This window comes from Rhizobium sp. CF142 (assembly GCF_000281145.1).
GTDB lineage: Bacteria > Pseudomonadota > Alphaproteobacteria > Rhizobiales > Rhizobiaceae > Rhizobium.
The window spans coordinates 55,858-96,950 of sequence record NZ_AJWE01000088.1; the positions used below are offsets into that span (position 1 = coordinate 55,858).

Genomic DNA, 41,093 nt, shown 5'->3' on the forward strand with positions numbered 1-41,093 from the left:
CGATCTTTCGCTGGAGACGCCGAAGGCGATCTGGACGACGGGACTTGCCGATGTGACCGGCAAGCTCAGATTCTGGACGGCTGCGGGCTCCATTCCCGGTGTCGATGTCTATGCACTTCGCACGCAGGCAGCGCAGAAGCCGTTCTTCGCGCTGAGCTCCACTGGAAACGGATCCTTCGCCTTCAGCAAGCTCGATCTTCAGGCCGACTTTGCCAATGGTACCGCGGAAATCCACGATGCGCGATTTGCCGGCTCCGATCAGATGCTGACACTATCGGGCGTCATTACTTATGAGTCGAACGGGCTTGCGCTCTCCGGCGCGCTGGAAGCGATCGATCCGGCAAAAGCGGTCGATCTGCCGCGCCTGCCCTTCTTCATCGGCGGCTCGTGGCCGAACCCGGTCATTTCGCCGGTGCCGCTGTTCAACGCACCGACGAAAACCCAGCCTTAGCGCCTTTCCTGGTCAGTTTCAGAGCATTTCCGGACGCAAAACCGCTACAGGCTTTCGCTGGAATTGCTCTTAAGCTGTCGCCGCCGCGGCCCTCTCATCGCGCTCGCGTTGCACTTCGCGGCGCTTGGTGACGACAGATGCGCAGATGACGCCTATCGCTACGATGGCGATCAGAATGGTGCAGACCGCATTGATTTCCGGCGTCACGCCGAGACGCACCTGGCTGTAGATCTTCATCGGCAGCGTGGTTGCGCCCGGTCCTGACGTGAAGCTCGCAATCACGAGGTCGTCGAGCGACAGGGTGAAGGCCAGAACCCAGCCGGAAAAGACGGCTGGCGAGATGATCGGCAGCGTCACCTCGAAGAAGGTCCTGACCGGCGGAGCGCCGAGATCCTGGGCGGCCTCCTCGATCGACTGGTCGAAGCTCAGAAGCCGTGACTGCACGACGACGGCGACGAAGCACATGGTCAGCGTCGTGTGTGCCAGCGTGATCGTCCAGAAGCCGCGGTCAAGGCCGATTGCCACGAAGAGGAGCAGCAGCGACAGGCCGGTGATGACTTCGGGCATGACAAGCGGCGCATAGACCAGTCCTGAAAAGAGGATACGGCCACGGAAGCGCGTGAAGCGAACGAGAGTGATGGCCGCCATGGTGCCGAGGATCGTGGCGAATGTCGCCGACAGCAGGCCGACGCGGACCGTCACCCAGGCCGCGTCGAGCAGAGCCTGATTGGAGAGCAGCGAGACATACCATTTGGTCGAAAAACCGCCCCAGACGGTGACGAGCTTCGATTCGTTGAAGGAGAAGATCACCAGAAGCACGATCGGCAGATAGAGAAAGGCGAAGCCGAGGACGACGGAGGTGATGTTAAAGCGGGTCCATCTGAACATGGCTTATTTCCCTGCCTCGTCGGCTTTCGCCTGAACATTCTGGAAGAAGACGATCGGGATCACGAGGATGAGAAGCAGGATCGTCGCCACCGCCGAAGAAACGGGCCAGTCGCGATTGGAATTGAATTCGTTCCAGATCGTCTTGCCGATCATCAGCGTCTGCGAACCGCCAAGGAGGTCGGGGATAACGAATTCGCCGACGGCCGGGATGAAAACCAGCATGCAGCCGGCGATGACACCCGGGATCGACAGCGGGAAGGTGACGCGCCAGAAAGCCTGGATCGGCGTGCAGCCGAGATCCTGTGCCGCCTCGATCAGCGTGCCGTCCATCTTTTCCAGCGCCGAGTAGAGCGGCAGCACCATGAAGGGCAGATAGGAATAGACGATGCCGATATAGACGGCTGTATTGGTATTGAGGATGATCAGCGGATTGTCGATGAGGTGCAGCGACGTCAGGAACTGGTTCAGCAGCCCTTCCGGCTTCAGGATGGCAATCCAAGCATAGACACGGATCAGGAAGCTTGTCCAGAAGGGCAGGATCACCAGCATCAGGAGCGTCGGGCGAATGCTGCGCGGCGCCTGCGCCATGCCATAGGCAACCGGATAGGCGATCAAAAGCGTCAGGAAAGTGGAGATTCCGGCGATCACCACACTCGATATATAGGCATTGAAATAGAGCGGATCGTCGGTCAGGTAGCCGTAGTTGTCGAGGGAGAAGCTCGAGACCTTGTCCCAGAAACCGCCCCAGCCATCAGCGAGAGCGAAGACCGGCTCATAAGGCGGCATGGCGATCGCCGTTGCCGACAGCGAGATGCGGAAGACGATGAAGAACGGCGCCAGGAAGAAAAGCAGCAGCCAAGCATAGGGAATGATGATGACAAGGCGGTTGTAGAAGCGTGAAGTGAAGGTCCCCATGGTCTCAATCCTTCAGCAGCACGCCGCTGTCCTCATCGAAGGAGATCCAGACTTCCTGATCGTAGGTGAAGGGGTCATCGACGGCGCGCTGTGCGTTGAGGGAAGAAGCCTTGACGACATTGCCGTTCGGCAGTCTGACGTGGAAGACCGTCATGTCGCCGAGATAGCCGATGTCCCAGAGCTCGCCCTTGGCGGCATTGGTTGAGGCATTCCCGGGTGCCGCGCGGGTGACGCGGAGCTTTTCCGGGCGGATGGCGAAACCGAGCGTGCTACCAACGGTCGGGGCGTCGGTCGAGGCCGTGCGGACCGTGAGGCCGCTGTCGACGGCGATTTCGACCGCGCCATTTGAGGCCGTTGTCACCTTGCCGTCGAAAATGTTCACGTCGCCGATGAAATCAGCAACGAAGCGGCAATTCGGTGCTTCGTAGATTTCGGCCGGTGTGGCGACCTGCACCACCTTGCCGTGGCTCATGACTGCAATGCGGTCAGCCATTGTCATGGCTTCTTCCTGATCGTGCGTGACGACGACGAAGGTGAGGCCGAGGCTCTGCTGCAGGTCCATCAATTCGAACTGGGTTTCCTCGCGCAGCTTCTTGTCGAGCGCGCCGAGTGGCTCGTCGAGCAGCAACACCTTGGGCCGCTTGGCGAGAGAACGGGCAAGCGCCACGCGCTGGCGCTGCCCACCGGAAAGCTGGTTGGGCTTGCGGGAAGCGAACTGCTCGAGCTTCACGAGCTTCAGCATCTGCGAGACACGCTCGACCATCTCGTCCTTCGGCATGCCATCCTGCTTGAGGCCGAAGGCAATGTTCTTCTCGACCGTCATGTGCGGGAAAAGAGCGTAGGATTGGAACATCATGTTGACCGGCCGCTTGTAGGGCGGCGTGCCTGCAAGATCGGTGCCATCGAGAATGATCTCGCCCGATGTCGGCTGTTCGAAACCGGCCAGCATGCGCAGCAGCGTGGACTTGCCGCAGCCGGATGCGCCGAGCAGCGCGAAGAACTCGCGGTGATAGATATTCAGCGACAGATCGTTGACGGCGGTAAAATCGCCGAAGCGCTTGGTGACATTCTTGAAGGCAATGAACGGTTTTGCGGATGGATCGGTCCAAGGTGCGAATGCGCGGCGGATATTGCCAAGAGATTTCATATTATTCCCCGAAAATACAAGGTTTCAGCCGGCCTCCACCCGGGCCGGGAATGGAAAGGCCCGGACGTTTCCGTCCGGGCCGAAATCTCGGTTATTGGCCGGTGACGACCTTGGTCCAGATTCGTGTCACCAGACGCTGCGTCTTCGGATCGAGCGGCGGCACCGTGAAGAGCTTGGCCATGATCTCCGGCGTCGGATAGATCGCCGTGTCGTCGATCACGTCCTTGTCGAGAAACTGCTGCGAGGCCTTGTTGCCGTTTGCGTAGAAGACGAAGTTCGATGCTTTGGCGACGACTTCAGGCTTCATCATGTAGTTGATGAATTCATGCGCCTCTTCGACATGCGGCGCATCCTTCGGAATGCCGAAGACATCGAAGAAGATCTGCGCACCCTGGCTCGGAACCGAATAGTCGACATTTACGCCGGCCTTTGCCTCGGCTGCGCGATCCCGCGCCTGGAAGACGTCGCCCGAAAAGCCGAGCGCGATGCAAATATCGCCGTTGGCGAGCGCGCTGATATATTCAGAGGAGTGGAACTTGCGAACGAAGGGACGAACGGCAAGCAGGACCTCCTGCGCCTTGTTCAGGTCTTCCGGCTTCTTGCTGTTCGGATCGAGGCCGAGATAGGCAAGAACGGACGGAATGACGTCTGTCGGCGAATCCAGCATATAGATGCCGCAATCCTTGAGCTTTGCAGCCTTGGCCGGATCGAAAAGCGCATCCCAGTTCGGCTTTTCATCCGTGCCGAGTGCAGCCTTCACCTTGTCGACGTTATAGCCGATGCCGGTCGTGCCCCACATGTAGTCGACGGAGTATTCGTTGCCCGGATCGAAGGTGGCGACGCCCTTCATCACGATGTCCCACATGTTCGACAGGTTCGGCAGCTTGGACTTGTCGAGCTTCTGATAGACGCCGGCCGCGATCTGGCGCTGCATGAAGGACACGGTCGGAACGACGACGTCATAACCGGTGCCGCCGGCAAGCAGCTTGGTTTCCAAAGTCTCGTTGGAGTCGAAGGTGTCGTAGACGACCTTGATACCGGTTTCCTTGGTGAAGTCCTCAAGGATCGAGCTGTCGATATAATCGGACCAGTTGTAGACGTTGACCACACGCTCCTGGGCGAAGGCCGGCGCGGCGGCAAGGAGAGCGACAACGGCAACTGCCGTCAGGTTAGCTATTCTTGACCTCATAATATCTCCTGTTTTTTTAAAGGTATCGCACCCCCGGACACCTCTTCTTCCCTCTGGTTTGACTGCAGACTAGAAAGGAATTTCTAAGCCTACAAGCGCAAAATCCTGCAGCGTCAATGATTTCACAATCACTGAAAATCGAAGCTTCCGAGGCCAGCGGAGGTCTCGTCCAGAGCGAGTGGACGTGTCAGCGGCGGCTCGGCCCGGGAAAGGCATCCGCGCCTCTCACAAAGACGGCAGGCGGGACCGACCGCAACCGGTAGAGCATCACTTCGGCCGTAGACCAGGCTGTCGCGCAAGGCGGCATCACAGCCGATCAACACAGCCGTGCGCCGCGCCCGTTCGCCGAACTCGACAACCGGCCCTTCGAGCGTGCGCGCAATCGTCAGGAAAGCCGAACCATCAGGCATGACGACCGTCTCGGCCAATACCCTGCCCGGCTCGAGAAAGGCAGCGTGGATATTGAGCTTCGGACAGTTGCCGCCAAAGCGCGCCTGCGGAAAGCCCTGGGCGCCTGTCCTGCGAATGACATGGCCCGCAGCATCACTCTCCATCAGGAAGAAGGGAATGCCTGCGGCGCCTGGACGCTGCAGCATGACGAGGCGCGACGCGGCCTGGCCGAAGGAGACGGCGAAACGGGCACGGATGAGATCGATGTCGTATCGGCTATTCTGTGCGGCAAGAAGAAAGGCCCCGTAAGGCATCAGCAAGGCGAGCGCCGCACTGCGCGTCAACTCGAAGCGGGCGATGCGCCGCGCCTCGTCGGATGACAGCGGCAGTTCTTCAAGTGCGGCATCGATCTCGGACCGCAGGGCGAGCCTTGCCACTTCGATGGCTATTTCCTGCGCTTGATCGGCCCCCGAAAGGCGCTCGGACAGGAAAAGGCGCATCGAGTGACGGTCGAAGCGGCGACGCAGATCCGGCATGACGTGAACGGGCAGGATGCGGGTGGCGATGCCGCGCTCGTTCTTCAGCCAGTCCTTCAGGTTGCCGCCGGCAGCAAGTCCGTTGGCGAAACTTTCCGCCGCCGCCTCGATCTCAGCGAAATAGGCGGGGCGGCGTTCGAGCACTTCCCTCGCCTCGTCCAGAGGCAAGCGGCCGGAAGCGACCGGCGCACGGCCTTCGCCCGCCATCAAGGCCGTCAGGTCGGAAAGCCGGGCGGCCTGCTCGCGATAGGCGCGGTAGAGCTTGATCATACCGCCAGCCGCATTGGGCGCGGCATCAGCCACTTCTACAAGCTCCTGATCGCCTGGCAGTTCACCCGACAGCAACGGATCGGCGAACACCTCCTTCAACTGGCCAAGGCCGCCGGCGGTTTCGCCCTGCAGTTCCTCAAGATCGATGCGGTAGACGGAAGAGAGCTTGAGCAGCAGTTGCACCGTCAACGGGCGCTGGTTGCGTTCGATCAGATTCAGGTAGGAGGGGGAGATTTCCAGCGCCTCGGCCATGGCGGTCTGCGTCAATGCCAGCGCATTGCGGATGCGCCTGACTTTCGGCCCCGCAAATATCTTCCGTTCCGCCATGTCACATCCTTTACACTCTAGGGTTTACAAATTTTTACAAAATTACAAAATTGCCCTGTAAATCCTCCTCATCCTAACCTCTTTCTTCGCCTGAAATCAAAGGTTTTTCTGGATAATCTCCTCGTTTTTGTAAATTCTGTCATCAGCGCTCAGGCGTTGGAAGTCAAAGAGGAGATTGGCATGACAGATTTTTACAAACTCATTCGCAACGCGCCTGATCGCCGTTTCGACGGTATCGAGCGGCCCTATTCCGTCGCCGATGTCGAGCGTCTGCGTGGTTCCGTCGCGCTCCGCTACACGCTGGCCGAAATGGGGGCTCAGCGCCTCTGGCAGCTTCTGCATGAGGAGAACTTCGTCAATGCGCTCGGTGCGCTCTCCGGCAACCAGGCCATGCAGATGGTACGCGCCGGGCTGAAGGCGATCTATCTTTCGGGCTGGCAGGTCGCCGCCGACGCCAACACGGCATCATCAATGTATCCGGATCAATCGCTCTATCCCGCCAATGCCGGACCGGAGCTTGCCAAACGCATCAACCGCACGCTCCAGCGCGCCGACCAGATCGAGACGGCAGAAGGTGGAGAACTTTCAGTCGAGACCTGGTTTGCGCCGATCGTCGCCGACGCCGAGGCCGGTTTCGGCGGGCCGCTCAATGCGTTCGAGATCATGAAAGCCTATATCGAGGCGGGAGCAGCCGGCGTTCATTTCGAGGATCAGCTGGCCTCGGAGAAGAAATGCGGCCATCTCGGCGGCAAGGTGCTGATCCCCACCGCCGCTCATATCCGCAATCTCGACGCGGCGCGGCTTGCCGCCGATGTCATGGGCGTGCCGACGCTCGTCATCGCACGCACCGATGCTGAAGCGGCCAAGCTTCTGACCTCTGACATAGACGAGCGCGACCAGCCTTTCGTCGATTATGATGCCGGACGCACGGTCGAGGGCTTCTATCAGGTACGCAACGGGCTGGAACCCTGCATTGCGCGCGCCGTCGCCTATGCATCGCATTGCGACCTCATCTGGTGCGAAACGTCGAAGCCGGACCTGGAGCAGGCGCGCCGCTTTGCCGAAGGCGTCCACAAGGTGCATCCCGGCAAGCTGCTTGCCTATAATTGCTCGCCGTCCTTCAACTGGAAGAAAAACCTCGACGATGCGACGATCGCCAGGTTCCAGCGCGAACTCGGCGCCATGGGCTACAAGTTCCAGTTCATCACACTCGCCGGGTTCCACCAGCTGAACTACGGCATGTATGAGCTCGCCAGCGGCTATCGCGAACGGCAGATGGAGGCCTATTGCGAGCTTCAGCAGGCGGAATTCGCTGCCGAGGCACGCGGCTATACCGCCACCAAACATCAGCGTGAAGTCGGCACCGGCTATTTCGACGCCGTGTCGCTGGCGATATCAGGCGGCCGCGCCTCGACGACGGCCATGGGGGAATCAACCGAACACGCCCAGTTCAAACCGGCTGCCGAGTAGAGGAGGAAACGACATGGCATCCATTGCGCGCGTCCGCGAACGGACGGAAGAGCAGGCAAGCAGCATGACTGATGATCAGCAGACGGTGATCCGCATGCTCGCCAATGATCTGCACAGGCTGAATCTATCAGTGATGAAAGCGGTCGAGGCCGGTGTTTCGGTGGAGCTGGTACGCTCCGCCCGGCATCATGGCGGCGACGGCAACTGGGGAGATCTGCTGATCCCCGTCATCGTCGCAAACAGAAATTGAGCGTAGGTCCGGTGGCAAAGACCACCGGACCTACGCTATTTGACGCAATTGTCAGCACAGCGGAGTCGCGGCATAATTGAGCATATCTTCGAACGGAACTGCATATGCCCGGTTCGCCGCACGCAAAACTCGAAGTTCTGACCGATCTGATCTATGGCGCGCTCTTCGGCGAGACGTCGTGGCAAGCCTTTCTCGATGCTCTGGCAGCGACGATGCCCGATGCCAAGTCGACGCTGTTTTTCCACGATGCCGTCGCGCGCACCGGCGGTCTCTCCCTCTCCTCCGGTCTCGCGGAAAAGGAAACCGAGGCCTATAACCGCTACTATGCGGCCATCAATCCATGGATGCCGCGCGCCGCCACCCGGCCGATCGGCCTTGGCGTGATCGCCGATCAGATGCTGCCGCGCGATCAGCTTCTGAAGACGGAATTCTACAGCGACTACCTTCGCTGGATCGGCTGCGAAAGCAGCGTCGGCGTGACGATCATGCGGGAACGCGGACGCTCCTTCAATCTTTCGACGCTGACCTCGTCTTCCGATCCGGATTTCAATCGCAGGAATGCCGAACTGCTCAGCGACCTGGCACCGCATCTGCGCCGCGCCTTCGATTTCATTCGCCGCGAGCACAGCGATCCCCACAATAATGAAAACGGATTGGCGCTCTTCGACGCGATCGGCGTCGGTATCGTCTATATCGGCGAGGATCAGAATATCCGCTCGATCAACAGCGCGGCGGAGCGGATGATTGCCGAGGGCGAAGCGATCGGCGTGACCTCGACCGGGCGGATCATGATCAATGACAGCGAGCTTGCCTCCCGCCTGTCGACTCTGCTGCGCCACCGCTTGCAGGCATTTTCGCCGGCAAGCACGCTCATCAGGATGAAGAACACTGGTTTCAAATGTACGTTGGTGAAGATGCAGTCGGATTTCATCACCGAATTTCTCGAGGGACCGACGGTCGCGATGATCATCGAGCGGGCGAGCCTGCCGTTGCGCCCCGATCTCAATGACGCCCTGCTCCGTATCGACCAACTGACGGCGGCAGAAATGCGGATTGCCGCCGGCATCACCGCGGGCCTGTCGCTGCGCGAGGTCGCACGGACGAACGATGTCAGCTACGAGACCGCGCGCTCGCATCTGAAGAACATCTATTCGAAGCTCGGGGTGAACAGCCAGGTGGGGCTCGTGCGCAGGCTGATGCCGTAGAGCCAGATTATCCGCGACTGGCGCGCTTGCCGGCGAAGAGGTCGGTATAGCTTTTCAAAAGCTTCGTCATCCGGTCGGCAACCGTGCGAATTTCCGGGCGGTGGCGATCCTCGGCATTCATGACGATCCACTGGCGGTGACGCAGCTCCGGCAGCTCGCCGCCGCTCCGTTCCAGTTCGGGATCGAGATCGCCGACGAAACAGGGCAGCACCGTCTTTCCCGCGCCCGCACGCACCAGATCCGGCAAGGAGCGCGGGCGGTTGACAGTCGCGACGATGGCGGATGTCGCATTCTGATAGGGCCAGCGCAGATAGGCGGAGATCGCATCCTCTGCGCCGACGGCGATCCATCTGGTGTCGTCCTGGCTGGCATTGCGTCTGATGTAGACGGCATAGGCGACTTCGCCGAGCAGGCGGGCGGCGAGATTGCTTTCCTCCGGCTCGAAGGCGCGGATGCCGATATCGCTTTCCCGGTAATTCAGGTTCGCGCGGGCCTCGCCGATAACAAGGGAAATGCCGAACGTGTCCCCGGGCATGCGGATCGCCGAGAAATTCTCCGTCAGCAGCCAGGAGATCCATGTGCCGGCAGCGATCCTGACGGTGGCCCCACCCTCGGACGATTGCCGCCATGCTTCGACCTTGCGGGCGGCCGCCTCCATCTCCTGCAGATGATCGACGAGGGTCTGCCCATCAGCGGTCAAGCGGTAGCCTGTCTGGCTGCGGTGAAAGAGTGTGCGGCCGAGTTCCTGCTCCAGCTCGAGCATACGCCGACCGATCGTTGCCGGGCTCAGAGCAGTGGCAGCGCTTGCGCCCGTCAGGCCGCCGGTGCGGGCGACCTGCAGGAAAAGCTGATAGGAGTCCCAATTGCTATTTTTCATGAGTGAAAAACATAATGGGATTTTTCTCGTTCAAAAAGCGAATTTTGATGTGTAGATCAATTGATGTCCATAAACGAGAGGACATCACGATGATCGATAATCTCATAGTCGCAGACATTGCCGGCCGAATGCAGCGAGCAAGCTTGCTGCAGCGGACAAGACGCGATCGGATAAAGGAAGAGGATGCCTTTTACGACAACGCCGGAAGCAGCTTCCTGGTGCGATTTGCAGCCTGGCTGACGCTGCCGGCAGACGAGGCCGCCGGTCGCACGAAGGTGCGGCCCGGCGAAGACGAATGCGGATGTCAGGCCGCCTGCCTGACGCGCCCGTGAGCGGCAGCACCTTCGGCAAGCCGGAACTGTTCGATCAGCGCCATCAGCATGTCGGCCTCTTCCGCCAGCTGCCGGCTTGCCTGCGTGGTTTCGGCAACCATGGAGGCATTCTTCTGCGTCATCTGGTCCATGGCATTGACGGAACTGTTGACGTCCTGAAGGGCGGCCGACTGGTCGCGGCTTGCTGTGGCGATGGTCTCGACGTGGCCGCTGATTGCGATGATCTCTTGGCTGATCGAGGCGAGCACGCTGCCGGTCTTCTGCACAAGTTCGGAACCGGCATTCACCTCGCGGGTCGACTGGTCGATGAGCGCCTTGATTTCCTTGGCGGCATTGGCCGAGCGCTGGGCAAGCTCGCGCACTTCCTGCGCCACCACGGCAAAGCCCTTGCCGGCTTCACCGGCGCGCGCCGCCTCGACGCCGGCATTCAGCGCCAGCAGGTTGGTCTGGAAGGCGATGTCGTCGATGACGACGATGATCTGTTCGATGCGCTGCGAGGCGTCTTCGATGCGGCCCATGGCGGCGACGGCATCACCGACGACGGTGCCGGAACTGTCGGCCGTCCGTTTGGTCGCGGCGACGACATTGTTTGCCTCATGGGCGCGTTCGGCCGACGAGCGGACCGTAACGGTGATCTCTTCGACGGCAGCGGCCGTTTCCTCGAGGCTTGCAGCCTGGGATTCCGTGCGCCTGGAGAGTTCGTCAGCCGAGGCGGAAACCGAACCGCTGTTGCGCTGGATGGAAGCGGCACTCGCCCGAATGCGCGTCAACGTATCCTGAAGGCGCTCGAGCGAAGTGTTAAAATCCATGCGGAGCTGTTCGAGCCGGCCGACGAAGGGGGTTTCGATGGTCTGCGAGACATCGCCCTGTGACAGGCGTCCGAGACCTGCGGCAAGCTGGTTGACGGCAAAATCGATCTGGCCATCGAGTGTGCGCTTCTCCGCATCGTTGCGGCTGCGCTCGGCATCGTTCAGGGCGCGCTGTTCGGCCGCCTGCGTTTCCAGTTCCTGGCGGGCTACCGCGCTATCGCGGAAGAGAGCGAGCGCACGGCCGATGTCACCGAATTCGTTCTTCTTTTCGACGCAGGGGATGGCGCTGACGAGGTCGCCCGACGAAATGGCGCGCACGCTCGACGTCAGGGCCTGCATCGGCCTGACGGAACGGCGGATCGCATAGAAAGCGAGCACGCCGACGAGCAGCATCACCACGGCGCCGACGCTAAGAACCAGCGTCTGCAGTTCGTTCATACGCTGGTAATAGACTTCCATGGGTATGCCGATGAAGAGGATGCCGATCGTGGCACCCGAGGGATTCTTGACCGGGAAATAACCCGTCATGAATTTGCGACTGAAGAGGTCTGCCGGACCGTAATAGGCGTTGCCCTGCGCCAGTACCGGCTGGGCGGGATGATCCGCGGCAAGCTTGGTGCCGACGGCACGGTCGCCATTTTCTTTCTTCACATTGGTGGAGACGCGGACGTAATCGCCTCCCTGCTTTTCGAAGATGGTGGCAACGCCGGCGATCGACTGGGCCGTGCGGTCGACCAGCGAATAATCTGCAAAGGCAGGGATCTTGTCTTCGGTGACGCCCGACAGCACGTTGTCCTTCACATCGATGCGGACATCAGCATCGCTGGCGCCGTAGAGAACCGCCATCGAGCGACTTGCGTCCTTCGCATCGGATACCGCACTATCCATGACATAGCTGCCGAGATTGTAATAGGTCACGCCGACAATCGCTGCGGTGCTGACCGCAAGCAGAAGCAGCGTGATCGCAACGATCTGGCGCACGATGGATGTCGAAAAGAAACGCAGCATCTGGAACCTCTGGCGAACACAACCTTTATGATTTTCATAAGAATGCGTTAGGGAAAATTTTCTCTTAACGCGGGGTTCGCGCTGAGCCTTTTACTTGTCTTTTTTCAAATCTAGTATGATTTCATGAATGCATCATCTGCAAGAAGGGCAGGAATTTTTCAATCCATCCGTCTCTTCACAACCTTGGCGTGACTTATTTACACATAAAAATGGCCCCGGAGACGGGGCCATTTGCGTTGCGGATGGGAAGGCTGAAATCAGGCGGCGCGGTACATGTGCATGTCGCTGTCGCCGCCGATCTTGAACTGCTGCACGAGATGCAGCAGTGCATCCGCCTCATTTGCGAGTTCGCGGCTCGCGGCAGTGGTCTCTTCTACCATTGCCGCGTTCTGCTGGGTCATCTGATCCATCTGGTTGACCGTGGAGTTGACCTCCTGCAGCGCGCTCGACTGGTCGTGGCTTGCGCGGGCGATCATTTCGACATGCTGGCTGATCGTGACGATCTGAGCGCTGATCTTGGCGAGAACCGTGCCGGTCTCCTGGACGAACTGCGAACCGGAATTGACCTCGTTCGTCGACTTGTTGATGAGACCCTTGATCTCCTGTGCGGCAGCGGCAGAGCGCTGGGCAAGCTCACGGACTTCCATGGCGACGACCGCAAAGCCCTTGCCGGCTTCACCGGCGCGGGCGGCTTCGATACCGGCATTCAGAGCGAGCAGGTTGGTCTGGAAGGCGATTTCGTCGATGACGCCGATGATCTGCTCGATCTGGCGCGACGCATCCTCGATGCGGCCCATGGCGTCGATCGCGTTGTTGACGACGACGGCGGAGTCGTCGGCGCTGCGCTTGGCCTGGCGGACGATCTGATCGGCATCCTTGGCGCGCTCGGCGGAGGAGCGGACAGTGACGGTGATCTGGTCGACGGCGGCAGCCGTTTCTTCCAGCGATGCAGCCTGCTGCTCGGTACGCTTGGCGAGATCCTCGGAGGACTGGGCCATCTGGTTGCCGTTGCCCTGGATCATCTGAACGTTGTCGCGGATCTGGCTCATCGTGGCCTGCAGGCGCATCATCGAACCGTTGAAGTCCTGACGGAGCTGTTCGAGACGGCCGATGAAGGGTGTATCGATCGTCGTCGAGATATCGCCCTGCGACATGCGCTCGAGACCGGCGGCGAGCTCATTGACGGCATACTCAATCTGGCGGTCCATCTCGCGTTTTTCGGCATCGTTGCGCTGGCGCTCATGCTCGGCGGCCTGACGCTCTTCGTCGCTCTGTTCCTCGATACGGATCTTGGAGAGGGCATTTTCCTTGAAGATGCCAAGCGCCCGGGCAATGTCGCCGATTTCGTCGGAACGCTTCTCGCCAGAGATGTTGGTGTCGAGCGCACCTTCGGCGATGCGGCGCATGGCGGCAGTGATCTGGGCGATCGGCCGCTGCAGCGTCAGCACCAGCGCGATGCCGCCGACGATGGAGACCAGGATGCCGAGCGCGGTCGTGCCGACGGAGATACTGTTGGCCTGGTCGCGCTCGGTGCCGGCAGTCTGCTTCTGCTCTTCCGCGAAGCTGGTCAGCTGGCCCCAGACGCCGTCGAGCTGCTGTCGCGCTGCGGCATAATCGGTCGTACGCTGATTGATCACATCGACGAGGCTCTGCGCACCCTTATCCATCGAAGCGAGAGCTGGCGTAATCGCGTCGACAATGTCGCCGGCGAAATTCATGCCTTTGGCGCTTGCCTGAAGGGTGTTCAGCATGGTGTTGAGCGTGGCGATTTCCTGGTTCAGGCGAACGCGATTTTCCTTGCTCGGCTTGGCGTTGAAATCGGCGAGCACAAGCTGCAGCGAATAGATGGAGCTTTCAAGGCGCCGTGTATCCTCCAACACGGAGTTGGTCTGGGCGATGCGGCTGTCGAGCTCCACGAAAGTCGTTGTTGCCTCGCGCATCATCTGCGTGGCGGTGAGCTGCGTATAAGTCGACATCTGGCGGAAGCGGGAAACGAGACGACCAAGGTTGGCAACGCCCTCATCCGTGCCGGCCTCCGGCGCCGTCGCCTGAGCCTTCAGGTCGCTGACGGTCTGCGCCATCGACTGCGTCATGCTCTTCTGGTTCTGCGGCACGGAGATCTCGATCATGCGCTGCGCCTTGACGATCGCAGGCAGCGCATCGGTCACGACCTTCAGCTTGTCAGCTGAAGTCTGCGCCTTGCTGAAATCGTTCATGGCGGTTGCCAGCGTATCGCCGCCCTTCAGCAGACGGTCGGCTGCGCGCAACGTCGCCGTTGCATTGCCTTCATCGGTGCGGATGTTTTCTTCCAGCTGCTTGGCGTCGTAGCTGACATTGAAGCGGTTGGTAATCATCACCTTCTGGGCATCGTCGATCTGCTTGCGAAGGGCAACTTCCTGCTCGTGCAGGGTCCAGAGCTTGCCGACAGTATCCGAAATGTCGTTCGTGCCCTCGATCGCAGCCTGCAGGTTTTCATGACCGGCATTGTCACCGATCTGTGCCATGGTGGCGTCAAGGGTCTGTCCCTGGGTTTTGATGTCGGCATGGAGTTTGTCGCGCGCCTGCTCGTTGGTCGTCTGCAGGAAGTCGTCCATCGAGGCGTAGAGATCCTTGAACCCGCTCAGCGACTGGAGAACGCTGTTGGAAATCTCCATCCGGCCCTGCAGCAGACCGGAGGCATAAAGACCGGTCAGACCCACGGCGGAAATGGTGATGACGAATGGCAGAACAAAAATCAGAACCTTCGTCTGAATCTTGAAACGAGAAAGAATCTTGTCAATGAACATGGCGCGTCGTGCCTTTCATACACCACTCCTCCCGCCGGCAGCCTTCTGGCGCCAGCCGGGTGCATATCGAGCTGATCTACTAACAGTTGGGAAAACCCTGGAACGGGCGGCAATCATTGCCAGTTCATTTCCGGCGAGGCCGGAAACACCCAAATATTCGTCTACAATGTGTCAGATTAGATATTAATTTTCGGATAAGCGGTGAAAGCGCGTTAGCCGTGATCGCACAATAGTTGCAAATTGCACGCTGCGGAATCGCGATATATCAGTCGCGAGACCGAAAATTTCCATTTCAAGCTGCGGAAAGATCAGATGAAGTGGGAAAGAAGAACTGCAATGCTGGCGGCGGTTGCGCCAGCTGCGAGCATCAGATAGCGCAGAGTTACGAGCTTCGTATCAGGCTTTGCCTGGGCAATTGCGATGGCGCGGGCGCGTCGAGTGTTTCTGTTCATTGCGAAACCTCACTTCTATCTAAGCATAACAATCCAACAAAACGGCTTGCCGGTAAAGCTTAATTTAGGAACGGCTTTGCCAACCTGCCATTGAGACAGGATGGCGCAGCCAATGTTAAGAAGTCTTGAATCGGCTAAAAGGTTTCACGTCTATAAGTATTAGCGTTTACAATGCCTCACCGGCGGCAAAACCGGAGGCCCAGGCCCATTGGAAATTATAGCCGCCGAGCCAGCCGGTCACGTCAACACATTCACCGATGAAATAGAGACCGGGAACGGCCTTGGCCTGCAGGCTGCGGGAATCGAGCGCCGTCGTATCAATGCCGCCGAGCGTTACTTCCGCCGTACGATAACCTTCGGAGCCGGAAGGCCTGACAGACCAGTTCTGCACTGCCTCGGCAAGCCGGGTCAGCAGCTTGTCGGAGAGGTCGGCCATGTTGCCGCTGATGGCTTCGCGTTCGACGATATGTTGGGCCAAGCGCTTTGGCAGGATTTCACCAAGCGCGGTCTGTGCGGATTGGCGCCCGTTTACCTGCTTCGCCTTCTTCAGATGCGCGGCAATATCGACATCCGGTTCGATATCGATGGTGATGGCATCACCTTCCCGCCAGTAGGAGGAAATCTGCAGGACGGTGGGGCCGCTGAGGCCCCGGTGGGTGAAGAGCAACGCTTCGCGAAAGGCCGTCTTGCCGTGACGGATCTCTGCGGGCGCAGAGATGCCTGACAGAGGCGCGATGCTTTCGAGCAAAATCGGATCGAGCGTCAGAGGCACAAGGGCGGCGCGCGTTTCGGTAACGGCCAAGCCGAACTGCTCGGCAATGCGATAGGCAAAGCCGGTTGCTCCCATCTTCGGAATGGATTTTCCGCCCGTTGCGATGACCAGCGAGGCGGCGTCGAAGACCCCCTCGGAGGTCGAGACACGGAAGCCGCTTTCGGTCTTTTCAACTCCTGTCATTTCGAGACCGAGATGCCAGACAGCACCTGCCGCACGCATCTCGTCGAGCAGCATGAAGATGATGTCCTTGGCGCTGTTGTCGCAGAAAAGCTGGCCGAGCGTCTTTTCGTGCCAGGCGATGCCATGCCGGTCTACCATGGCGATGAAATCGGCCGGAGTAAAACGGGCAAGCGCCGACTTGCAGAAATGTGGATTGGCGGAGAGGAAGTTCTTCGGGCCGGCATTGATATTGGTGAAGTTGCAGCGGCCGCCGCCGGAGATGCGGATCTTCTCGCCCGGTGCCCGGGCGTGATCCAGCACGGTGACGGAATGACCACGCTGTCCGGCGCGGATGGCGCACATCATTCCCGCGGCACCCGCCCCGATGACGATCACATCGCTCTTGCGCTGCAAAATCCGTTTTCCCTGCTGAAATCGCGTCTTCTTTTTCCATCAGAGGGTGAAAGTCAACGCCTTCCACCCCCTCGCCAATTGCCAAACTCCGGTTATGATGGCGTTACGATCAACGCAAACCGGTGTGTCATGTCCCCAAAAAAGACGACGCTGAAGCCTGCCAGAAACGTACCCACCTCGAAGAAATCCCCTCCCGATCCCGGATCTCTGCGCGGTGTTGCGAACTGGAAGGAAGCGGCGCAGTGGCTAAGGGCACGCGGTATCGAAGACATCGAATGCATCACGCCGGACCTTGCCGGCGTGCCGCGCGGCAAGATGATGCCGTCCTCCAAATTCACCTCCAACACATCGCTTGCACTGCCTTCGGCGATCTACCGCCACACGATATCAGGCGAATATCCCGAGGAGACCGAAAGCTTCCGCTACGAGCCGCGCGACAGCGACCTGAAGCTCGTGCCCGACCTTTCCACCCTGTCCGTGGTGCCTTGGGAAACCGACCCGACCGCGCAGGTCATCTGCGACATCGTCAATTCCGACGGACAGGAAGTTCCCTACACGCCGCGCAACGTATTGAAGCGCATTCTCAGCCTCTATGCCGAGCGCGGCTGGAAGCCGATCGTGGCGCCGGAAATCGAATTCTACCTGGTCGCCACGAATGACGACCCGGACTATCCGCTGCACCCGCCCAAGGGGCGTTCGGGTCGTTCGATTCTCGGCGGCCAGGGCTATTCGATCGCCGGCATCAACGAGTTCGACGAGTTGATCGACGACATCTACCACTTCTCGGAAAAGCAGGGCCTCGAGATCGATACGCTGATCCACGAGGAAGGACCGGCGCAGCTTGAAATCAACCTCCGTCACGGCAATCCGATCGAACTTGCCGACCAGGTGTTTCTCTTCAAGCGCACGATCCGCGAGGCGGCGCTGAAGCACGACATCTACGCCACCTTCATGGCCAAACCGATGCAGGGCCAGCCGGGTTCGGCAATGCATATCCACCAGTCCGTGGTGGACATCAACACCGGCAAGAACGTCTTCTCGAACAATGATGGTTCGGCCTCGAAGGAATTCTTCCACTTCATCGGCGGCATGCAGAAATACGTGCCGAGCGCACTTGCCATGCTGGCGCCCTATGTGAATTCCTACCGCCGCCTGCAGCCGGACATGTCCTGCCCGGTCAACAATGCCTGGGGTTACGACAACCGCACGACGGCCTTCCGCGTGCCGGTCTCCGATCCGCAGGCCCGGCGCGTGGAAAACCGCCTGCCGAGCTCGGATGCCAATCCCTATCTGGCGCTCGCCGCCTCGCTGGCATCCGGCCTGCTCGGCATCCAGAAAGAGATCGAGCCGACTGCGCCGACCGAGGATTCGGCCAATGAGGGCTCGATCGACCTGCCGCGCGGCCTTCTGGAAGCCGTGGCGCTGCTTGAAGACGAGCCGGCCTTCGAGGAAGTCTTCGGCAAGGAGTTCATCGGGCTTTATGCCGGCGTGAAGCGGGGCGAGTTCGAAACCTTCATGCAGGTGATCAGCCCCTGGGAGCGGGAATTCCTCCTTTTGAACGTGTGAGGGTTCGCCATGACGAAAGAGACATGGCAGAGTCCCATCGCGCCTGGCCTATCCTGGTATCAGGCAACAGTCGGCGAGCGGCCGGATTATCCGGCGCTCGACGGCTCGAGGCAGTGTGACGTCGCCATTATCGGCGGCGGCTATACGGGCCTTCAGGCCGCCTATAATCTCGCCAGGGCCGGCGTCTCGGTGACGCTCATCGAGGGCAGCAGGCTCGGCGACGGCGCCTCCGGGCGCAATGGCGGCCAGCTCGGCACGGGCCAGCGCTGGTGGCCGGAAGAGATGGAGGAGAAGATCGGCTATGAGCGCTCCAAGGCGCTCTTCGACCTTGCCGAAGATGCCAAGCGGCACCTCATGGATTTTGCGACCGAGCACCAGATCGATATGGACTACGTGTCCGGTCAGCTCAGCGTCGCCCACAAGGAAAGCTACAAGCGGTACTATTACGAGAATGCCGAGATCGCGGCCTTCCGCTACGACTATCCGCATCTGCGTTTCATGGACCGCGAGGAGACGCAGGAGCGGCTTGGCTCCAAACGCTTCTATTGCGGGGTACGCGACGTCGGCACTGGCCATATCCATCCGCTGAAGCTGCTGATCGGCCTTGGCAGGGTGGCAGCCAATGCCGGGGCCGATATTTTCGAAATGACCAGGGCAAAGTCGATCGAAGAGCGCAGCGGCAAGGTCGTTATCGAAACCGAACGCGGCACGATCACTGCCAACAGGGCGCTGATTGCCTGTAACGGCCATATCGGCAATCTGGAGCCGATCACGGCAAGCCATGTGATGCCGATCCGTTCCTTCATCGGTGCCACGGTGCCTCTCGACCAGTTTCCCAATGTCATCCCCGGCGGCGAAGCGGTGGCGGATTCGCGTTTCGTCGTGCGCTATTTCCGCAAAATGAAGGACGGACGGCTGCTCTTCGGCGGACGCGAGGCCTATACGGCGGACAATCCGCGTGACATCTCGCAGCATATCCGTCGGCAGATTGCCGAAATCTATCCCGCATTGAAAGATATCGAGATCACTCATGCCTGGGGCGGCTCGGTCGGCATCACCATGCCCCGCCAGCCGTTTGTGCGCGAGGTCATGCCCGGCGTGACCTCGATCGGCGGTTATTCCGGCCACGGCGTCATGCTGTCAAATTACTGTGGCAAGCTTTACGCAGAAATGGCGCTAGGAAAATCGGCCGATCTCGATCTCTTCAAGGCGCTCGATATTCCTGCCTTTCCGGGCGGCGCGCGCATGCGGGCGCCGCTGCTTTTCCTTGCCTTGTCGTGGTTCGCCCTCCGCGACAAGTTTTAGTTCGATTGCGGATTTCCTCTGCGGGTAATTCGCTTTAAAACCGATGACCGAGAGATTCATTGCACCGCACACTGGCTTTTTTAAATCGATTAGATTAAAACGGCCACCAACCAAGCCTGATTGAGAGACAAGCTCATGAGCAGCCAGATCATTCCCGTTGAGCCTTTTGATTACGTCGTCTTTGGCGGCAGCGGCGACCTTGCCGAACGCAAGCTTCTGCCCGCGCTGTATCATCGCCAGATCGAGGGCCAGTTCTCCGAGCCGACCCGTGTCATCGGCGCTTCGCGCAGCCCGCTTTCGCATGAGGAATACCGCAAGTTCGCCAAGGACGCGCTCAAGGAACACCTGAAGAAGGGCGAATATGACGAGGCGGAAGTCGAAAAGTTCTGCTCCCGTCTCTTCTATGTTTCCGTCGATGCCCGCACGGATAGCGGCTGGGATCAGCTGAAGAAGCTGCTCGACGAGGGCAAGGACCGGGTTCGCGCCTTTTACCTCGCCGTCGCTCCAGGCATCTTCGGCGACATCTCGCAGAAGATCCACGACCACAAGCTGATCACCAAATCGACCCGCATCGTCGTCGAAAAGCCGATCGGCCGTGACCTCGCCTCAGCCTTGCAGCTCAACGACAGTATCGGCCGCGCCTTCAAGGAAGAGCAGATCTTCCGCATCGACCACTATCTCGGCAAGGAGACGGTGCAAAACCTGATGGCGCTGCGCTTTGCCAACGCGCTCTATGAGCCGCTGTGGAACGCCAACTATATCGACCACATCCAGATCACCGTTGCCGAAGCCGTCGGCCTCGAAGGCCGCGCCGGTTATTACGATACGGCCGGTGCGCTGCGCGACATGGTGCAGAACCACATCCTGCAGCTTCTCTGCCTGACCGCGATGGAAGTTCCTTCCTCGATGGATTCGGAAGCCGTTCGCGACGAAAAGCTTAAAGTTCTGCGCGCGCTGAAGCCAATCAACGCCTCCAACGTCGAGCAGGCCACGGTTCGCGGCCAGTACCGCGCCGGCGCTTCCGGCAGCGGCCCGGTCAAGGGCTATCTCGAAGAGCTGGAAGGCGGCGTTTCCAACACGGAAACCTTCGTCGCTATCAAGGCCGAAATTAACAATTGGCGCTGGGCAGGCGTTCCCTTCTACATCCGTACCGGCAAGCGTCTTGCCGGGCGCATGTCGGAAATCGTCATCACCTTCAAGCCGATCCCGCATGCGATCTTCGATCAGGCCGCCGGCCGCATCAGCCAGAACCAGCTCATCATCCGCCTGCAGCCGGATGAAGGCGTCAAGCAGTCGCTGATGATCAAGGATCCGGGTCCGGGCGGCATGCGCCTGCGCAATGTCTCGCTCGACATGAGCTTCGCCCAGGCCTTCAACGTCCGCAATCCTGACGCCTACGAGCGCCTGCTGATGGACGTCATCCGCTCCAACCAGACGCTGTTCATGCGCCGCGACGAAGTCGAAGCGGCATGGCAGTGGGTCGATCCGATCCTGAAGGGTTGGGAATCGACCGGCCAGCAGGTGCAGGGCTACACGGCCGGCACCTGGGGTCCGAGCCAGGCCATCGCGCTCATCGAACGCGACGGCCGCACCTGGCACGACGACATCTAGTCTGAGGTCTGAAGATATGGCATCGACACTGCATTCCTTCGCAAACGCCGCCGAACTCGCCGCCAACCTTGCAGACAGGGTTTCCAGAGCGCTGACGGCAGCCATCGCAGCCCGCGGAGAAGCGAGCATCGCCGTTTCCGGCGGTTCCACGCCGAAAGCTTTCTTCCAGGCGCTTTCGGCGCGCGATATCGACTGGGCCAAGGTGACGATCACACTCGTCGACGAACGCTTCGTGCCCGCCGACAACCCGCGCTCGAACCATCTGCTGGTCGATGCCAATCTTCTCCAGAACAAGGCTAAAGCGGCGCGTTTCGTGCCGCTTTATCAGCCGGCCGCCTCCGTCGAGGAGGCCGCAAGGCTTGCAACGGCAAAGAGCGCCGAGATCGGCATCCCCTTCGATGTCGTCATTCTCGGCATGGGCGGCGACGGCCATACGGCCTCGTTCTTCCCGGGCGGCAACAATCTGAGCGTTGCGCTCGACGCAAAGACGCCGCGCGGTATCATCACCATGGACGCGGAAGGGGCAGGCGAGCCACGCCTGACCTTCACCTTCTCCGCGCTGCAAGATGCCAAACTGCTCATTCTCCACATTGAGGGCGAAGGCAAAAAAGACGTTCTCGCCAAGGCGGAAGGTAACGGCGAAGAGGCAGAAATGCCGATCCGTGCCATTCTGCGCCGGGCCACTTCCCCGGTCGAGATCTACTGGGCTCCCTGATACGGCCTGAAGGGCCGCCGGAGCCGGCGAGCAGATAGAAACGAACCAGAACAAGGCAGGGATTTTCCATGTCCGCTCACGCACGCATTGTTGCGATCACGAATCGCATTGTCGAACGCTCGAAGCCGACCCGCGAGCGCTATTTGGAGCGCCTGCGCGCTGCCGCCTCAAAGGGCGTCAACCGTTCCGTTCTCGGCTGCGCCAACCTCGCCCACGGCTTCGCCGTCTGTTCCCCCGCCGAGAAGGATGCACTTGCGGGCGACCGCGTGCCCAATCTCGGCATCATCACCGCCTACAATGATATGCTCTCGGCCCACCAGCCGTTCGAGACCTATCCGGCGATCATCCGCGAGGCGGCAGCGCAGGCCGGCGGTATCGCACAGGTCGCAGGCGGTGTACCGGCCATGTGCGACGGCGTCACCCAGGGCCAGCCGGGCATGGAGCTTTCGCTCTTTTCGCGCGATCTGATCGCCATGGCGGCCGGTGTCGGCCTGTCGCATAACATGTTCGATGCTGCGCTCTTCCTTGGCGTCTGCGACAAGATCGTGCCCGGTCTCATGATCGCTGCCCTCTCCTTCGGCCACCTGCCGTCGATCTTCATTCCAGCCGGACCGATGACGACAGGCTTGGCGAACGACGAGAAGTCGCGCGTGCGCCAGCTCTTCGCCGAAGGCAAGGTCGGCCGCGCGGAACTCTTGGAAGCCGAATCCAAGTCCTATCACGGCCCAGGCACCTGCACCTTCTACGGTACGGCCAATTCCAACCAGATGCTGATGGAGATCATGGGCTTCCATATGCCCGGCTCCTCCTTCATCAACCCTGGCACTCCATTGCGCGAAGCGCTGACCCGCGAGGCCGCCAAGCGGGCGCTCGCCATTACCGCTCTCGGCAACGAGTTCACGCCAGCTGGCGAGATGATCGACGAACGCTCGATCGTCAACGGCGTCGTCGGCCTGCATGCGACGGGCGGCTCGACGAACCACACCATGCATCTGGTCGCCATGGCGCGCGCCGGCGGCATCGTGCTCACCTGGCAGGATATTGCCGAGCTTTCGGAACTGGTGCCACTGCTTGCCCGCGTCTATCCAAACGGGCTTGCCGACGTGAACCACTTCCAGGCAGCCGGCGGCATGGGCTTCCTCATCAAGGAACTCTTGAAGCAGGGCCTGGTGCATGACGACGTGCGCACCGTCTTCGGTCACGGGCTGCAGGCCTATACGGTCGACGCGCAGCTTGGTGACAATGGCGCTGTCGTGCGCCAGCCCTCGCCGGAAAAGAGCCATGATCCGAAGGTGCTTGCCAGCATCGAGACGCCCTTCCAGGCGAATGGCGGCTTGAAAATGCTGCGCGGCAATCTCGGCAAGGCGGTCATCAAGATTTCCGCCGTCAAGCCCGAGCGCCACATCATCGAAGCACCGGCGGTCATCTTCCACAGCCAGCAGGAGCTGCAGGACGCTTTCAAGGAAGGCAAGCTCAACCGCGACTTCATCGCCGTCGTGCGCTTCCAGGGCCCGAAGGCCAATGGTATGCCGGAACTGCACAAGCTGACGCCACCACTCGGCGTGCTGCAGGATCGCGGCTTCCGCGTGGCGCTCTTGACCGATGGGCGCATGTCCGGCGCATCCGGCAAGGTGCCGGCGGCAATCCACGTCACACCGGAAGCGGTCGACGGCGGCCCGATCGCCCGCATCAAGGACGGCGATATCATCCGCCTCGACGCGATCAAGGGTACGCTCGAAGTTCTCGTCGATGCCGCCGACATGGCCGAGCGCGAACCTGTAACCATCGATCTTTCGGACAACGAATTCGGCATGGGCCGCGAGCTTTTCGCGCCGTTCCGCCACGCGGTCGGCCCCTCCGACCAGGGTGCCAGCGTGCTTTTCCACGCCCACTGACATCGTCATCGATATAAAAGAAAAACCCGCGGCCGGAACCGCGGGTTTTTCATATCCAGCGAGACGCGAGACTGTTACGCGCGGATATCGAGGACGTAATCCTTGTGAGCCGGGTGCGTGCTGTAGACGAAGATCTTGTTCAATTCCTTCTGCGTCAGCAGGCGCAGGAAGCGAACTTCGATCGTGTTGTTCGGGAAGGTCTTCATCAGCAGGCAACCCACCTTGGTGATGCGGGCGTCCGGAATATCGAGATAGAATTGCTTCGGCAGGGTATACTGCGTGAGGATCGCGAGGATCGCGCTGCTCATGGATATACGGACAATATCGCAGCGGCGCGAGGCGGCATGCATGACGCCCTTTTCCGTATATTCGATGCGCGCGGCGTTCATCGTGTCTTCCATCTTGAACCGCGATTCGCGGTCGTACATGAAAGATTCTTCCTTCGCCAGGAAGTGCGATTTCGGAGGTGTTGGATTCGATGCGGCCATAGCCCTGGTTCCCTCAGTCGTAATGGGAAAAAGGCTAGCACCGCATATTTAACAGAAAGTAAGAATCCCTCCCCTGCACAGCCTCAAGAGGAAGGATTCCACCAAAAATGGATGGTCATTTCCTATAGGTGTGACCCGACGCATCGAAGAGGTGCAGCTTCTGCCGATCGGCGACAAAATGCATCTTCTGGCCGCGCTTCACATCATAGATGCCGGGCAGCTTGACGATGATCGGCTCACCCTGAACCAGGCCTTCGATATAGAGCAACGTCACTTCACCGAGCTGCTCGACGATCGAAACTTCGCCCTCGAAGAGATAGTCCTCATCAGGGCTTGCAATGCGCAGATCTTCGGGGCGAACGCCGAAGCTAGCCTGCTTGCCCTTCTCGGATGCGGCCGTTGCGATATTGAGTGTCACAGATTTGCCGCCCGTCAGCGTCACCGTCGTGTTGTCGCCGGCGCCGGTGATCGTTGCGGGAATGATGTTCATGGCCGGAGAGCCGATGAACTTGGCGACGAAAAGGTTTGCCGGGCGCTCGTAAAGATCCAGCGGCGCACCGACCTGCTCGATATTGCCGGCGGAGAGGACGACGATGCGGTCTGCCAGCGTCATCGCCTCGACCTGGTCGTGCGTGACATAGATCATTGTCGTATCGGCCATCTGCTCGTTCAGGCGGGCGATCTCGATACGGGTTGCGACGCGCAGTGCCGCATCGAGGTTCGACAGCGGCTCGTCGAAGAGGAAGACCTTCGGATTGCGGCAGATGGCGCGGCCGATCGCCACGCGCTGGCGCTGGCCGCCCGAGAGCGCCTTCGGCAGGCGGTCGAGATATTTGGTCAGCTGCAGGCTTTCGGCGGCTTCCCGCACGCGGCGGTCGATCTCCTGCTTGCTCTCGCCGGCGATCTTCATGCCGAAGGCCATGTTGTCGAAAACAGTCATGTGCGGATAGAGCGCGTAGGACTGGAACACCATGGCGATGCCGCGCTTGGAGGGCGGCACGTCATTGACGAGCATGCCGTCGATGTACATCTCCCCGCCAGTGATGTTCTCCAGGCCGGCGATCATGCGCAGAAGCGTGGACTTGCCGCAGCCGGAGGGGCCGACGAAAACGATGAATTCGCCCTGGTTGATCTCCAGGTCGATGCCGTGGAGCACGTCCACGGAGCCATAGGATTTGCGGATATCCTTAAGCGTCAGTCCAGTCATTTTCCTCTCCCCTCCTGATCCTTAAGCGAGGCGGGCGAAATACGCCCCCCAGGCCGGAATATCGATCTTGTCGCCGTAATTGTTGCTGGTAAAGCCGTGGCCCGCCAGAGCCTGCCATTCGCCCGCCGGCAGGGTCACATTGGTTTCCGCCGCTCCCATATTGAAGATGCAGAGCAGCGTCTCGTTGCCGAATTCGCGGGTGAAGATCAGTGCGTCATCCTGCGGATCCTCGAACTCGATCTCGCCCTTGGCGAAAGCCGGGTACTGCTTGCGGAAGGCGATGAAGCGGCGGTAGTGCTCCAGCACGGAATTCTCGTCGCCCTGCTGCACACTGACGGCGCGCAGGATGTGCTCGACCGGCACCGGCAACCAGGGCTTGACCGTCGAGAAACCACCCTGGGCAACCTGGCTGTCCCAGACCATCGGCGTACGGCAACCATCACGGCCCTTGAATTCGGGCCAGAACTGGATGCCGTAGGGATCCTGCAGGTCCTGATAGGCGAGATCGGCTTCGGTGAGGGCAAGCTCCTCACCCTGATAGATGCAGACAGAACCGCGCAGCGTCATCAGCAACGAGGCATAGAGCTTGGCAAAGGCATCGTGATCGGCAACCAACGCACCCCAGCGGCTGACATGGCGCATCACGTCATGGTTTGAGAAGGCCCAGCAGGCCCAGCCATCGGGAGCGGCCGCACCGAAATCCTTCATGACTTCCTCGACACGCTCAGGCGTAAGCGGATCGGGCGCCAGGAATTCAAAGGCGTAGCACATGTGCATCTTGTCATTGCCGGACGTATATTCGCCGACGATTTCGAGACCGCGCTGGCTGTCGCCCACTTCGCCGACGGCGGCGATTGCCGGGAACTCTTCCAGCACCGCACGGAAGCGCTTCAGAAATTCGAGGTTTTCCGGGCGGTTCTTGTCGTAGAGATGCTCCTGGAAATTATAGGGGTTCACCGCAGGTGCGGTGGAGGCGTTGCGGCGTTCGGGAGCAAGTGCTGGATTGTCGCGCAACAGCTTGTCGTGGAAGTAGAAGTTGATCGTATCGAGGCGGAAGCCGTCGACGCCGCGCTTCAGCCAGAAGCGGACGACATCGAGCAGCCGGTCCTGAACCTCGGGATTATGCAGGTTCATGTCCGGCTGCGAGGTCAGGAAGTTGTGCATGTAATATTGCATGCGCGTCGGATCCCACGCCCATGCTGAGCCACCGAAGATCGACAGCCAGTTGTTCGGCGGGGTGCCATCCGGCTTGGCATCGGCCCAGACATACCAGTCGGCCTTGGCATTGGTCTTGCTCGAGCGGCTTTCGACGAACCAGGGATGCTGGTCGGACGAGTGCGATATGACGAGATCAATCATCACCTTGATGCCGAGACGGTGGGCCTCGGCAATCAGCGTGTCGAAATCGATGAGCGTGCCGAAGATCGCATCGACGTTTTCGTAGTCCGAAACGTCGTAGCCGAAATCGCGCATCGGCGAGGTGAAGAAGGGCGAAATCCAGATCGCGTCGGCACCGAGGCTTGCAATATGCGGCAGGCGGGCGGTGATGCCCTTCAGGTCGCCGATGCCGTCGCCGTTCGAATCCTGGTAGGAGCGCGGATAGATCTGATAGATCACCGCGCCGCGCCACCAGTCCTTGTCGGCGGTCAGAAGGGATTGGGAAGCCACACTCATGGAATATCCTGTTTGAGATTACGTCTTGGGATGGATCAGCCTCCCTTGACCGACCCCGCCAGCAGGCCGCGCACCAGATAACGCTGCAGCGAGAAGAAGACGAGCAGCGGGATGATGATGGTGACGAAGGCGGACGCCGTCAGGATTTCCCAGTTGCCGCCGCGCGAGCCAAGCAGCGCATTCAGCGCTCCTGTCAGCACGAGGTGGTCCTTGTCAGTGCCGAGGAAGACCATAGCCACAAGCAGGTCGTTCCACACCCACAGGAACTGGAAGATCGCGAAGGATGCGAGCGCGGGGAAGGACAGAGGCAAAACAATGCGGGTGAAGATCTCGAAGTCGCTGGCGCCATCGACGCGGGCGGATTCGATGATCTCCTTGGGCAGGCCGGAAATATAGGCCCGCAAGAGATAGATGGCGAGCGGCATGCCGAAGGCGGTATGGGCAAGCCAGATGCCGGGATAGGTCTTCGACGGCTGGTTGATCAGGGAGCCGATCTCATTGTAGAGACGCAAGAGCGGGATGAGCGACATCTGCAACGGCACGACGATGAGGCCGACGACAAGTGCAATCAACAGCGCGCGGCCGGGGAATTCCATCCAGCTTAGCGCATAGGCGGCGAAGGCGGCGATCAGGATCGGGATGATGGTCGCCGGAATGGTCACGGTCAGGGAGTTGATGAAGGACTGGCCGATGCCTTCGCTCGTCAGAACGGTCTTATAGTTCGCCAGCGTGAATTCCGGCGGAGCCGATGCCGCAAGATAGATGCGGCGCGGGCGTTCATCGGGCGCGAATGCGGCATTCTTCATGTAGCGGTAGCTGCCATCGCTATTGATGAGCAGGCTTTCGCCTTCGCCGAGATCGGCGGTCTGACCGGCTTCGAAGGCCGAGGGCTGCTGCACGCGTACGCCGAAGGCCTTGACCGAACGGCCGGGCTGATCGGCCAGCACATTGCCCGTGATGACGTAGATATCGCCTTCCTGCTTTGCCTGATCTGGCGTGCCAAGGCGTGCGGCCACAGTCTGCGTTGAACCGGCAAAGGCGGTCCACCAGCCGGAAACGGTGATCTGGTCCTTGTCGCGGAGCGCACTGACGAAGATGCCGAGTGTGGGCACCAGCCAGATGATGACGATGACGAGAACGCAGAAGTGGACGAAGAGACGGGCGGGGCCGATCTTGAAATAGCTTGCAGCTGTCGTCATCTCAGCGTCCCTTCAGTTCGGCGTTGGCGCGGCGCACGTTCCACACCATGATCGGCGTGACGGCGAGCATGATGATGATGGCGATGACGGCACTTCGGCCGGAATCGCCGCCGCCGCGGAACAGCCAGTTGAACATCAGGTTCGCCAGCACCATGGTCTGCCACTGGCCGTTGGTCATGGTGAGCACGATATCGAAGACCTTGAGGACAAGGATGGTGATCGTCGTCCAGACGACGGCGATCGTGCCCCAGATCTGCGGCACCATGATGCGCCAGAAGATCTGCCAGCCATTGGCGCCGTCGATAACAGCAGCCTCAATCGTCTCTTCCGGGATACCGCGAAGGGCGGCCGAGAGGATGACCATGGCAAAGCCGGTCTGGATCCAGACCAGGATCACCATCAGGAAGAAATTGTTCCAGAAGGGAACGGAAATCCAGACCTCAGGCGTGCCACCGAATGTCTGCACGATGGCGTTCAGGAGGCCAATCTGCACATCGTTGCCGCCGCGGTATTCATAGATGAACTTCCAGATGACGGAAGCGCCGACGAAGGAGATCGCCATCGGCATGAAGACGATACTCTTGGCGATATTGCCCCACCAGATGCGGTCGGTCATGACGGCGATAACAAGGCCGAAGAAGGTGCAGCAGGCGGGCACGACGGCGAGCCAGAGAATGTTGTTGAAGATCGACTGGCGGAATTCGCGGTCGTTCAAAGCCCAGAGGTAGTTCTGCGCGCCGACGAACTCGTTGCCCGACCGGTCGTAGAAAGACAGGATGAAGGTCGCGACAACAGGATAGACGAGGTAGACGATCAGCAGGAAGAGCGCCGGGAAGAGAAACAGCCAGGGCCGGATCATCGCGCGCCGGTTCAGATTGCGCGAAGCCTGACGGATATCACCGTCCTTCACCGGCAAAGCGAGATCGAGGATCTTGTTCGAGAAAAAGAAATAGGCCGAGCATGCGAAAACGGCGACGACCACGACGCCCAAAGCGGACACTATCTGCAACAGCATTTCGTCCCTCCCCTGCTTCCCTGTCTTATTCTGAAGGGTTAATGCCGGATAGCGTCAATATTGCTTGTGCGTTTGACCACAGAAGCCGGCACAACCGGGCTCCCCCTCTGGAACCCGGCCATTCATTCCGGTGATGCCGCCGGTTGCCCGGCGGCACGAAATGGCAGGAAATTACTTGATGCCGTCCCAGGCGCTCTGGATTTCGGCTGCAGCGTCCTGAGCGGACTTGCCGCCGACGAAATCGACCATGCCGGTCCAGAAGGCGCCGGCGCCGATCTTACCGGGCATCAGGTCCGAACCGTCGAAGCGGAAGGTGGTGGCCGAGGTCAGGATCTCGCCTTCCTTCTTCATCTGCGGGTTGGCGTAAGCATCGACGTTGACGCCCTTGTACGGGGTCAGGAAGCTCGACTGCGCCATCCAGAGCTCATGAGCGACCGGCGTCTTCAGGAAGTCGACGAAGGCGCGGGCCGTCGGAGAATCCTTGGCGATGGTGACGAGCGTGCCTGCACCCAGAACCGGCTTGCCGAGATCGGCATGTGCGGCATAGGTCGGCATGTAGAAGAAGTCTGCATCGGTCCCGAGCTTCGTTCCCTCAGGGAAGAAGGACGGGATGAACGAAGCCTGGTGGTGCAGGTAGCACTTCGGCGGAACGGCGAAGAGGCCCTTCGGGCTATCGCGGAAGTCGGTCGAAGCAACGGCTGCAACGCCGCCGTCGACATACTTTTCGTTCTTGGCGAACTTACCGAATTCATCGATTGCGGCCACAACGGCCGGATCGGTGAACTTCACTTCATTGGTGGTCCACTTGTCGTAGACGTCAGGCTTCTGCGTGCGCAGCATGATGTCTTCGACCCAGTCGGTCGCCGGCCAGCCGGTCGCACCGCCGGAACCCAGACCGATGCACCAGGGAACGCCGCCGTCCTTGACGATCTGGTCGGTCAGAGCGTGCAACTCTTCCATGGTCGTCGGAACCTTGTAGCCCGCTTCCTGGAAGTTTTCCGGCACATACCAGACGAGCGACTTCACGTCGGCCTTATAAGGGAAAGCATAGAAGGCTTCCTTGCCGTCCTTGCCCTTGTAGGTACCGTAGCCGACCCAGCTGTCGCCGGCGCCGTAATTATCCTTGACCCACTTGGACGTATCGTCGCCGAGCGGCGTCAGATAACCTTTGCCGGCGAGATCGGCCAGGAGACCGGGCTGCGGCAGGATGGCGATATTCGGCGGGGAGCCTGCCTGCGTATCGATGACGATCTGCTGCTCGTAGTTTTCAGAGGAGGAATATTTGGCGTCGATGCCGGTCGCCTCGACGAAGTAGGCGAGAATGCTCTGGAAGAAGGCTTCGTCTTCGCCGCGCCAGGGGCCAAAGATCGTCAGCTGCTGACCCTTCAGGTCGGCATGGACAGACTTGAAGTCATCATAGCTCTTCCAGTTGAACTTGGAATCCTGGCCCGGCGGGAATTTCAGATCCGCGGCCGATGCAGCGCCGGCAAAAAGCGCCGCAAGTGCAACGCCCATCAAGAATGACTTTTTCATGTGATCAACCTCCCATCACAATCCGATAGCGCAGAATTTCATTCAAAGGAAATCTCAAAGCGCTTTGACAACGCAACTCATTCACTTTCAGCAGAATGAAGTCAAGCCATTTTGCGAAAACAGCAGGAATACGGCCGCTATATCGCGTTGCAGCAAGGCTTAATGGGGAATATGGAGCGATTTTTCTTGAGTCAAGCGCAGCAGATGCTACATATTTGAAAGCGCTTTGGAAGCCATTGGGAGGCGGCGGCCACTATTTGACGGCCACAGGGCAGGCCGGGAGGAAGCATAGCAGGTGAATCTCAAACAGCTATCGGAATTGCTGGGGCTTTCGCAGACAACTGTGAGCCGCGCGCTTAACGGCTATCCCGAGGTCAACGAGGATACCCGGGAACGCGTGCTCCGGGCAGTCAAGGAAACCGGATACCGGCCGAACAAGGCGGCCCAGCGGCTTGCGACCGGCAAGGCCGGTTCGATTGGCCTCGTCATGCCGACGGCACCCGGCCATCAGTCGGATGTGCATTTCGGCGAGTTCCTGACCGGCCTCGGCGAGGAAGCGGTGCGCCACGACTTTCACTTCGTCATCATGCCGGCGGACCCGGATGATGAGGTCGCAGCACTGCGGCGCCTCGCGATCAGCGGCAATGTGGATGCGCTCTTCGTGGCCTATATGCGCGGCCATGACCCGCGGCTCGCCATGCTGAAATCGCTCTCCATGCCCTTTGTCGTGCATGGCCGTTCCTTCGGTACGGAGCCCGACTATCCCTATCTCGACATCGACAATGAAGCGGCTTTCAACGATGCGACGCGGCTGTTGCTGCAGCTTGGCCATACGCGCTTTGCGCTGATGAACGGGCCGGCGTATCTCGACTTCGCCATCCGCCGCAGGAACGGCGTCGTCGCAGCCCTTGCCGAACGCGGGCTGGAGCTTGCCGAGGATTGTACGAGCCATAGCGTCATGTCGGACGAGGAAGGGCTGATCGCCATGGAGCGCTTCCTGCAGCTTCCCGAGCGGCCGACCGCCATCCTGTGTTCCAGTACGGTTCTGGCGCTCGGCGCGATCCGGGCCGTCAATCAAGCCGGGCTGAAGCTTGGCGATGATATCTCGCTCATCGCCCATGATGACGTGCTGCCGCTCTTGAAGCCGGAAAATTTCTCCGTACCGCTGACGACGACCCGCTCGTCGCTCCGGGCCGCCGGCGTGCGCATCGCCCAGCGGCTGATCGGCACGGTCAAGCAGGCCGGCCCCTTTCCCGAACAGGAACTCTGGAAAACCGAGCTGATTGTCAGGGCCTCGACAGGCCCTGCCCCGCAGGATTGATCAGAATATCGGCGGCGTCAGCCCTGCCGAACGATGGGCGGCAATCACGGTGTTGGCCATCAGCATGGCGATCGTCATCGGGCCGACGCCACCGGGAACCGGGGTGATGACGGCAGCAACCGGAGAAACCTCGGCAAAGGCGACGTCGCCGACGAGGCGGGTCTTGCCCTCGCCGCGCTCGGGTGCCGCGATGCGGTTGATGCCAACATCGATGACGGTGGCGCCGGGCTTGACCCAATCAGCCCTGACCATTTCCGGACGGCCCACGGCCGCCACGAGGATATCGGCGTTGCGGCAGATGCCGGCGAGGTTCTTCGTGCGCGAATGGGCGATGGTGACCGTCGCATTGGCATTCAGCAGAAGCTGCGCCATCGGCTTGCCAAACAGGTTGGAGCGGCCGACGACGACAGCATTGAGGCCGGACAGGTCCTCACCATGGGTGCGGCGCACGAACACCATGGCGCCGGCCGGCGTGCAGGAAACGAGGCCGGTCTTCAGATCGCCGGTCGCAAGCTTGCCGGCATTGACGACGCTCAGGCCATCGACGTCCTTCTCCGGCAGGATCGACTGGATGATCGGCTCGCTGTCGAGATGTTTGGGCAGCGGCAGCTGCACGAGAATGCCATGGATCGACGGATCGGCATTGAGCGACGCGACGAGGGCTGCAAGTTCCTCCTGGCTGGTCTCGGCTGGCAGCGTGTGCTGGACGGATTTGAAGCCGCATTCCTTGGCCATGCGGCTCTTGGAGCTGACATAGGTGTGGCTCGCCGGATCGTCGCCGACAATGATGACCGCAAGGCCCGCCTGGACGCCTTTGGCGGCTTCTAGCGCAGTATTTGCCGATTTCACGGTTTCGATGACCGATACCGCTACTTCCTTGCCGTCAATGACCTTGACCATGGCTCAGCCCATGCGCTCGGAGGCGTAGCTGCCCGGGCTTGCCGGGAAGACGACGGTACGGTTGCCGTTGATGAAGGTACGGTGGTGGATATGGGCGTGGATGGCGCGCGCTAGCACCTGGCTTTCGACATCGCGGCCGATCGAAACGTAGTCATCAGGGCTCTGAGCGTGGGTGATACGAGCCGTGTCCTGCTCGATAATCGGGCCTTCATCAAGGTCGGCTGTCACATAATGCGCCGTGGCACCGATCAGCTTCACACCACGTTGATAGGCCTGCTTGTAAGGGTTAGCCCCCTTGAAGCTCGGCAGGAAGGAATGGTGGATATTGATGATCCGGCCGGACATCTTCTGGCACATCTCGTCTGACAGGATCTGCATGTAGCGGGCCAGCACGATCAGTTCCGTGCCGGTCTGCTCAGCCACTTCCATGATATGGGCTTCCGCCTGCACCTTGTTGGCCTTGGTGACGGGAATATGGTGGAAGGGAATATCGTGGTTGACGACAACCTTCTGGTAATCGAAATGGTTGGAGACGACGCCGACGATATCGATCGGCAGCGCGCCGATCTTCCAGCGGTAGAGCAGGTCGTTGAGACAATGGCCGAAGCGCGACACCATGAGCAGCACCTTCATGCGTTTCTCGCTGTCATGGAAATCATAAGTCATGCCGAAGCGCGTGGCGATGCTGGTGAAGCCGGCGCGGATATCGGCCTCGGAGATGCCTTCTTCGGAAATGAAGGAGACGCGCATGAAGAACTGGCCGGTGTCCAGATCGTCGAATTGCGAGCTGTCGACGATGTTGCAGCCCTGTTCGGCGAGATACCCCGAGATCGCCGCAACGATGCCGCGCGTCGACTTGCAGGATACCGTCAGTACGTAGCTCTTCATGCCATCTCTTCCTTCGTCACTTGAAGCATAGGTCACCAGCCGGGCCGGTGCGTTGATGCTCCGGCCCGTAGGCGCGTGATGTCAAAACCTCAACCGGTCGGCTCAGATATCGAGCGTGCTGTCGCGTTCCCACTGGGTGAAATGCGAGCAGAAGGCATTCCATTCCTGGTGCTTAAGCTTGAGATAGGCGGCGGAGAACTCGGTTCCGATCGCAGCCTTCAGACCCTCGTCGGCATCATAGGCACGCAGCGCATCGAGCAGGTTCAATGGCAGGCGCGGCGCATCCTTGACCAGATGGCCTTCCGCATACATGTCGATATTGTGATGCGGACCGGGATCTGCCTTGCTGTGCAGCCCGTCAAGGCCGGCGGCGATGATGATTGCCTGCAGCAGGTAGGGGTTGACCGCACCATCAGGCAGGCGCAGCTCGAAGCGGCCGGGGCCCGGCACGCGCACCATGTGGGTGCGGTTGTTGCCGGTCCAGGTCACCGTATTCGGCGACCAGGTGGCGCCCGAGGTCGTGCGCGGCGCATTGATGCGCTTATAGGAATTGACGGTCGGGTTGGTGATCGCGGCAAGTGCGGAGGCATGTTTCATGATGCCGCCGAGGAAGTGCCTGCCTTCCGCCGACAGGCCGAATTCGGCTGTCCTGTCGGCGAAGACGTTGACCTTGCCATCATTGTCCCAGACCGAGATATGGCAATGGCAGCCATTGCCGGTCAGGCCTTTGAAGGGCTTCGGCATGAAGGTGGCGCGAAGCCCGTGCTTTTCGGCAATCGACTTGACCATGAACTTGAAGAAGGAATGCTTGTCTGCTGTCTTCAGCGCGTCGTCGAATTCCCAGTTCATCTCGAACTGGCCGTTGGCATCCTCGTGGTCGTTCTGGTAGGCGCCCCAGCCGAGCTCCAGCATATAGTCGCAGATCTCGGCGATGACGTCGTAGCGGCGCATGACGGCCTGCTGGTCGTAGCAGGGCTTTTCAGCCGTGTCGCGGCCATCGGAAATCTGTTCGCCGTCGGCAGTGATCAAGAAGAATTCGGCCTCGACGCCGGTCTTGACCCGCTTGCCCGCCGCTTCGGCTTTATTGACGAGCTTCTTCAGCACATTGCGCGGCGCCTGCCCCACGAGCGTGCCCTCCATCATGCAATCGGCGGCTACCCAGGCGACGTCCTTCTTCCAGGGAAGCTGGATGACGGAGGTAGCATCGGGAACAGCAAAGAGGTCGGGATGGGCGGGTGTCATGTCGAGCCAGGTGGCAAACCCGGCAAAACCCGCGCCCTCTTCCTGCATGCCGGCAATCGCCTGCGCCGGCACCAGCTTGGCGCGCTGGCCGGAGAAGAGGTCAGTATAGCTGATCATGAAATATTTGATGCCTTTGTCTTTCGCAAAAGCAGCAAGGTCCAGTGTCATTCTCGTTCCCCTTTGGATTTCTCAGAGACACTTTGGTTATGGATGCGAAGCGGCCGGACTTTTTTGCCCGGCCGGTAGAAATCAGTAGCCTCCCTTGCCCGGTATCCAGCTCGTTCCCGCGAGCGGTACCTGCGCCATCGCAGAAGCCTCGATCGTCAATGCGCAGAGGTCTTCCGGTTCCAGATTGTGGACATGGTTCTTGCCGCAGGCGCGCGCGATCGTCTGCGCCTCCAGCGCCATGACCTTGAGGTAATTGGCGAGGCGGCGACCGGCGGCGACCGGATCGACGCGCTTCATCAGCTCCGGATTCTGCGTGGTGATGCCGGCCGGATCCTTGCCTTCGTGCCAGTCATCATAGGCTGCCGCCGTCGTGTGCAGCGCCTCATATTCGGCCGCCCAGCGCGGATCGTTCTCACCGATGGCGATGAGGGCGGCCGTGCCGATGGAGACGGCATCGGCCCCGAGCGCCAGGGCCTTCGCCACGTCGGCGCCGTTCCTGATGCCGCCGGAGACGATCAGCTGCACCTTGCGGTGCATGCCGAGGTCCTGGAGCGCCTGCACCGCCGGGCGGATACAGGCGAGTGTCGGCATGCCGACATGCTCGATGAAGACTTCCTGCGTCGCCGCAGTCCCACCTTGCATGCCGTCGAGCACGACGACGTCAGCGCCGGCCTTCACGGCAAGCGCCGTATCGTAATAGGGACGCGCACCGCCGACCTTCACATAGATCGGCTTTTCCCAGTTGGTGATCTCTCGCAGTTCGAGGATCTTGATCTCGAGGTCGTCGGGGCCGGTCCAGTCGGGATGACGGCTTGCCGAACGCTGGTCGATACCCTTCGGCAGGGTGCGCATCTCGGCGACGCGATCGGAAATCTTCTGGCCGAGCAGCATGCCGCCGCCACCGGGCTTGGCGCCCTGGCCGACGACGATCTCGATCGCGTCGCAGCGGCGCAGGTCCCGTGGGTTCATGCCGTAGCGCGACGGCAGATACTGGTAGACGAGCGTCTGCGAATGACCGCGCTCCTCCTCCGTCATGCCGCCGTCCCCCGTTGTCGTCGAGGTACCGGCAATCGTGGCACCGCGTCCAAGCGCTTCCTTGGCCGGGCCGGAAAGCGAGCCGAAGCTCATGCCGGCAATCGTGATCGGAATCTTGAGCTCGATCGGTTTTTTGGCGTAACGCGAACCGAGCACGACGTTTGTGCCGCATTTCTCGCGGTAACCTTCGAGCGGATAACGCGAGATCGAGGCCCCGAGGAACAGGAGGTCGTCGAAATGCGGCAGCTTGCGCTTGGCGCCGCCGCCGCGGATATCATAGATGCCGGTCGCCGCAGCGCGGCGGATTTCCGACATCGTGTATTCGTCGAAGGTTGCCGAAAGGCGAGGCTTCGTGGGCGGGTTGTGATAGCTCATGGAAAACCTCGATAAGATTCAATAGGCTTCGGCATTGTCGACGTTGAAATTGTAGAGTTTACGGGACGAGCCGTAGCGGCTGAACTCCTCCGGTCGCACATCGGTGATGCCGGCCTTTGCAAGCAGTGCGGCGAGAAGCTCGATATGTTCGCTTCGCATTTCCTTTTCGATGCAGTCCGCGCCCAGGCTCTCGACCTTACCGCGCACGAAGATGCGGGCCTCGTAGAGGGAATCGCCGAGCGCCTCGCCCGCATCGCCGAGTACGACGAGGTTGCCGGCCTGCGCCATGAAGGCGGACATGTGGCCGATATTGCCGCGCACGACGATGTCGATGCCCTTCATCGAGATGCCACAGCGCGAGGAGGCATTGCCCTCGATGACGAGCAATCCGCCACAGCCGGTGGCACCGGCATACTGGCTGGCGTCACCCTTGATGGTGATACGTCCGGACATCATGTTTTCGGCGACACCAGGGCCGGCAGAGCCGTGCACGGTGATGACAGCTTCCTCGTTCATGCCACCGCAATAGTAGCCGACGCTGCCATGGATATCGATGCTGACGGGCGCATGCACGCCTGACGCAACGGCATGATGGCCACGCGGATTGACGACATCGAACTGCAGGTCGTTGTCGCCCGGCGCAATGTCATGCAGGGCCTGGTTGAGGTCACGAAGCGGGGTCACCGCAAGATCGAATGTGGGCATGAAATCGTCCTGAAATGAAATCGAGCCGATGGGGTGAGGGCAGCCGCAGCAGCCCTCAGCGTTCCCAGAAATAGACAGTCGCAGGCTCCGGCTCCCAGACGCGCGCGGCCTCGATGCCGGGCAGGCTGACGAGCGCGCGGTATTCCGAGCCGAATGCGACGTAACGGTCGGTCTCTGCCATGACAGCAGGCTTGCAGGCGATCGCATCGCGCACGACGCCGAAGCCGGACTTGGTGCCGACGACGAAGGTGAAGAAACCATCGAGATCATCAACGGCGCCTTCGAGCGCCTCGCCGAGATTCTTGCCCTTGGCCATTTCGGCGGTCAGGTAGGCAGCGGCAACTTCCGTGTCATTCTCGGTCTCGAAGGTCATGCCTTCGCGCTTCAGTTCACGGCGCAGGTTGTTGTGGTTGGAGAGCGAGCCGTTGTGGACGAGGCACTGGTCGGAACCGGTGGAAAAGGGATGGGCACCGAGCGTCGTGACTGCCGATTCCGTCGCCATGCGGGTATGGCCGATGCCATGTGTTCCAGCCATGGAGATAACTGAGAAACGGGAAACGACGTCCTTCGGCAGGCCGGTTTCCTTGTAGATCTCGATCGCGTCGCCGCTGCTCATAATACGGATGTCGGGGCGCAGCTCGGCGATGGCGGCACGGCCCTCTTCGAGCATGTCCTTCGGCAGGGTGACGACGGCATGGGTGCTCTTGATGTCGATTGAGACCTCCGTGCCGAGTTCCTTCTCCAGCTCGACCTGAAGACCGGAGAAATCCTTCTTCGGCTTGGCGGACTGGACGGTGATCTTGGCGCTGTCGCCACTGCTTGCGCCATAGATTGCAATGCCTGCGCTATCAGGCCCGCGGTCCGTCATCGTCACCAGCATGGATGACAGCATCGCGCCGAGCTCCGGCTCCAGGCTTTTGTCCTTCAGGAAGAGACCCACAATTCCGCACATGACAGAACCTCCATTTCGCGTCTGCAAAATGACTATCAGGTCTATTTTAGGTTTTCAACCTGCAGGAATATTTTTTTCTTTTAAGGCAAGTCAGTCATTTTTGCCGCGCTGCGGATAGCTGATGATGGAAAGATAGCGGCTCGGCAATTTCACAAGTTTTTCCGGCCCGTGCGGGGCATCGGCATCGAAGAACAGGCTGTCGCCCGGCTGCATCGGGAAAAGCTGGTCGCCATGGCGATAGACAACCTCTCCGTCCAGCATGTAGATCATCTCCATGCCCTCATGCTGGAAGGTCGGAAAGACATCCGAATCCGTCGTCAGCGTGATGAGATAGGGCTCGACGATCACGCCGCTGCTGTTGTTGTCGATATGGCCGAGCAGATTATACTGATGGCCGGCGCGCGTGCCGCGCCGCTCAAGCTCGATGCCCTGCCCCGCCTTGACGAAGACAGCGTTGCGCGGCTCCTCGTAACGGCGGAAGAAAGCCGTCAACGGCACGCCGAGGGCGCGCGACAGCGACTGCAAGGTCGTCAGCGACGGTGAAATATTGCCGTTCTCGATCTTCGACAGCATGCCGAGAGAAATGCCGGTCGCAGCGGCGAGATCGGTGACGGTGATGCCGAGCTTCTTGCGATAGGCGCGCACCTCATGGCCGATCGCCATTTCGAGATTGTTTTCCTTCGGCTCGCGCACCGCATGCGGATTCTGGGACAGGGCCTGACGAACCGCATGGGCATGCTCCTGGCTCGACGTTTCATCCAACTTGATCTTCATTCACGGTCCTTCGCACACTCGCTCTTTGCAAGTATCCTATCGCCAGAGTGAAATATTCTCAACCGTGAAGAAAGTCAGAGCTTGCGGACTGAACTCGGGCTGTTGCCGTAGAGGCCGCGAAAGAGGCGTGAAAAATGCGCGGCTCCGGAAAAACCTGTTGCAATGGCGATCTCGGAAATCGACAGCGGGCTCTGCTCGATGAGCCTTCGGGCATGCTGCAGCCTGATGCGTCTGTATTGCTCGATAAAGGTTGTATCGAGATGGGCGGTGAACAGGCGGTCGAGATGGCGCGGCGTCACCCCGGCAATGCGGGCCATGGCTGCGCGGTTGAGCGGCATCTCGATGGTTTCCTCCATCTTTTCCAGGACGCTCAGCAGACCCGGATGATGCACGCCGTAGCGTTCGGTAAGAGAGGCGCGCTGTGGCGCCGTTGGCTCGCCGACCTCGGTGTGCAGGAACCAGTCGCTGACCCGGCGCGCGAAATCCGGCCCCATGCGCTCTGCGATCAGCGCATGCATCATGTCGAGTGGCGCAATGCCGCCCCCACAGGTAATGCGGTTGCCGTCGACGACGAAACGCGCCTGGCGCGGCGACAGGTCCGGAAAGGCTTCGAGGAGCGCCGACGCATGCTCCCAATGGATCGTAAAGTCACGGCCTGTCAGCAGCCCCGCCTCGGCAAGAAGATAGGGACCGCCGGAAATGCCGCCGATGCGCACGCCCTCGCGCGCGAGTTGGCGCAAGCAGGAGAGCACGGTTGGATAGTGCCAGTCGCGCGGCGAACCGCCGGCGCAGACGAAGATAGTGCCGAGCCCAAAACCGCGACCGGGAAGCGCCGCCGCCGGAACGGGCACGCCGCCAGAAGACAATACCGCCTCGCCTTGCGGCGAGAAGCATGAGATGCGGTAGATTTCCCGTCCGGCAAGCAGATTGGCCGCACGCAGCGGTTCGCTCGCCGAGGCGTAGGACATTAGGGCAAATCCCGGCAGAAGAATGAAGCCGATGGAATGCAGGTTTTTTGCTTCTATGGACGTCATGTCCCATTCTTATCGACAAATGTCCTAAACAGGCAAGTCGCACCTCGCCTTTCTGGCATCATGGCACCAGCTCCCACCGGATCTATCCATGCGCTATTCCGCTCTTTCAATCTTCTTAAACGGGTTTCGCGGCAACAAGGGCTGGGCGCCCGCCTGGCGCCAGCCTTCGCCGAAACCGCATTATGACGTCATCATCGTGGGCGGCGGCGGCCACGGACTTTCGACGGCCTACTATCTCGCCAAGACATTCGGCATCACCAATGTCGCCGTGCTGGAGAAGAGCTATCTTGGCTCCGGCAATATCGGGCGCAACACGACGATCATCCGCTCCAATTACCTGCTGCCCGGCAACAACCCCTTCTACGAGTTGTCGATGAAGCTCTGGGAAGGGCTGGAACAGGATTTCAACTTCAACGCCATGGTTTCGCAGCGCGGCGTGCTGAACCTCTTCCATTCCGATGCGCAGCGCGATGCCTATACAAGGCGCGGCAATGCCATGCGCCTGCACGGCGTCGATGCAGAACTCCTCGACCGGGCTGCGGTCCGCAAGATGCTGCCGTTCCTCGATTTCGACAATGCCCGCTTCCCCGTCTTGGGCGGCCTCCGTCAGCCGCGCGGCGGCACGGTGCGCCACGATGCAGTCGCCTGGGGTTATGCCCGTGGCGCCGACAGCCGCGGCGTCGACATCATCACCAATTGCGAGGTCACAAGCATTCGCAGCGAGAATGGCAGGGTGACAGGCGTCGAGACCACCCGGGGCTTCATCGGCTGCGGCAAGCTGGCGCTCGCTGCCGCCGGCAATTCAACCGTGGTCGCCGACATGGCGGGCCTGCGCCTGCCG

Annotated in this window: 35 protein-coding genes and 1 pseudogene (1 of these 36 running past the window's edge); 12 read left to right on the top strand and 24 right to left on the bottom strand. The window is 60.4% G+C overall.

Translation table 11 applies throughout. The features are described 5' to 3' along the window. On the top strand, positions 1–451 hold the final stretch of the coding sequence (locus tag PMI11_RS17105) for an AsmA family protein (protein ID WP_007819312.1). The gene continues 1,448 nt to the left of window position 1, outside the view; the window shows 451 of its 1,899 coding nt (coding positions 1,449–1,899); the start codon falls outside the window, past its left edge; its stop codon occupies positions 449–451. Positions 452–520: 69 nt separating this feature from the next. On the opposite strand, the gene PMI11_RS17110 is transcribed toward PMI11_RS17105, so the two are convergent. The 5 genes from PMI11_RS17110 to PMI11_RS17130 form a co-directional block, all read right to left on the bottom strand. Further along, the gene (locus tag PMI11_RS17110; RefSeq protein ID WP_007819314.1) at positions 521–1,339 is read right to left on the bottom strand and encodes an ABC transporter permease; all 819 of its coding nucleotides are present in this window, start codon (positions 1,337–1,339) and stop codon (positions 521–523) included. Positions 1,340–1,342: 3 nt separating this feature from the next. Beyond that, a complete protein-coding gene (locus tag PMI11_RS17115) occupies positions 1,343–2,254 on the bottom strand; it encodes an ABC transporter permease subunit (protein WP_007819316.1) in 912 nt (303 codons plus the stop codon). A gap of 4 nt (positions 2,255–2,258) precedes the next feature. Continuing rightward, positions 2,259–3,401 (bottom strand): ABC transporter ATP-binding protein, encoded by a 1,143-nt coding sequence (locus tag PMI11_RS17120; protein WP_007819318.1) that lies wholly within the window; start codon positions 3,399–3,401, stop codon positions 2,259–2,261. Positions 3,402–3,492: 91 nt separating this feature from the next. Further along, positions 3,493–4,590 carry a polyamine ABC transporter substrate-binding protein gene (locus tag PMI11_RS17125; RefSeq protein WP_007819319.1) on the bottom strand — a complete coding sequence of 366 codons (1,098 nt, stop codon included), beginning with the start codon at positions 4,588–4,590 and terminating at the stop codon, positions 3,493–3,495. 128 nt (positions 4,591–4,718) lie between these two features. Then, positions 4,719–6,113 (bottom strand): helix-turn-helix domain-containing protein, encoded by a 1,395-nt coding sequence (locus tag PMI11_RS17130; RefSeq protein ID WP_007819320.1) that lies wholly within the window; start codon positions 6,111–6,113, stop codon positions 4,719–4,721. A 180-nt stretch (positions 6,114–6,293) separates the two neighbouring features. Here PMI11_RS17130 and aceA point away from each other — a divergent pair, with 180 nt between their 5' ends. From aceA to PMI11_RS17145, 3 genes are all read left to right on the top strand, one after another. Next, a complete protein-coding gene (gene aceA, locus PMI11_RS17135) occupies positions 6,294–7,583 on the top strand; it encodes an isocitrate lyase (protein ID WP_007819321.1) in 1,290 nt (429 codons plus the stop codon). Between the two features lie 13 nt (positions 7,584–7,596). After that, positions 7,597–7,833: an SMc00767 family acetate metabolism repressor gene (locus tag PMI11_RS17140; protein ID WP_007819322.1), complete on the top strand. Its 237-nt coding sequence runs from the start codon at positions 7,597–7,599 to the stop codon at positions 7,831–7,833. Between the two features lie 104 nt (positions 7,834–7,937). Beyond that, positions 7,938–9,038: a helix-turn-helix transcriptional regulator gene (locus PMI11_RS17145; protein ID WP_007819323.1), complete on the top strand. Its 1,101-nt coding sequence runs from the start codon at positions 7,938–7,940 to the stop codon at positions 9,036–9,038. A gap of 7 nt (positions 9,039–9,045) precedes the next feature. Here the strand turns inward: PMI11_RS17145 and PMI11_RS17150 are convergent, their stop codons facing one another. Then, positions 9,046–9,915, bottom strand: a complete 870-nt coding sequence (locus PMI11_RS17150) for a LysR family transcriptional regulator (RefSeq protein WP_007819325.1) — start codon at positions 9,913–9,915, stop codon at positions 9,046–9,048. Between the two features lie 14 nt (positions 9,916–9,929). Between PMI11_RS17150 and PMI11_RS17155 the strand changes: the two genes are divergently transcribed. Beyond that, complete coding sequence (locus tag PMI11_RS17155) at positions 9,930–10,247, top strand: hypothetical protein (protein ID WP_244430593.1); 318 nt, start codon at positions 9,930–9,932, stop codon at positions 10,245–10,247. On the opposite strand, the gene PMI11_RS17160 is transcribed toward PMI11_RS17155, so the two are convergent. The 4 genes and pseudogenes from PMI11_RS17160 to PMI11_RS17170 form a co-directional block, all read right to left on the bottom strand. Beyond that, positions 10,220–12,064 carry a methyl-accepting chemotaxis protein gene (locus tag PMI11_RS17160; RefSeq protein WP_007819328.1) on the bottom strand — a complete coding sequence of 615 codons (1,845 nt, stop codon included), beginning with the start codon at positions 12,062–12,064 and terminating at the stop codon, positions 10,220–10,222. The two genes, PMI11_RS17155 and PMI11_RS17160, sit on opposite strands and share 28 nt — an antisense overlap. Positions 12,065–12,321: 257 nt before the next feature. Then, on the bottom strand, positions 12,322–14,850 hold the full coding sequence (locus tag PMI11_RS17165) for a methyl-accepting chemotaxis protein (protein ID WP_007819331.1): 2,529 nt from the start codon (positions 14,848–14,850) through the stop codon (positions 12,322–12,324). 308 nt (positions 14,851–15,158) lie between these two features. Continuing rightward, on the bottom strand, positions 15,159–15,302 hold the full coding sequence (locus tag PMI11_RS37710; RefSeq protein WP_007819333.1) for a hypothetical protein: 144 nt from the start codon (positions 15,300–15,302) through the stop codon (positions 15,159–15,161). Between the two features lie 166 nt (positions 15,303–15,468). Then, positions 15,469–16,717, bottom strand: a pseudogene (locus PMI11_RS17170) (NAD(P)/FAD-dependent oxidoreductase). A gap of 62 nt (positions 16,718–16,779) precedes the next feature. Here PMI11_RS17170 and PMI11_RS17175 point away from each other — a divergent pair. The 5 genes from PMI11_RS17175 to edd all read left to right on the top strand — a co-directional run bounded on the left by PMI11_RS17175 (position 16,780) and on the right by edd (position 23,742). Then, the gene (locus tag PMI11_RS17175; RefSeq protein ID WP_007819335.1) at positions 16,780–18,216 is read left to right on the top strand and encodes a glutamine synthetase family protein; all 1,437 of its coding nucleotides are present in this window, start codon (positions 16,780–16,782) and stop codon (positions 18,214–18,216) included. 9 nt (positions 18,217–18,225) lie between these two features. Beyond that, positions 18,226–19,521, top strand: a complete 1,296-nt coding sequence (locus PMI11_RS17180) for an NAD(P)/FAD-dependent oxidoreductase (RefSeq protein WP_007819336.1) — start codon at positions 18,226–18,228, stop codon at positions 19,519–19,521. A gap of 135 nt (positions 19,522–19,656) precedes the next feature. After that, complete coding sequence (gene zwf, locus PMI11_RS17185; protein WP_007819337.1) at positions 19,657–21,132, top strand: glucose-6-phosphate dehydrogenase; 1,476 nt, start codon at positions 19,657–19,659, stop codon at positions 21,130–21,132. A 16-nt stretch (positions 21,133–21,148) separates the two neighbouring features. Further along, positions 21,149–21,847 carry a 6-phosphogluconolactonase gene (gene pgl / locus PMI11_RS17190; protein ID WP_007819338.1) on the top strand — a complete coding sequence of 233 codons (699 nt, stop codon included), beginning with the start codon at positions 21,149–21,151 and terminating at the stop codon, positions 21,845–21,847. Between the two features lie 68 nt (positions 21,848–21,915). After that, the gene (gene edd, locus PMI11_RS17195) at positions 21,916–23,742 is read left to right on the top strand and encodes a phosphogluconate dehydratase (protein WP_007819339.1); all 1,827 of its coding nucleotides are present in this window, start codon (positions 21,916–21,918) and stop codon (positions 23,740–23,742) included. Between the two features lie 74 nt (positions 23,743–23,816). Here the strand turns inward: edd and PMI11_RS17200 are convergent, their stop codons facing one another. The 6 genes from PMI11_RS17200 to PMI11_RS17225 all read right to left on the bottom strand — a co-directional run bounded on the left by PMI11_RS17200 (position 23,817) and on the right by PMI11_RS17225 (position 30,858). Then, positions 23,817–24,230 (bottom strand): hypothetical protein, encoded by a 414-nt coding sequence (locus PMI11_RS17200; protein WP_183728680.1) that lies wholly within the window; start codon positions 24,228–24,230, stop codon positions 23,817–23,819. Positions 24,231–24,345: 115 nt separating this feature from the next. Then, entirely contained in the window at positions 24,346–25,437 is a 1,092-nt protein-coding gene (gene ugpC / locus PMI11_RS17205; RefSeq protein ID WP_007819341.1) for an ABC transporter ATP-binding protein, read from the bottom strand. Positions 25,438–25,458: 21 nt separating this feature from the next. Then, positions 25,459–27,111, bottom strand: a complete 1,653-nt coding sequence (locus PMI11_RS17210) for a beta-galactosidase BglA (RefSeq protein WP_007819342.1) — start codon at positions 27,109–27,111, stop codon at positions 25,459–25,461. Between the two features lie 35 nt (positions 27,112–27,146). Next, positions 27,147–28,310, bottom strand: a complete 1,164-nt coding sequence (locus tag PMI11_RS17215) for a carbohydrate ABC transporter permease (protein WP_007819343.1) — start codon at positions 28,308–28,310, stop codon at positions 27,147–27,149. Position 28,311: 1 nt separating this feature from the next. Continuing rightward, the gene (locus PMI11_RS17220; RefSeq protein WP_007819344.1) at positions 28,312–29,325 is read right to left on the bottom strand and encodes a carbohydrate ABC transporter permease; all 1,014 of its coding nucleotides are present in this window, start codon (positions 29,323–29,325) and stop codon (positions 28,312–28,314) included. Positions 29,326–29,496: 171 nt separating this feature from the next. Further along, positions 29,497–30,858, bottom strand: coding sequence for an ABC transporter substrate-binding protein (locus PMI11_RS17225; RefSeq protein WP_007819346.1), 1,362 nt, complete (start codon positions 30,856–30,858; stop codon positions 29,497–29,499). 295 nt (positions 30,859–31,153) lie between these two features. On the opposite strand from PMI11_RS17225, the gene PMI11_RS17230 reads away from it, so the two are divergent. Continuing rightward, positions 31,154–32,179: a LacI family DNA-binding transcriptional regulator gene (locus PMI11_RS17230; protein WP_007819347.1), complete on the top strand. Its 1,026-nt coding sequence runs from the start codon at positions 31,154–31,156 to the stop codon at positions 32,177–32,179. Here PMI11_RS17230 and folD read toward each other — a convergent pair whose 3' ends face one another. The 8 genes from folD to PMI11_RS17270 all read right to left on the bottom strand — a co-directional run bounded on the left by folD (position 32,180) and on the right by PMI11_RS17270 (position 40,252). After that, a complete protein-coding gene (folD, locus tag PMI11_RS17235; protein WP_007819349.1) occupies positions 32,180–33,079 on the bottom strand; it encodes a bifunctional methylenetetrahydrofolate dehydrogenase/methenyltetrahydrofolate cyclohydrolase FolD in 900 nt (299 codons plus the stop codon). Between the two features lie 3 nt (positions 33,080–33,082). Continuing rightward, complete coding sequence (gene purU, locus PMI11_RS17240) at positions 33,083–33,967, bottom strand: formyltetrahydrofolate deformylase (RefSeq protein WP_007819368.1); 885 nt, start codon at positions 33,965–33,967, stop codon at positions 33,083–33,085. A 102-nt stretch (positions 33,968–34,069) separates the two neighbouring features. Beyond that, positions 34,070–35,377 carry a type III glutamate--ammonia ligase gene (gene glnT, locus PMI11_RS17245; RefSeq protein ID WP_007819370.1) on the bottom strand — a complete coding sequence of 436 codons (1,308 nt, stop codon included), beginning with the start codon at positions 35,375–35,377 and terminating at the stop codon, positions 34,070–34,072. 81 nt (positions 35,378–35,458) lie between these two features. Then, complete coding sequence (locus PMI11_RS17250) at positions 35,459–36,787, bottom strand: FMN-binding glutamate synthase family protein (RefSeq protein ID WP_007819371.1); 1,329 nt, start codon at positions 36,785–36,787, stop codon at positions 35,459–35,461. Positions 36,788–36,805: 18 nt separating this feature from the next. Continuing rightward, a complete protein-coding gene (locus PMI11_RS17255) occupies positions 36,806–37,492 on the bottom strand; it encodes a GXGXG domain-containing protein (RefSeq protein ID WP_007819373.1) in 687 nt (228 codons plus the stop codon). A 55-nt stretch (positions 37,493–37,547) separates the two neighbouring features. Further along, a complete protein-coding gene (locus PMI11_RS17260; RefSeq protein WP_007819375.1) occupies positions 37,548–38,444 on the bottom strand; it encodes a class II glutamine amidotransferase in 897 nt (298 codons plus the stop codon). Between the two features lie 90 nt (positions 38,445–38,534). Further along, a complete protein-coding gene (locus PMI11_RS17265) occupies positions 38,535–39,218 on the bottom strand; it encodes a helix-turn-helix domain-containing protein (RefSeq protein ID WP_007819378.1) in 684 nt (227 codons plus the stop codon). A 74-nt stretch (positions 39,219–39,292) separates the two neighbouring features. Continuing rightward, positions 39,293–40,252: a GlxA family transcriptional regulator gene (locus tag PMI11_RS17270; RefSeq protein WP_007819380.1), complete on the bottom strand. Its 960-nt coding sequence runs from the start codon at positions 40,250–40,252 to the stop codon at positions 39,293–39,295. An 88-nt stretch (positions 40,253–40,340) separates the two neighbouring features. Between PMI11_RS17270 and PMI11_RS17275 the strand changes: the two genes are divergently transcribed. Next, a partial coding sequence (locus tag PMI11_RS17275; protein ID WP_007819381.1) for an FAD-dependent oxidoreductase occupies positions 40,341–41,093 on the top strand: 753 nt, incomplete at its 3' end.

Coding starts and splice junctions, on each gene's coding strand:
- PMI11_RS17110 (WP_007819314.1), bottom strand. CDS start 1,339: ATGTTCAGATGGACCCGCTTTAACATCACCTCCGTCGTCCTCGGCTTC.
- PMI11_RS17115 (WP_007819316.1), bottom strand. CDS start 2,254: ATGGGGACCTTCACTTCACGCTTCTACAACCGCCTTGTCATCATCATT.
- PMI11_RS17120 (WP_007819318.1), bottom strand. CDS start 3,401: ATGAAATCTCTTGGCAATATCCGCCGCGCATTCGCACCTTGGACCGAT.
- PMI11_RS17125 (WP_007819319.1), bottom strand. CDS start 4,590: ATGAGGTCAAGAATAGCTAACCTGACGGCAGTTGCCGTTGTCGCTCTC.
- PMI11_RS17130 (WP_007819320.1), bottom strand. CDS start 6,113: ATGGCGGAACGGAAGATATTTGCGGGGCCGAAAGTCAGGCGCATCCGC.
- aceA (WP_007819321.1), top strand. CDS start 6,294: ATGACAGATTTTTACAAACTCATTCGCAACGCGCCTGATCGCCGTTTC.
- PMI11_RS17140 (WP_007819322.1), top strand. CDS start 7,597: ATGGCATCCATTGCGCGCGTCCGCGAACGGACGGAAGAGCAGGCAAGC.
- PMI11_RS17145 (WP_007819323.1), top strand. CDS start 7,938: ATGCCCGGTTCGCCGCACGCAAAACTCGAAGTTCTGACCGATCTGATC.
- PMI11_RS17150 (WP_007819325.1), bottom strand. CDS start 9,915: ATGAAAAATAGCAATTGGGACTCCTATCAGCTTTTCCTGCAGGTCGCC.
- PMI11_RS17155 (WP_244430593.1), top strand. CDS start 9,930: ATGGGATTTTTCTCGTTCAAAAAGCGAATTTTGATGTGTAGATCAATT.
- PMI11_RS17160 (WP_007819328.1), bottom strand. CDS start 12,064: ATGCTGCGTTTCTTTTCGACATCCATCGTGCGCCAGATCGTTGCGATC.
- PMI11_RS17165 (WP_007819331.1), bottom strand. CDS start 14,850: ATGTTCATTGACAAGATTCTTTCTCGTTTCAAGATTCAGACGAAGGTT.
- PMI11_RS37710 (WP_007819333.1), bottom strand. CDS start 15,302: ATGAACAGAAACACTCGACGCGCCCGCGCCATCGCAATTGCCCAGGCA.
- PMI11_RS17175 (WP_007819335.1), top strand. CDS start 16,780: ATGTCCCCAAAAAAGACGACGCTGAAGCCTGCCAGAAACGTACCCACC.
- PMI11_RS17180 (WP_007819336.1), top strand. CDS start 18,226: ATGACGAAAGAGACATGGCAGAGTCCCATCGCGCCTGGCCTATCCTGG.
- zwf (WP_007819337.1), top strand. CDS start 19,657: ATGAGCAGCCAGATCATTCCCGTTGAGCCTTTTGATTACGTCGTCTTT.
- pgl (WP_007819338.1), top strand. CDS start 21,149: ATGGCATCGACACTGCATTCCTTCGCAAACGCCGCCGAACTCGCCGCC.
- edd (WP_007819339.1), top strand. CDS start 21,916: ATGTCCGCTCACGCACGCATTGTTGCGATCACGAATCGCATTGTCGAA.
- PMI11_RS17200 (WP_183728680.1), bottom strand. CDS start 24,230: ATGGCCGCATCGAATCCAACACCTCCGAAATCGCACTTCCTGGCGAAG.
- ugpC (WP_007819341.1), bottom strand. CDS start 25,437: ATGACTGGACTGACGCTTAAGGATATCCGCAAATCCTATGGCTCCGTG.
- PMI11_RS17210 (WP_007819342.1), bottom strand. CDS start 27,111: ATGAGTGTGGCTTCCCAATCCCTTCTGACCGCCGACAAGGACTGGTGG.
- PMI11_RS17215 (WP_007819343.1), bottom strand. CDS start 28,310: ATGACGACAGCTGCAAGCTATTTCAAGATCGGCCCCGCCCGTCTCTTC.
- PMI11_RS17220 (WP_007819344.1), bottom strand. CDS start 29,325: ATGCTGTTGCAGATAGTGTCCGCTTTGGGCGTCGTGGTCGTCGCCGTT.
- PMI11_RS17225 (WP_007819346.1), bottom strand. CDS start 30,858: ATGAAAAAGTCATTCTTGATGGGCGTTGCACTTGCGGCGCTTTTTGCC.
- folD (WP_007819349.1), bottom strand. CDS start 33,079: ATGGTCAAGGTCATTGACGGCAAGGAAGTAGCGGTATCGGTCATCGAA.
- purU (WP_007819368.1), bottom strand. CDS start 33,967: ATGAAGAGCTACGTACTGACGGTATCCTGCAAGTCGACGCGCGGCATC.
- glnT (WP_007819370.1), bottom strand. CDS start 35,377: ATGACACTGGACCTTGCTGCTTTTGCGAAAGACAAAGGCATCAAATAT.
- PMI11_RS17250 (WP_007819371.1), bottom strand. CDS start 36,787: ATGAGCTATCACAACCCGCCCACGAAGCCTCGCCTTTCGGCAACCTTC.
- PMI11_RS17255 (WP_007819373.1), bottom strand. CDS start 37,492: ATGCCCACATTCGATCTTGCGGTGACCCCGCTTCGTGACCTCAACCAG.
- PMI11_RS17260 (WP_007819375.1), bottom strand. CDS start 38,444: ATGTGCGGAATTGTGGGTCTCTTCCTGAAGGACAAAAGCCTGGAGCCG.
- PMI11_RS17265 (WP_007819378.1), bottom strand. CDS start 39,218: ATGAAGATCAAGTTGGATGAAACGTCGAGCCAGGAGCATGCCCATGCG.
- PMI11_RS17270 (WP_007819380.1), bottom strand. CDS start 40,252: ATGACGTCCATAGAAGCAAAAAACCTGCATTCCATCGGCTTCATTCTT.